A 57,671-nucleotide genomic window follows, 5' to 3' on the forward strand; every position below is an offset into this window, starting at 1 on the left:
AACAAGACCAAGCAAACTCAGAAGAACAAAGATAAGCTAAGGCTACTCAATCGCCTCGGGATCAATCCCCTGTTGCCGCAACAGTTCCGCCAGGCGATCGGCTCGTTGTCGCTCTTGATTAGCCAGTTGTTGGGCCGCTTGCAGATTCTCAACTAAATTTCCAATCTCATCGGGAATTGGTAAGAAGTTTCCTGTCTCTTCCTGTCCAAAGCGCAAGAGGGAACCTTGAACACTGAGCTGCAAACCTAAAACACGCGATCGATGGTCTTCAATGGGGATGTAGCGACCATCCCATAACCGATAGCCCTGAAGTTGCCCTGCAATCCACTCATTTTTAGGATCAAACAACCAATATTCTTGGATGCCCATTTGTTCATAAAGAGCATATTTGTGCCCTTGGTCTTCACTTTGGGTTCCCTTGGAAGTAACTTCAAAGATGATGCTCGGAATTTGACCCTCTTGCCAAGTCTTATAATTATCTCGGCCGCCGGGGGCTACTCCAAAGATCACCATCACATCAGGAGCAACCCGCAACCGAGGAAGATCTTGGCTGTAGTACAAAAACTGATTGGCTAAAACAGTTGCTTGTTGTCCTTTAAGGTGTAGTTCTAGCGCTTTGAGAATGGCAATAATGGCGTTGAGATGAAGATAAGTTTCCGCTACAGGCTTTCCGTCAGAGGAGGGGTAATCAATTTCTGGCTTTGAGAGATTTGAGAGTGAATCAGTTCCTGTTTTTAGGATGAAAGGTAACATGATTAGGGCAGCCGGCACTGCTAAGAAATTAACTAGACTAAGACTGCATTTAGATCGACCTTCATCATCAAGATGAACTCTAGAAAGATGGTTAAATCGTCAGAAGCAAGATGTTGCTTTCTCAAAATTTATCCAGGGTTTTCCCAAAGACGATTGCCGAATCGGGGGGATTTTGCTATGATGTCTGCGCTTAAGCGGATATGGCGGAATTGGTAGACGCGCTAGATTTAGGTTCTAGTGCCGCAAGGCGTGTAGGTTCAAGTCCTATTATCCGCATGGGTTCAGCGCAGCATGTTGCGAATTGAACGGTTAACCAAATCCTATGATGATCGCCCGGTATTGCGAGGACTGAGTTTGTCCTTGCGACCGGGCGAAATTTATGGGCTGCTGGGCCCCAACGGCGCGGGCAAAAGCACGACGATTAATATCCTGGGTCGCCTGTTGGTGGCTGATGGGGGTGAGCTGTGGTTGGGCGATCGCCCCTTGGCCCAGGCTCCCCGCCACTGGTTGGGAATTGCCCCCCAGGAAAACTTGCTCTACAAAAGCCTGACCTGTGCTGAGAATTTAGATTTTTTTGCCAGTTTGTATGGTTTGCGGCGATCGGAACGGCGATCGCGTTTGGCTCAGTGCTTGGCTTGGGTGGGCTTAACCGATCGCGCCGATAGTCCCGTGGAAACCCTCAGCGGCGGGATGCAGCGGCGGTTGAATGTGGCGATCGCCCTGGTGCATCGGCCCAAGTTGGTGATTTTGGATGAACCCACAGCGGGTTTGGATTTGGAAGCCCGTTATGACCTGTGGGCCATGATTCGGGATCTGAAAAAGCAGGGTTTGACGGTGTTGCTGACCACCCATTTGCTGGAGGAGGCGGAGCGCCTGTGCGATCGAATTGGAATTTTGAGCCAGGGGGCGATCGCGCTGGAGGGAACTTTGGCGGAACTGCGATCGACCATTCCCGCCGCTGAGTTGGTGCGGGTAACGACGGCCGATCGCGCCGGGACGATCGAACGGGTGGAGCAACTGGGCTGGCCCTGGCGGGAAGCTGGGGGAGAGCTGGTGTTGTGGTTGCCGGAGTCCCTCAGTTTGCCGGAGTTGCTGGAGCGGCTGTCGGGCCTGCCGATCGATGGCTTGGCCCGTCAGCCCGTGGGTCTGGAGGCGGTGTATTTGGAAATCACGCGCCGTAGCCTGGCGGTTGGGGCGCGATCCAACTCGGCTTGATTAATCTGCCTGATCTGCCTGATCTACCTGCCCGATCTCGATCAGTTGACTGGCTCACCATAACCGGCTCACCATAACCGGCTCACCCGCCCGATCGATGGGTTTGATCCACTTGAAGGCCGATTAGCCTTGGGTGAGCCGCTCCAGGGTCGGCACAAAGTCCGGATAGGAAATGGCCGCCGCCTCTGCCCGATCGATGGTGGTGGTTCCTTGGGCCACCAACGCCGCGATCGCCAGGCTCATGGCAATTCGGTGATCCGTGTGGCTGTCCACATCGGCCCCCCGCAATTGCACCGGGCCGGCAATTTCCAGCCCATCCGGCTGTTCCGTCACCTGGGCCCCCATTTTTTGCAGGGCCGCCGCCATCACCGCCAGGCGATCGCTCTCCTTCACGCGCAACTCTTCCGCATCGCGAATCACGGTTTTGCCTTGGGCCACGGTTGCCGCCACGGCCAAAATGGGGATTTCATCGACCAACCGAGGAATCAGGGCCCCGCTAATTTCGCAACCGTTGAGGGGGCCATAGCGCACCCGCAAATCTGCCACCGGTTCGCCCGCCGCGTCGCGCTCGTTTTCGAGGGTGATGTTGGCTCCCATCTGGTGCAGCACGTCGAGGATACCGGTGCGGGTGGGGTTAATGCCCACGTTCTCGATCGTCAGGTCAGAGCCGGGCACGATCGCCGCTGCCACCAGCCAAAAGGCCGCTGAACTGATATCCCCGGGCACGATTACCCGCTGGCCATGGAGCTTGGCCGGGCCGACCACCGTGGCGCTGATGGTGTCCGGATCCACGATCACCTCTGCCCCAAACGCCCGCAACATTCGCTCGCTGTGGTCGCGCGACAGGGCTGGTTCACTGACGGTGGTTTGTCCCTCGGTCATCAACCCTGCCAGCAAAATGCAGGATTTCACCTGGGCTGAGGCGATTGGGGATTGGTAATGAATGGGCTTGAGGGCCTGACCCCGCACGGCCAGGGGCGCGAGGGTGTTGTCACGGCGGCCCCAAATTTGTGCCCCCATCAGGGTCAAGGGCTTCACGACCCGACCCATGGGCCGCGATCGCAGGGAGTCATCGCCCGTAATTGTAAAGAAGCGATCGGGATGGGAAGCCAAAATGCCCAACATCAGCCGCAGGGTCGTGCCCGAGTTGCCCGCATCCAACACCCCGATCGGCTCCTGCAGATTGCCGATGCCAATGCCGCGCACGGTTACCCGATCGGTGTTCAGCTCGCTGATTTCGGCTCCCAAGGCTCGGAAGCAAGCGGCGGTACTGCGGGGATCTTCGCCTAACAGCAGGCCCTCAATGGTTGTTTCCCCTTCCGCCAAGGCCCCGAGCATCAGGGCCCGGTGGGAAATGGACTTGTCGCCGGGGATCCGCACGCGACCCACGAGGGGGCAGCCCTCGGCAGTGGGAGAAAGGATCAGCCGTTGGCGGGCGTTTACAAATTCGGATGTTACGATCGGGTGGAGCATCGGAAGATCGACAGGGTTCGGACTCGCGATCGCGCCGGGAGAATTGCCACAGGCAGAATTGCCCTAGGCAGTGATTGGCTTACCGGGCCCTAAGGGCTTGGCAAACCCATCGCCCAGGCTCGCCCGACAATCCTATCGCTTTCCGGGTTTTGCGCGTGATGCTTCTCCTGAGCCAACAAGGCTGCAACCTATGTCGCCGATTCGTCACCGCCGTCCGATTAGCCTGTCGCTGTTGTCGTTAGATTTACCAACGGCCGCCTCGATCGAAACTTCCGCCACGATTTACGAAAATGAGCGCGATCGCTTCCATATTCTGCTGGCGGAACCGGCAGTGAAGGCGATCGAACCGGTGCTGATGCCCGGTTATGCGGCCAATGCGGAACCCCAGGGCGATCGCAGCTTGTGGCTGGAACTTTCCCCCCAGCGGGCTGTGTTAACCATGCAAAGCGCCAGCGGTTTCCACTACCGCCACCTGTGGGAACGGGGGGTCTATGGCATCAGTCGCTATTGGCTCCAGGAAGCCACAGACCAGGGCTACGAACAAATTCGCCTCCGCAACTTCACCCGCAGCCTCACTCTGTCGGGCCGGCCGGTTCCCGATTGGGTGCGTTTGGAATATGAGCTTTGGGCCCAGAATTTGCCTTTAGGTCGCTATGTGTTGAACCTAGAGGTGTTTTAGGCATCTCAATTTGAGGCCTCAAACCCCCAGAAACCGTGCCAAATCTCAGCGGACAGGGGGCTTGAGAGCCTGTCGTCAAATCACCTGAAATCCTGATTCCACCGTTGGCAGATCGTGGGAGGCAAGATGCTCAAGCCCCTTGTCCTGAACAGACAGCTGGGACATGGGGAATCAATGTGCCCGCGACCTTTGAGTTTTAAGCGGCTTTAGCGGCTTCGTAGCGCTGGTTAATTACCGGCCAATTCACCACATTCCACCACTGCTGGAGATACTGATCGCGTCGGTTGCGATAGTTCAAGTAGTAGGCATGTTCCCAAACGTCGTTGCCGAGCAGGGGAATTTGACCCTCCATTCGTGGGCTGTCTTGGTTGGCGGTGCTGGTGACGGTGAGTTTTCCTTGGCGATCGAGCACTAGCCAAGCCCAGCCACTACCAAAGCGCTTGGCCCCCGCTTGGTTGAACGCGGTTTGCAGGGCTTCAAAGCTGCCAAAGGTGTCTGTAATTGCCCGGGCGATCGCCCCAGTGGGTTGGCCGCCCGCGTTGGGGCCCATGCTTTCCCAAAACAGGCTGTGGTTGTCGTGACCGCCGCCATTGTTGCGAACGGCGGCGCGAATGTCGGCGGGCAGCGCGTCGAGATTGCTGATCAGATCTTCGATCGAGCGCTTGTGCAGTTCGGGGTAAGGCGCGATCGCGGTATTCAGGTTTTTGACGTAGGCGGCGTGGTGCTTGTCGTGGTGAAACTCCATCGTTTCCCGATCGATCGTCGGTTGCAGTGCGTCGTAGGCGTAGGGTAAGGGCGGTACTTTGAAGATTTCGGGTACGGTCGGGGTGGTTTGGGCGATTGGAGCGGCGATCGCCCCATCTTGTCCCCACAACAACCAGTCTGCCAGGGTGAAGCCCGCAGCCGCAGCCAAGGATTGCCGAATTAGCGCACGACGAGAGAGAGCCATAGGTAAAACCCTCGAATTGTTTTTTGCGTTTTTTTTGATTTTTTGAGGCCGGTTTGAATTTGGTCGCCTGCCCTAGGCCGGGAAGATCCGCAGGCGGCGATTGGGTTCCTCGCCAAAGCTGGTGGAGGTGAGTTTGTAATGCTCGATTAGCTCGTGCTGCATTTTGCGCACATGGGCCGATCGCGGCAACAACTCCACCGGTTGCCCCTTGGGAATCACAATGTTTTCCACCGCCAGCCGCGCTTCTTCGAGGGCTTCCAGCTCGTCATCGCTGGCATTGTCCGCAAACAACCGCAGATCCACCGGTTCCACCTCGCCGCCCTCGTCGTCCAGCTTCAGAATCCGGCGCAGGGTGCGGGCAATGTGGGCCGTGCTGTTGGACTTCAGGATATAGATCGGCAGTTGGCGGGTTTTGGCCAGGTGGCGCAACTTGGTGTGATTTTTCAAGTGGGTGCGCAACGCCAGCACCGCATCGGCCGTGTCCAGCTCCTTGGTCAAAACCACCGGCAAATTCAGCAACCGAATCGCCTGCTCGAGCTGGTGACGGCTGACGGCGTAGGGGTAGACGTAGAGATAGCCGTTTTGCTTCAGGTCGTCCGTTTCATCGATCGCCCGGGGGCTGTAGTCGGTGCGATCGAGCAGTTGGGCGAATTCCTCGTGGGGCGTGGCGGCTCCCAGGGGCACGACGGCCCGGCGACTGGGCGGCACTGGGGTCATTTGCCCGCTCGATCGCCAGCCGCGATCGCCCTTGCTGGGGCCGCCGTTGCGGCCCGCTGGGGCCAAGGAGCGATCGGTGCCCGCCGTCTCGGCTTCCGGCAGCTCGTGGGTAATCGTCACCTGGCCTGTTTCACTGATGGTGCGCACCTGCCGCTCGGGAATCCGCCCACGCAACAGGGAATCCACCGTGGTCGCCACATCCTCATGTACTACCCAACGGCTGCGCTCCTGCATTTCCACCGCCACCTCAAAGGTCGGCGGGGCCTTGCGTTCCAGGACGGTTTTTTGGGAGCCGCGCCGCCGGGCCTCTTCGTCGCCCAAGGTGACGGATTGAATCCCGCCGACCAAATCCGAGAGGGTCGGGTTTTTGATCAAGTTCGCCAACTGGTTGCCGTGGGCCGTGCCCACCAGTTGCACACCGCGCTCGGCGATCGTCCGAGCTGCCAAGGCTTCTAGCTCCGTGCCGATTTCGTCGATCACGATCACCTGCGGCATGTGGTTTTCCACCGCTTCGATCATCACCTTGTGTTGCAATTCCGGTTCGGCCACCTGCATTCGTCGGGCCCGCCCGATCGCCGGGTGCGGCACATCCCCATCGCCCGCAATTTCGTTGGAGGTGTCGATGATCACCACCCGCTTCTGGAGTTCATCGGCTAGCACGCGGGCAATTTCCCGCAGGGCCGTGGTTTTGCCCACGCCGGGCCGCCCCAACATCAAAATCGACTTGCCACTTTCCACCAGGTCGCGAATCGTGGCGATCGTCCCGAACACGGCCCGCCCCACGCGACAGGTGAGGCCAATCACGTCGCCCCGGCGGTTGCGGATGGCGCTGATCCGGTGCAGGGTTTGTTCGATGCCGGCGCGGTTGTCGCCGCCAAAATGACCAACCCGAGCGGTGGCATAGTCCAAATCGTCGCGGGTGACGGGTTTGTCGCTGAGGCTTTCGGTGCGGGCACCGGGGAACCGGGCCTCGGGCAACCGCCCAAAGTCCATCACCACCTCCACCAACTGATTCAAATCCGTATGATTTTCTAAAACTTTCCGCAGGTGAGGTGGCAAAATACCCAGAAGTTGGCTCAGGTCATCGGTGCTGCGAGTGCGACCCAGATCGATCGCTTCGCTACCCACAGCCGGTGCGCCAGCGGAATCAGCCATTGCTGCCAAGTCAGTTCCTTCCTTAACTTGTTGGGCGGTTTGCAAAGTCACGGGACGATCGCCAGTATCGGGAAACATCACCATAAGAGCTAATTAACAGCAAGAGGGCGCGGCAAGTTGGACTCGGAGCAAAGCAACGCTACAAACCTAGCCACGGGCTAAGGCGGCAGCGCTGCCAGCGGAATCGGAGCATGGGGAGCTTTCAGCGGAGCGAACAACGGTTGCGCCAAGGTCAGCGCCTCGGCCAGTAATTCCGGTTGGGTTTCGATCGGCACGGCTTGGCCCGCTGCCAGTTCCAGGGCCTCGAGCCGATCGGTCACGGGTTTCAGGTGCGATCGGGCATAGCTGCCATAGGCCACGCCGGCCAGGCGATCGGGCCCCAACAGATCCAAATCTCGCAGCTTGGGCACGGTGCGATCGTTCGTGCCCCCGGCCAACTGCACAAAACCGGGTAAGCCCAATTGCAAAACCTTCTGGCCCAGGGAGATCGCCGCGCGCGTGGCCCCTGCACCAATGTCGCCACTCATGGGCCGCCCGTCCGTTTGCCAAATCAGGGCGCAACCGGCCGCTCGCAAGCCGGGAGCCATCAAATCGTAGAGCGATCGCAAGTAATCTGCCAAATTCGGGCCATCGGGACAACTGACCGCCACCAACTGCAACCGATCGAGGTGGGGTTCCACCGATCGCCACAGCCGTGCAAAATCATCATAGCGACCCGGAACCGTGTGGATCTCGATCGCCTCCACGCCCAAGGGCAACACCACCGAGGCGATCGCGCTGGGGGTGGATACGTACGATCGGGCCCCAATCAAATCCAGCGGGCAAATATGCAAACAGCGGCCACAGCCGTAGCAAAGGCTTTCGGTTACGCCGCCCGGGTCGATCGCCCCCGTTGGACAAACCCGCTCGCAGGGCCGAGAACAATCACTAGGGCACTGAGTTGGGTTAAACTGGGCTTTGCGAAAGTGGGGGTCTTCACCATCGTTCAGGCTAACCATTAGCCAGGGCGATCGACCCGATCGGGACTGGGCAACCTCCAAGCCCGATCGTGCTGCCGCAATCACCGCCGGATCAGCAGCCACATCCACACAGTCAGCCCCCGCTAGCCCATAAACCAGGGCCAGAGTCCGGATGGCCGGCAAATGCTGGAAACTCGCGCCACAAATCAGCTTGAACCAGCACCCCGACTGCAATGAAACCAGCGGCGAAGGAAAAACACTCACCCTTCCATGCTACGCCCCCCCGCCAACTTTGCGATCGCCTAACTCCCAGGATGTTGCTCTGCTTTCTCTCGGCTAAGTCATCGTAATGGTGAAGCGATTACACGCTGGTCTTAGGCACTTGGTTTTCACCGAGAAAACCATGTTGAGCTGGATCCATGCTAGGTGCTAAAAAACTGTCACTGCCGTGAGTAATTAGCCGACCTAAGGGAACCCAATTCTTAATGGCTAGAAACTTCGACCAAATCATAAACTATCGAAAAAAAGTTGAAAGTTGATGAAGTGTGTAATTCTTGCCGGTGGACTAGTTACCCGGATTAGCGAAGAAACCTACCTAAAACCGAAGCCAATGGTCGAAATTGGTGGTAAGCCAATCCTTATGATACACTATGGAAATCTACTCAACCCATGGAATCATTAAAAATACCGCAGATGAAAATCGTTGCTCATAGAGGGGTATGGAAACATAAGAGTCAGCAAAATACCTTGGAATCCATTTGCCTTGCCTTTGAGAGTGGACTAGGGTGTGAAATTGATGTGAGAGATTATGCCTCTGAAATCGTAATATCCCATGATGTGCCTTGCCTGCAACCCTTGAAATTGTGCGAAGTGCTAAAGACTTGCAAGGATAACAACGTTAATCCTCTCATGGCCATTAATATCAAGTCTGATGGGCTCTGTGACAGCATTAAGAGCCTTATGGAAGAGTACGACATATCAAATTACTTTGTATTCGATATGTCTCTTCCTGATACATTATCCTATGCTGATAGAATGATCCCGTTCTGTGTTAGACGCAGTGAGTATGAGCCGGAAACCCCTTTTGAGTTATATAGTCAGTGTTCTGGTGTTTGGCTCGATTCTTTCTGTTCCGACTGGTGGGACTTCGAGCTTGTGATGAGGCTTTTAGGAGATGGTAAATTTGTGGCAGTCGTTTCTCCCGAGCTGCATCGTCGCAACAAAGACAACACCTGGTTTCTGCTCAAAAATTTGAAGAATTTAGCCCCAAAGACCTTCTATGATAGGATACTGTTATGTACCGACAATCCTATAGATGCCTTAAAGTTCTTTAGATAAAGAATGCCAATGTGATTCGATAAAGTGACCATGGATAAACTCCTGATAAAGTGAAATGCCGCCACTATTTTGTCGAGTTCTCGTTCAAGCATGACTATTAGAGCTATTTTTTTTGATATGGATGGCGTACTTGTAGATGCAAAGCAGTGGCACTATGAAGCCCTAAATAGGGCCTTAGTCCTGTTTGGAATGGAAATAAATCTCTATGACCACCTGTCCACTTTTGATGGACTACCAACCCGGGAAAAGTTGAAGGCTCTTTCCAATACACGTAACTTGCCACTTGAGCTACACGAGTTGATTAACCAACTCAAGCAGAAATTCACGAGAGAGCTAATTGAAATCTCCTGCAAGCCAAATTTTCTTCATCAGTATGCTCTGTCAAAACTGAAGGGAGAAGGGATGATTGTGGGGGTTTGCTCAAACTCTATGCGTAGAACAATTTCCCATATGATGGAGTTAACTCGATTAGACTCTTACTTGGATTTTATACTTTCGAGTGAGGATGTTTCGCAACCTAAGCCAAGCTCGGAAATGTATCTGCGAGCTTGCGAAATGTATCAACTCATACCAAAGGAGTGCGTAATCATCGAAGACAGTGAGCATGGGTTGAAAGCCGCCTACGCTAGTGGATGCAATGTTCTGCCTGTTCAGAACGTCAACGATGTCAACTACGGTAATATATCCAGCTTCATCTTGTCACTGGATAGGCAGTCGAGCCCTCTGTTCTGAATAATAGACACTGATCAATTATTTCTGGCTTACAGTACTCTGGCGATGCGAATAATACTTCCTCTGGCTGGCAAAAACGAGCTTTTCTCGGCAGGAAAATTTGAGTTTCCTGCTCCCTTGATCGAAATCCATGGAACTCCCATTATCCAAATGGTTGTTCAGAGGCTGCTGAGAGACCTGACCAAAGTGTCAGTCGATCTAGAGATTATCTTTGTTGTGATGGAGGATGATTGTAGTCGATTTAGTCTTGATCGTATATTGAGATTGGTGTCTGAAGGTCTAGGAACAATCATTAGATTATCGCGGGAAACGCAGGGATCTTTGTGTTCCATTTTGATGGCGGTCAATCACTTCAACGATGGTCGCGAGTTGATTGTTGTCAACGCAGACCAAATTTTCGATATTGACTTGTCTGACGTAGTTTTCCGTTTCAGGCAAAAAGCTATCAGCGCTGGAGTTATAACGTTTGAGACTATACATCCAAGATGGTCTTATATCCGCCTGAACTCTGATGATGAGGTCGTAGAAGCATCTGAAAAGATAGTTATCAGCAAAAATGGTATTGCCGGTTTCTATTACTTCAGTCATGGGCATATCTTTTTTGAGAAAGCTAAACAGAGCATTCTAGATGAAGTAACTACGAATGGAAGATATTACATCGCCCCAGTACTTAATCAGTATATTCTTACTGGGGAAAAAGTTGATTATTATTCAATTGCTAATGAAAAATTCCATAGTTTCTACCTTCCAGAAAAAATTGACGAGTATAAAGTGAAGCTTGAAACAAAAGCGATGCTCGAAAGCGGCAGGCATGAGCAATCAGACAGAGCTTTTGACTGCTCAGATGTCACAATTGTTGTGCCTATGGCTGGACAAGGAAAGCGATTTGCTGACGCAGGATACGAAAGACCAAAGCCTTTTATCGAAGTTCACGGATATCCCATGATTGAGCGAGTTCTTAGGAACTTGAGCATTACCGGCGCTCGAAACGTAATCTTAGCTCGAAAGGAGCACGTTCAAGCCTACCCTAGCTTGATCGAAGCCTTAGTACAAAGCTTCAGATTGACAGTCATTGAGGTACAAGACGTGACAGAAGGGACTGCATGTACTGTACTCCAAGCTCGCCAATCAATTCCTGCTGATCGTCCTTTACTCATAGCCAATTGTGACCAGTTGGTAGATCTAGACATGAGCGCCATGGTTAGGGATTGCCTAGATCGGGGACTAGATGGCTCTATACTCGTTTTTGAAGATCGTCAACGTAATCCCAAGTGGTCATTTGTACAGATTGATGGGCAGGGTCTGGTGACACGTGTCAGAGAAAAAGATCCTATCTCTGACTTGGCAACAGTTGGAATATACCTTTTTACGAAAGCTAGTCTATTTTTTGACTGCGCGATTGATATGATTGCTAGAAATGATCGTATTAATGGAGAGTTCTACACATGCCCTGTCTATAACTATGCTATCAGTCAAGGAGCCAAGATCGGCATTTTTGGTATTGCTCCTGAGCAAATGCATGGACTAGGCACTCCTGAAGATCTAGCGATATATTTGGAACAGACTTCCATATTGGAAAATAATTAACTAATGTGACGCTATGCAGTGCATCATTCCCATCGCTGGCCCAGATTTTTACTCACCGGATTATGGCATTAAGCCCCTTTTTGAAGTGGACGGAGTCCCGTTATTGTACAAGAGCGTGACCTCACGTCCATGGTGGGATGCGGGAATCGTTACTGACAAAGACCTCATTTTTGCCCTTAAAGAGTCAAACCATCTTTCACAATTTAAGTCTCAACTTCTGGATTGGTTTCCTAGATGTAGAGTGATCACTTACTCTGAATTTACAACTGGGGCTCTCGGTTCGTGCTTTGGTGCCATACCCCTATTGAGGGACGATGATCTACTGTGCATAGACCTTGTAGATATACTGTACAGCATGGGTATAAACCAGATGCTTCACTACTTTGACCTGCTGACGGGATCTTGTGTCGGTCTAGTGCCATTTTTTCACTCCCAAGACCCGTGCTTCAGCTACCTCAAAGTGAATGAAAAGCTCGAAATTTGCTCAGTCTCCGAGAAATCTGTAACCTCCTGTAAAGCATCAGTAGGAACCTACATATTTAGAAATCCGCAGACCTTCATTCTAGGTGTTTACTCCAGCTTTACAGGTAGATATCTCCCACCCTACATTACATCCGTCCTTAATGCTCTTGTTCAGCAAGATTTAAGAATACTAGCTGTTCCCGTTGACGAGCCCAATCCACTGAGCTTGATTTTTCACTGAAGTCTAATAATTCTACGCAAAACTAGAATCACAAAAACGTCGAGAAAGTACTTGAGGGCAGCAAAAATGAAAATTGCACTGTGTCTGAGTGGCTATTTTGATACATTGTCTGTAAATGCCTTAGAGTCTGGCGTGCGTGGCTATGGACATCTATTTAAGACCTTGTTTTCAAAGTACCTAGTAGATGTATTCATACACTGCTGGCAGCCGGAAAAACTTGAGATTCTCTCGACTCTATATAATCCTGTATGCATCGAAGTAGATGATCAAGTAGACTTTCATGAAATCGCATGCCGCCATGGCATTTCGCAAGCCTACTTTGATGAAGGATTTGATCGAGAGTCCAGTGGTTATCAGAGATGTACAATCTTCAATTCCCTATCTTTTTTTTATTCGAGATGGAGAAGTATTTTTCTCAAGCGGCAGCACGAGTGCGATAACGGTTTTTTATACGATTGGGTTATTGTAGCCAGGCTTGACATTGGCCAGCGTGGAGGCTGGGAGGTTAGAAACCTTTATTTCGACAGTCAACTAGATCGATCCAGAGTCTATTTTGCGCTTTACCCTCAGCTAAATGCTGGCATGCCCGATATGTGGTTCTACGGTGCATCGAGCCATATTGACTCAATATCAACTATCTATGAGATGTCCTTGAAATACCTGCTTCCAGAGAGTGAATATGTAGAGATGGCAGTGTCTGGATGGCCTGACTCTAAGCTTTTCGATATTAACAAACCTGAAGATCCATCTCAGTACACAAATGAAGTTCTACTGCCATGCGAAATCAAATCAAAGTGCTTAATGCAGTACCCTCTGTGGTACTGCATTAACAATCACATGCTCTACAAATACCATCTACTCAAAGTAGGTCTTTATGACAAGGTGTCTTATGTTTGTGTACAGCAAGCATATGATCTGGCATTGGATGACAAAACACTTGTACCTGAATGCACTTCAGTCATGTACACCCATTCTGACTATTCTGATGTCTGGCCTGTATTCTGGGGGCAATATCGAAAGCATATGTCCTTTTCTTGTGAAATATCTCTATTCATCAATTCGGATGCTGATCAAAAGTCACTCAATGCCATTGAGGCGCAAAATGCGAAGACCAATTACCCTATGTACTTTTATGATTCAGCAGAGCCTTACCCTAAAAGGCTATTACTTGGACTAAAAAATATTTCTCACCCCTACTGCATCCTTCATCATGAAGACATGTTTCTTCTAGACGATGTAGATGGCGATTTTTTATTTTACTTGTTTAGAGTTCTTGGTCAGTCTACAAAAAGCTTTATCAGGCTCATATCAACAGATATGGACTTGAGAGATGGTGCCCAAGTCTTTCCACACCTGTATGATATCAACGGTGCATCCGAGTGGATTTTTTCTATACAGCCCAGTATCTGGAAAACAGAGGATCTAATCAGGGTTTGTGAACTATCTCGAAGTAACACTATTTGGGAATTTGAAATTGAAGCTCAAAAGCTTTGTAGGGACAATAATATCTTCGGCTTTGCCGTTTATACCGGTGAGTCCAAGAGAGGATCCCATCACTTTGATTCAAAAGTATATCCATACATTGCAACAGCTGTAGTCAAAGGTCTATGGAACTATTCAGAGTATGGTCAAGAGCTGATTCAGATAATTGATGAATATAAGATAAATGCTTGTAATAGAGGATTTCTATTCTGATTAAAATGCTCGTCTTCTAGGTGAAAGCTCTGGAAATACTCGAAGACTAATATGGGAGCTATCTGTTATCATGAAACAAATACTGAGTGCAAACTGTAGACTATTCTCAATCACAAAAATTAAAACATAAACTTGTGAGTAGTTTCTGTGAGGTAATAATTTTGGGTAATTGTGATCAATCTAGACGATTTAATGGATTCCCTGGTGTCACTATCAGTTCATCTTTCTCTCGACGCTGATGGTTAAATACTCGCAACCTGACTCTGGTTCAATTGTGCATCAATAATCCAATACAGAAGAAAACCTTGCAATGCGAAGTGTTCCAATTTACTATCAAGACAAAGTCTATACATTCAAAGTTCATGAGTCGGGTGAATTTATTTCTGATATCATTGCCTCGCATAAGAGCTTTTTTGAGCTAGATACCCTGGAATTCTGTCATCAAAATTTTGATCTGTCCTATGTGCTAGATATTGGAGCAAACATTGGAAACCACGCATTCTTCTTTGAGAAAGTTTGTGGGTCAAAGGTTATAGCTGTGGAGCCGCATCCAGATAACTTTACGTTACTGCAAGAGAACACTCAGAAATCCTTTAATTTGAATATGGCTCTTGCCGAAGCAGCTAAGCAAACATGGTTAGTTGATATTTTTGAATGCCGAGGCAATTCAAGTTTAATCAATAGTAACAGTTCAATATCAATTGGTGATACTTGTCATCTAGGAAAAGTATCAGATCTCATTCCGGTTCAAACAATCCCTCTAGATATTTTGGGACTAAAAGGACTAACATTCATTAAGCTGGATGTGGAAGGATCTGAACTTGATGTTCTTCAGGGTGCGATTAAAACATTAAAGAACTTTTCTGGTGTGATTATGATTGAAATTCATGAAGAATCCGCATTTAAAGTATTAAACGGAGGTAGGTATTCCAAAAAAGAACTATTCCTGCTTTTGATAGACTTGGGGTTTCGGTGTATATATAAGGATAGGTACTCAAATTACTTTTTTCAGAAGTGATACAATCACTAATTTTTTCAATTTTCAAAGCTTGAGATTCGTCTATGAATATTGGTTTGAAGCGAGACTTGCTTGACTATAGAATATCCGTAATTTTGAATATTCAAGATTTAGAGAACCTAGAAAATTGCTTTCAATTTCTTGCAGAGCAAGAACAGTATATCTGTGAAATAATAGTTGTTGCTGATTTTCTTGCTGATGACACTTGTTCTGCTAAAAAAGCCGAAAGAGCACTGAAAAATGCATCCTCGCTCCTCCTTAAGATCCAAGACTGTGTGTATTTAGTTTTCAAAAGTCCACACGATTTCTCGAATGTTCTGGATAATCTTAAATATACTCTTTCTTTAGGGCTGTCTATTAAAGGAAATCACCTATTAGTGTTGAATGAACATGAAATACCTGATAAATTTTGGGTACAAAGGTCTTTGCAATCACTTGATGCTGGTATAGGTCTTGTAGGCACAACAGGAATTCTATACCTGTGTTCAAGTTTCTACGCTAATACTATATTTGCTGGCAGTCACAAAATCGTGCTTAGAAATTTGAATCTTTCGAGCTATGGTAAGCTAATCCCAGTTGATTTCGTCATGGGAAGTCTAATGATAAAGAGATCATACCTGACTCTCATATGGAATTGTTTTCCAACGAGTGGGTCACTCGCTGGTTATCTGCACTTATCATTTTGGTTGCAACAGTACTCACTATCTGTTGCCGTAAATCCGCTATCAAATACCATGCAATCAAGGAGTATTTCGGAAAAAGCCGATCAAGAAATTTCGGAACTGTTCGTAAAAGAGGATGAAGAATACTTTCAGAACTATCGATCACTCGGCTGGAAATTAATCCAAGAGTGATAGATCTGATTAGGAAAATAGTACTCACTTCTGCATTGATCTCAGTGTTTCATCGACTTTTTTGCAAATATAAGTTACTTCTGAATCTGATAATCCAATCCATAGAGGCAACCTAACAAGAGAGTAGCTTGCTTTGATCGTATTCTTGAGTTGTCCTACACTTCTGCCATATTTTAAGCCAGCAGGTGAGTTGTGCAGAGGGAGGTAATGAAAAACTGCATGAATCCCTAGCGCTCGGAGCTTGTCTAAAAATTCACCCCTCTCAAATTTCTTCACATCTAAAAGTATATAATACATATGAGCATTGTGAAGGCAGTTGTCAGGTATTATCGGACGACGAAGGATGCCATCCTCTTCTAGTACCTGAAAATAGGAGTGATAAAAATTCCATATCTTAAATCGCTCTTTCAGAATGAATTCTCTGAATTTGAGCTGACTCAACAAGATTGTCGCAGTAATTTCACTGGGTAGGTATGACGATCCCAGATCTATCCATGTATACTTATCCACAATACCTTCAAAGAAAGCTTTTCTGTTGGTACCTTTCTCCCAAACTACATTTGCCCTCTCTGCGAAATCCAAATTATTGATTAATAAAGCTCCTCCTTCTCCAGAGCTTATGTTTTTGGTTTCGTGAAAACTGAGCGTACTAAAGTCCCCTATCGAAGAAACATCACTTCCTTCATAAGATGAGCCAATTGCTTGCGCCGCGTCCGAGATGACTAGCAAGTTATAAGATTTGGCTACTTCAAGGATGCGGCCCATATCACACGGGACACCTGCATAGTGTACGGGAACTATGGCTTTTGTTTTTTCGGTGATAGCAGATTCAACTTGATTTTCATCTATATTCAGGGTGTCCGGGCGTATATCCACAAACACAGGGATAGCTCCTCTTAGAAGAAAGGCATTGGCAGTAGAAACGAAGGTATATGATGGCATAATAACCTCGTCGCCTTCGCCAATACCCGTGACTAATGCAGCCATTTCTAGTGCTGCGGTGCATGACTGCGTTAGCAGTGCGGATTCGCATCCAGTAATCTCCTTGAGAATTTCTTGGCAAGCCTTGGTTTTAGCTCCATTGCCGGACAGATGCCCTGATTGCAAAACTTCAGTGATGTAAGCTACCTCAAGCCCTGAGATCCAGGGGCGATTAAACGGAATGTTCATCATGTTGTGCTTGTAAAAGTTGATGCTTGAATATTAGCCAACTATACTATATTTTAATGGTGGAATAGACAGCTCCTAAGTCCAGAGAAGCAAATGAGGCAAAAATCATTCAACGATCATTTCTGGATGTTCTACGATTTCCTTGCCAAGGATACTCCATTTGCTCTTTCCAGATTTTCTGACGGGGAGTTATTTATCATGCAAGGGATTGAGGTGAAGCTTGACGATGCGGGAGCTGTCATTGGAAGCCAAAAAATCCACAGTTCTTCTTATAAGAGAGCTGACCATAAACATTTTCATCCTCAGCAGCATGTTAGATATCAAAAGCTTCTGATCAAAGCTTTTCAGTATAAAAAGAGAAATTACTACAAAGGTGTTAGCTGTCGGTGTTGTGTAGGGCAAGATAACTTTGACTGGCAAATACTATTGCATGGAGGTGATGATGAATCACTGACGTGGGCGAATATTTGGATCAATGCTAACTACAGCAAATTTATTAAATTTGTGCTACCTCTGCTTTACTCCAAAAAGGTAGTCTTTGTAGGGCATGAACATGCTGATTTATCGAAGCTGCCGTTCATCGTCCGTGACTTCAGAGTTGGATACAATGCTATGGTTAATGACTATGATAAAATCGCAGTCATTGAATCGTGGATAGAAAACCACTCAATACGAAATCATGTTTTTATTTTCAGTGCGTCGAGTTTTAGTAACTTAGCTATTCACCGGCTGTATGCGAAATATGAAGGTAACACATACATCGATATAGGAACTTGCCTGTCGCCTCTAATCAACATGCCTGATGACAGGGATTACCTCAAGAAATTTTGGTCATATCAGAATCTCGGAGATGTCGTAAAGCAATGCATTTGGTAACAGATCCTTCTTTTTGCCTTGTTGCGTGTGAAGAAAGGTACTGGGATTTTGTGAGAAAACTCAGAAATGATTCCAGGGTCTCTCAATCTTTCATCGAAAGTGTACTGATCACCCCTGAAATGCAGATTCGGTATATGAGAGAAAACTCTGATTTTTATCGAATATGTCTTTTTAATGGTCAGCCTGTTGGATACGTTGGTGTCCTGAATGATGACTTACGCATTTGCACTCATCCAGATTTTCAAGGAATGGGCGTAGGTACCTTTATGTTGAGTGAAATTTTGAAGCTTTTTCCGCAAGCAACAGCAAAGGTTAAAGCTGACAACAAGCCTAGTCTCAAACTGCTGCAAAAAGCCGGATTTCAAATCAAGTATTATTTACTGGAGAGATAACATTGAATAGAGCCTTTGAATAGCTAGGTCGAGAACTTTGTTTGAAGTCAGCAACTTTCATTTTGAGTGGTTAAACGAACTGGTAAAGTCTGGGAGCTAAGTAGTAAATGTATGACTCTTCAATTTCAGTAATCTTAAATGGATATCGCAGACCAGAAAAGCTTAAACAGCAGTACGAAGCTATTCAGTCGCAAACGGTCTCACCGTCTGATGTTTTCCTCTGGTACAACGAATTTACGAAATATGGCAAAGTCGCCAAACCTATTCTGAACCAATTTCGATACTCACTATCTAGTCACAACTTTGGTGTTTGGTCGCGTTTTGCATATGCCTTAAATGCTAAAACAGAGTATGTCTGCGTCTTCGATGACGACACCATTCCAGGTAAAAAGTGGTTTGAAAATTGCCTAGAGACCCTAAAAACGCATGAAGGTTTACTGGGAACTGTTGGGCTAATATACGGCGGTAGCCCATCGTACATGGACCATATACGTTATGGTTGGCCCAACCCAAACGAATCTGTAATTGAAGTTGATATTGTTGGTCATGCTTGGTTTTTTAAACGTGAGTGGCTATCTACATTTTGGCGAGAACTCCCTCCTGTTGAAGGTCATGATTTTATGGGAGAAGACATGCACTTCTCCTATGCACTTCAAAAATACTTGGGAATTTCAACCTATGTCCCTCCTCATCCGGTGGATAATCCGGAGCTTTGGGGCAGTTTAAAGGGATATGAATTTGGTGTGGATAAAGTTGCAATTTCAACAGACGGCAATATCACGAAGTGGGATCTGCCTTTTAATCGATTGCGACAAAAAGGATGGAAGCTAATTGCTGAACGCTCTAGACAGTTGCAAACTCACTCCTCCTTCCCCCAATACCCCCAAAAGTTAAGTTCTGAGGACAGACAACTCCAATCTCAAAACATCTTGTTGCTCACCAATCTTTATCCACCCCAAGAACTGGGGGGGTATGGTCGATCGCTCGCGGATTTTGCTGCTGGGTTGCAAGCCCGTGGTCACAAAATACATGTTCTAACCAGCGATGCACCTTACCTGGGTTGCACACCAGATCGAGAAGATGGCATTGATCGCCGCTTGCAACTGTGGGGAACCTACGAAGGTCAAACCCAAGAGTTTCAGGATCCTAACCAAATCAATGCGATCGTGGCCCATAACGATCGCGTCCTGCGCGGGGTTTTGGCACAAGTTCAACCCGATCTTTGCTTGGTTGGTAATATCTCATTCCTCGGCCCGGCGATTTTTGGGCCTTTGCTAGAACAACAAATTCCGACAATTCATCACCTGGGTTTTGCCCAGGTTCCTTACCCACCAACCCTTGCTCCCCAGCACCCGCTCTATCACTTGGCCACCGCTAGCGAGGCCGTGGCTCAGGCGGTGCGAGATTCAGGGTTAACGCAACTGGAAACGTCAACGATTTATCCCGGCGCTCTGGTACGGCAATTTAGCCGTCCCACGCTGCCCCAGCGGGACAAACTCCGGATTTTGTACGCTGGGTTGGTGATTCAAAGCAAGGGGCCCCACACCCTGCTGGAGGCCCTGACCGTGCTGCAACAGCAGCAGATGGATTTTGAATGCACGATCGCAGGTAATGCAATTCATGCGGATTATTTGGCGGCCCTGCAACAGTACCTGCAACAAACAGGGTTAGTCCATCGAGTGCGCCTGGTTGGCCATTTGGATCGATCGCAACTGGCTGACTGTTTTGCTCAGCACAATGTCTTTGTGTTCCCTTCGATTCAGCCGGAAGCTTTCGGGATTGTACAGGTTGAAGCAATGGCGGCCGGGCTAACGGTCTTGAGCACAGGGGTGGGCGGGGCTTCAGAGGTGATTGAATCCGGCGTGAGTGGCTTGTTATTCCCGGCCGGCGATCCGATCGCCCTGGCTCAGGCTCTGATCAGTTTGCCGCAGGATGCAGAACGTTGGGCGCGCCTGGCCGCCACAGGACAAGCAGCAGCCTTTGCCAAATTTGACATTGAGCGATCGATTGACCAACTCGAACTAAAATTCGAGGAGCTATTGCGCCGAAAAGCCGAACTCAGCAGCCCTATGGCCCTTTCCATTCCCACCTCCCCTGCCACCGATCCCTACACCCAGTGGCTGTGCGATCGCATCACAAACGTTGCGCGGGTGTATGGACTTGACCCCAACGATCAAAGCACGATTAACCTCCTGCGGGAGCTACGCCGCCAGACTGCCGAGCTTTGGAAGGCTGCGCCAGCGGAGCAACTCCCAGATCTTTACCAAGGCTCTGTGGGCCAAGCCTATCGCGCCTTGCTGCACAGCGGCTTCCAATCCCAGCCCCTCACGGGTGAAGAAGCCAATTACCTTCAAGCTCTCACTAATCAAGTGAGTCAGTATACCGTTCAACATCCGGTTGGCTTGCAAGCGTTCTTGGGGGTGATGCTGTATCTCCCCGCGGGCAAGATGAAGGTTGATCAGGCCCCAGTGAAGCTTCCGGCTTGGCTGCTGTCGGATTATCAATCGGTTTTTGAGCCGCCTGGAACTGTAGAGCCGACCAGTGCTCCACAGCCGATCGCCCCGCCAACCTCAGCAACCGCGCCCCTTCATCAGGACATGACCTTCCTGAATCGGTTGTTAGGCTGTGCCAATCTTTACTACATCGACCCCGAAGAAACCTCGATCGCAGAAGAACTGCGGCTGATCCGTCAGCAGGTGGGGCAAATTTGGGCGCAAACGCCCCTTGAGCAACTGGAGTCTCTTTACAAGAGTGAATTTGGTCGCCGCTACTTAGCTCTGCTGGACAGTGGCTATCAAAACTATCCCTTGCGCCCGGAAGAGGAGTCCGTTGTTCAGGAGTTGACGGGACTGATCAGTCAGGGAATCGATCGCTACCCGGGGCTGAATGCGCTGTTGGCCATCATGATGTATCTGCCACCGGGCAAAATGCAGGTACGGGACGCAGCCAATCGCTTACCGGCTTGGTTGCTGCCGGACTATCAGCGGATTTTTGAAGCAGGTCAAGCGACGACTGCTCCCTTAGTGCCGTCACCGCAACCAACTGTCCCCACGGCCGCTCCGACTGCTGCTGCTCCACCCGCCGTGAGCCAGCCCCCCAACTTGGCGGAGGACATGGTGTTTCTGAACCGCTTCTTGGGCTGCTCCAATCTCTACGAAATCGACCCGGAAGATGGGGAAACGGTGGCGGAACTGCGCCAATTGCGACAACGGGTGGCTGAGTTTTGGCTGACGGTTCCCCCGTCTCAACTAGAGGCTGTGTTCAACAGTGAACTGGGCCGCCGTTATGGCATGTATCTGAAATCAGGATTCCAACGGGAGCCGTTGACGGATGGGGAGCGGGAACTGCTGGTGAAGCTGGCGGAAACAGCAGCGCGTGGTTTCGAGCAGCCCGGTGGTTTGAATGCGTTCTTGGGCGCAATGATGTACTACGCGCCGGGACAAATGCAGGTGAAGGATGCGGCAACCCGTTTGCCCGGTTGGCTGTTCCCGCTGTACGCGGCGGTGTTTGAGTCAGAGGCTCAAAAAAAAATGACATCCTAGGGAACGCTGAGGCTGGCAGTCCTCAATTACCTCAGTTAACGGAGGTGGCTGGCTCCGAATCGGGGGCCAACGATCGGGCAGAGTCTGCTACACCGTCAGCCCCAGACCCCAATGCTGGGCTAATAAATGCTGAGGGTCGGTTTTGCCACTGGCGCGATCGCCCCTGGGACTCAGTGCGCCCCATCCAAACCTCCTTCCTGACGGGTAGCGACGCGGTGGCGATCGAGATGGCCGCTCGCAGCTACAGCTATCGGGGCATTCAGACCATCAAAAATCCTTTTGATTGGGCGCTCTATTCCTTGCTGCTCTGGGAACTGAAGCCGCGCACCATTTTTGAAATTGGCTCCTTTGCCGGGGGAAGCGCTCTCTGGTTGGGAGATCACCTGAATAATTTTGGAATTGATGGGCATATCTACTCGATCGACATCAACCCGGTGACCGATGTGAGCCATCCAAAGGTGACCTTTTTGGCAGGGGATGGTCGAGACTTGGGGCAAACCCTTTCGCCAGACTGGTTGGCCAGCCTACCGCGCCCTTGGTTAGTGATTGAGGATGCGGATCACTCCTACGGAACAACTATTGCGGTGTTGGAGTTTTTCCACGGCTGGCTGGAGCAGGGTGATTATGTGATTGTGGAAGATAGCCTCAGTGCCGGGAAACCACTGCAAGCCTTGGAAGAATTCTTGATGGTTTGCGGGGATGAATATGAGATTGACACCTATTTCTGTGACTTCTATGAACGGAATATGACCTGGTGTCTCAACGGTTTCCTCCGCAAACGGACGACCGCTGGGGCGATCGCCCCTTCATTCCCGCCGCGCGAACTGGGAGAGCCGGGATTGCCAGAATGGGACGAGTTTTGGTTGAACTGGATAGATAGCTGCTTGGATCTTTACGAGCGATCGCCTGAACATCGGGGGGCCTTGGCAGAACTCAGTAATGCTCGCTCTCGCTATGCCCATTACTGGAAGGAAGCGCCGATCGAAGACTTGCCGGTGATCTGGCAAAGCACCAGCGGACAAATTTATCAGCGGCTGGTGGCGAGTCGGTTTGGACAGCGGCCCATCCTGCCAACCGATCTCGATTTTCTGCTGACTTTTGTGGAATATTGCAGTGGTTTGCCGGAACCCGAATCGGCCATCCGGACGGCATTGGTGGCCATCGCCTATCCAATTCCAGCGGTCGATCGCTCAGTGTGGGAGCGAATCTATCCTCAGTTACCTGACTGGTTGGCTCCAGCGGTAACCGCCGCTTTGGAAGCATGGCAGCGGCGTTGAGGATCTACCTCGAAATTGGGGAGCGGGTGTGAGTCAGCAGACGCTAGACGAAATTGAACAGCAAGCGCAAGCGGCCTTCGAACGGGGAGATTGGATTGCGGCGATCGCGGCCTGTCGGCGGTGGATTGCGGAGGAGCCAGAGCGGCCGGACGGTTACCGGGCGCTGGGGTTGGTGCTGGCGGCTTGTGAGCAGCCGATGGCCGCGATCGCGGCTTGGCAACGGGCGATCGCCCTTGACCCGCAGGATTGCGATCTGTGGGTGCGGTTGGCAAGGCTCCACGGCGACCTGAATCAGGGAGAAGCGGCGATCGCGGCCTATGATCGGGCGATCGACCTTGCGCCCCACCGTCCCGATTTGCACTTGGCTTGGATCCGATCGGCGATCGAGCTGGAGCAAGATAGCTGGGCGATCGAACGGTTGAAGGCACTGTACCTGAGCCATCCCTTGGCTATTGATGAGACGGTGATCCGCGAGCTAGCCGATCGCTGGTTGGCCCTTGATAGCGAGCGATCAATCCTCACTCACATCCTGACCCTGTTGCAGGCAGACCCTCGCCTGTGGCCGTTTTACGGGTTGTTGGGTCATCTCTTGCAAGCGATCGATCGCCCTCGGGAAGCCACGGATTGTTTTAATCGCGCCATTCCCGCCACGGTGGTGCGAGATTTTTCGCCTCACACACCCTTTTGCGAAATCATCGCTGCTGCTCATCCGGCGGTATGCCTGGAGTCGATCACCCTCGCAACCCAGGCCAAGGGAGTAGTTTTGTCGCCACCCCAGACGATCGGCCCCAACGACCATCCCATCTGGCGGGACGATCGAGCCGATGACCTCAATCCCTACCTGGCTTGGGTTACCGGTGGTCGGGCCTGGAGTGACTGGTCTAATACGGTGGTGATGGGCCCCGATGGGCGACTGTTGGATGATCTGTCGGGCCATAGCGCGGCCCTGGTGGCAGCCTCTCAAACCTTGCCACCCTGTGAATCACTATCGGGAACCGTGGCTTTTTTGCCGATCGCGGGGGGAACCAATTATTTTCACTGGATGATCGATTTCCTGCCGCGCTTTGAACTGCTACGGTGCAGTGCCAAGGGGCTGACGGAAATTGACTGGTTTGTGGTGTTTAGCCGATCGCTGGCTCCCTTCCAGCGGGAAACGCTTGATTGGCTGGGCATTCCCGCTGACAAAACGATCGAAAGTACCTGGCAACCGCATCTTACGGCCGATCGCCTGGTGGTTCCCTCGATCGCCTGTCGCTACGGTAATTGGAAGCCACCGCATTCGGGCTGTCAGTTTTTGCGCGATCAATTCGCTGGGCTAGGGGAGAGAGCGACCCCGAATTGGGGGAGTGAGCGACTCTACATCAGTCGTCGGGATGCCAACTATCGCCGCGTGGCCAACGAGGAAGCCCTATTGGCTGTCCTAGAACCCCTCGGGTTTCAAACCGTTATCCTCAGTTGCCTATCCTTGGCAGACCAAATCGCGCTGTTTCAGCGGGCTAAGGTGATTGTTGCGCCCCACGGGGCTGGGTTGGTTAACCTTGTGTTCTGTGCGCCCGAAACTCGCGTGATTGAGTTATTTTCGCCCAAATCCGTCCCGGGTTTGTTTTGGGTGATTAGCCATTACATGCATCTGCATTACGGTTATTTGCTGGGGGCAGACCCGGAGGGGCTGGGGTTGTCGATCGAACAATCCCGGGCCGTTGCCAATCACGAAGATATTTGGGTAGAGGTGGCGGACTTGGTGCAACTGCTCGATCGCTTGGGTGCGTTGACCTGAGCGATCAAAAGCGATCCAAGCGAATCCGCATAGGTCAACCGTGATCAACTTGGAACCGCTCCAGAAAACCGTTATTCTCGACTCGATCGCCCCCCAAACCCTCAACCAGCCCGCAACTCCGATGGCCGACAATTCCCAGCCGCGTACCTACCACCAATGGTCGATCGCGAACCGGCCCACCGCCGCCGACCTCGATCGCATGGCCACCACGGCGCGGCAAGGATTCCGCTACCGGCCGACCATCAGCATTGTGATGCCCACCTACAACACACCGGAGCAACTGCTGATTGAGGCGATCGAGTCGGTGTTGGCCCAGGTCTATCCCGATTGGGAATTGTGTATTGCGGACGATTGCTCCACCGCGCCCCACATGCGGCCGCTGCTTGAGCAATATCAACAGCGCGATCCGCGAATTAAAGTCGCCTTCCGCACTGAAAACGGTCATATTTCCCGTGCTTCCAACTCCGCCCTGGAGATTGCAACGGGTGAATATGTTGCCCTGCTGGATCATGACGATTTGCTTACGCCGGATGCCCTGTTTGAAGTGGCCTCGCTGCTGCAACTGCATCCCGATGCGGACATGATCTACACCGACGAAGACAAAATCGATGAAAAGGGGATTTTGTCGGAACCGACCTGTAAGCCGGCCTGGTGTCCCGACTCGTTTTTGACGCGGATGTATATCTGCCACTTGACCGTTTACCGGCGATCGATTTTGACCCAGGTGAGTGGGTTTCGGGCAGGGTTTGAGGGCAGCCAAGACTATGACTTAGCCCTGCGATTTACGGAGCAGACCGATCGGGTCTATCACATTCCTCGGGTGCTCTATCACTGGCGGATTCACTCCGGATCGGCGGCGGGTTCAACCGAAGCCAAGCCCTATGCCTATGAGGCGGCGAAAAAGGCCTTGCGGGAGGCGATCGAGCGGCGTGGGGAACCGGGGCAAGTGGAAACCATCGCCAAACGACCGGGCCACTACCGAATGCGCTACCAAATCGCCGAGCGCAAATTGGTTTCCCTGCTGATTTTTGTGGGCGATCGCCCCGCCGACCTCGATCGCTGCCTTAACGGAATTGTTCGCCACACGGACTATGGCCCCTATGAGGTGCTGGCCGTGTTGGGAACCACCCAACCGGAGCCGGGGCTTTTGCAGGTGTTGCAACGGTGGCAAACCCAGTTGGGAACCGATCGACTGCGGGTCGTACCCTGTGAGGATTTCAATTGGGCTGCTGCTGCCAATCACGCGGCGCAACAGGCCCGGGGCGATTATCTGGTGTTTTGGGAAGATGGCATGGAGCCGATGGGAACCGCTTGGTTAACCCGTCTGGTGGAACAGGTTCAGCGATCGCGCATTGGTGTAGCTGGCCCCATGGTGCTGGATCCAGAGCAGCAAATTGAACAGGCGGGCCTGACCTTGGGCCTCAATCCCGAGGGGCTTTGTCTCTATCAGGGTTTGGATACCAAGGTCTCTAACTACGCCAACCTAGCCCACATAGACCTGGCCAATAATGTTTCGGCCTTGCGCTGGACGGGGATGTGTTGCCGCCGATCGACCTGGGCGCGGGTGGGTGGTGTGGATCCGCGTTTGGGCATTTTTGCGGCGGATTTGGATTTCTGTTTGAAGTTGCGATCGGCCGGCTATCGCCATATCTTTGTGCCCGAATCGCGCCTGCGCCAGCACCACCCCCTGGCTTGGCAACATCAGCTCACGGATCCGGAAACCCAGCGCCAGGCGGCATTGCGGGTTTTGGAAACCAAGTGGGATCTCCAGTTGCGCTATGACCTTTGCTATAGTCCCGCCCTGGCCGGGTTGCTCGATCGCCCGGGATTTCGCCGGGACTACGAACGGTTGCAAGCCCAAACCATCCATAGCCAACAGCCCCTCGTCACGATCGCCATTCCCACCTATAACGGACGGCGCTATGTTGATGAAGCCCTGGCCAGTGCGCTCCAGCAGAGCTATCCCCACTTGGAAGTGTTTGTCAGTGACGATGGTTCCACCGATGGGACGATCGAGCAACTGCAAGCCGCAGCGGCTCAGGATCCCCAACGGATTCAACTGGTGGCGGGGCCGCAGGCGGGCATGGTGGCCAACTGGAACCACTGTGCGGAATTTGCGCGGGGCAAATATCTGAAGTTTTTGCACCAGGATGATTTGCTCGATCGTGACTGTCTGAAGGCCATGGTGGCCTTGGCGGAAAGCGATCCGGAAATTGCCCTGGTGTTTGCCCCCCGGCGCTTGTTGCTGGATCCGTCGGCGGCCCAGGATCCCGCTTCCCAACGGTTGGCGGCCGGCAGTGAAAACTTGCACCATGGTTGGTCGCACTTGCAGGCGGTGCAACCGGGGGTAGACCTACTGCGAGATCCGCGCTTGCTGCTGGCTCCCACGGATCCGACCAAGCTGGACAAGCTGAAAAAGCTGTTTCAGGATCCGGTGGATCCCGTGGAAAAGGTGGGGCAAATCAACAAAATTGGCGAACCGAGCGCGGTGTTGGTGCGTACCGATGCTCTGTTGGCCGTGGGTGGTTTTGATCCGGCCCTGAAGCAATTGGTGGATTTGGATCTTTGGTTGCGGCTGTTGGCCAAGTACAAGGTGGGCTTTATTGCGCGCCCCCTGTCCAGTCGGCGGATCCATGCCCAGCAGGTGACCCAGCTCAATTCAGCGGAGAAAGAGTTGGAAACCGATGCTCGCCGGTTTTATCACAAGCTGGTGGCGGCTCCCTGGTTTGATCAGCTCCATTCCCGATCGCAACAAATTGCTCAGGCAATGACCAAGCACATGGATCGGCTGCTGAAATCCGAGCGGCCGCGCCTGGCTCCAGTTCCGGCGGGAACGGAGCGGCCCCTGTGGTCGGTGATGTTGCCGGTTTATAACCCCGATCCGCAGCAATTGGCCTTGGCGCTGCAAAGCGTGTTGGATCAGGCCCTGCCGGCTGATCGAATGCAAATCGAAGTGTTGGACGATGCGTCCGATCGGGTGGATGTGCCGGCGATCGTGCAGCGGGTGGCGGGCGATCGGGTGCTGTATACCCGTCAGCCAAACAATCGAGGACTGCTAGGCAATTGGCAGGATTGTTTGAGTCGATCGTCTGGCCAGTGGGTGTTGTTGTTGCACCAGGATGATGGGTTGCTGCCGGGATTTGTGGAGCGGATGACCCGGGCGATCGAGCAGGCGGGCGATCAGGTGGGCATGGTGCTCTGTCGGCATCACCACATCGATCACCAGGGGCGAATTGTTTGGACTTCTGAACTGGAACGGGAAACGGCCGGGCCGGTGAGTGATTGGGTCGATCGGATTGCCCAGCGCCAACGGGTGCAATTTTCCGCCATGGTGGTGCGCCGCGCGGCCTATGAGGAATTGGGAGGGTTTGACCCGGCGGCGGCTTCGGCGGCCGATTGGGAAATGTGGCAGCGCCTAGCCAGTCGCTGGGGTCTGTGGTTTGAGCCAGAACCCTTGGCGGTGTTTCGGCGGCATGACGGTTCCACCACCTCCAAACTCACCCGCACTGGGGCCAACATTGCCGACACTCGTCGCGCCATTGACCTGGCCCGAGCCTATCTCCCGACCGATCGGCGCGATCGCCTGGCTCGCCGTGCCTTGCAGTACTATGCCCAATACGCGATCGGGGTGGCCCAAGACAGCCTGAAGCGGGCCGACTGGGAAACGGCGATCGCGCAACTGCGGGAAGCGCTTCGGTGTGAGGATTCGATCGAAACCCGATCGGCCGTCATTGACTGTCTGTTGCAAACGGCTCCCGCGGCCCCGGACTCACCTGCTCCGGTGGATCCGGCCCCGATCGCCCCCTTGACCACAACTGCCACAACTGCCACAACCGAGGAGACCCAAGCCCTAGTTCGGGACATTACCCCTCTGGCTTCCATGGTGGTGCTGTTTGTGCCCTTGGTGAACGAGGTGAAACAGGCCGTGGCCGCCTATCGTCAGCATTCCACCGATCCCAAGGTGATTGAACGGTTGCGGAATGCCCGTCGCCAATTGGCGGAACAATGGTTGCGAATTCCGTTCGATCGCCTCGATGAGGCCTACCTGGCCCGGTTGGGTCAAGCGAACAAGGCCCTGGTGGAAACGGACTTGCGCTATGAACCCTGGACCGCTGACGAGCGATCGTTCATTGAACCCCTAATCAGCAGCCTCCAGGGGGGCATCAAAACCCTGAGCCAGCTTCGCAACTTCATCATCCTGATGATGTATTGCCGGGCCTATCAACTGCCCTTGGAATATGGCGCGATTTACTTGCCCCAATGGTTCCTAGAGGCCTATGCCCTCTACATGCAGGAAGCCCCCCTCTATTTTCAAGAGGTGGGCGATGCCGATCGCTTTGCCCAACACATCACCCGTTGGACTAACCAGGTCTATCGCACCAACGAAACGCGCCCTGAAGATGAGGTTTCCCAAAAACTGGCCCGCTGGCTGGCCTATCGCGGCACTTTCACACCTCTGTATTTCACCGCCGACAGCCCAACGGATATCTATCGCAAGCGAGCGTTCCTGATTGCAAAAACCCTGAAGGATCAGGGCGAAGTGGTCGATTATCGGTTTGGGCCCAGGGATCCCCAGCGGCAAAAGCTGCGGGTGGGGATTTTGAAGGATCACTTCACGCCCCAAACGGAAACCTTCACCACCCTGCCCGCCTTTGAATATTTGGATCGATCGCGCTTTGAGATCATTCTCTATAGCGTCTTTGCCACCGGTCATCCCCTGGAGCAATATTGCGCCAGCCGCGCCGATCAGTTTGTGCATTTGCAAGGAAGCTTGGCCCAACAGGCGGCCCGGATGCGGGCCGATGACCTGGATTTGCTGCTGATTGGCACGAACGTCACCATGGTGACCAATCCGATCACGGTGTTGGCGGTGCAGCGCCTGGCCCGAGTGCAGGTGATGTCCACCTCAGCACCGGTCACCACGGGAATGACCCATGTGGATGCCTATATTTCCGGGTCGCTGACGGAGACCACCGATGCCCAAACCCGCTACACGGAAAAGCTGTTGGCGCTTGAGGGGCCGGCCCATGCCTTTAACTATGATGTGTTGCCCCAAACGGCGACGATTCAACCCTCGCGGGCTTCCTGGGGAGCTACGGATCAAACCACGGTTTATATGTCCGGGGCCAATTTCAACAAAATTGTGCCGGAGTTGCGATCGGTCTGGGTGAAACTGCTGGCACAGGTGGCGGATTCGGTGCTGGTGCTCTATCCGTTCAATCCCAATTGGGGGCAAAATTATCCCGCGCAACCGTTCATCGATCGGTTCCGATCGGACTTGGCCGCCGTGGGTGTGGATCCGCAGCGCCTAGTGATTTTGAATCCTTTGCCCACCATGGCCGACATTCGCGAGTGCCTGAAGCTGGGGGATGTTTATTTGGATTCGTTCCCCTTTGCGGGGGTGAATTCCACGGTCGATCCGTTGCTGGTGGGAATGCCGCCCGTGGTGGTGGAAGGGGTGGCGTTCCGATCGCGGATGGCCTCGGCCCTGTTGCAATCGCTGCGAATTCCGGAGCTGATTGCGGCCGATGAGGCGGACTATCTGCAATTGGCGGTGCGGTTGGCTAAAAACCGCGACTGGCGGCAGGCCTTGAGCGATCGCATCCGGCGAGCCATGGCGGCCAACCCGGTTTTCTTTGACAGTCGCCGCTATTCAACACTGATGGGGCTAGCCTTTGAGCAACTGTTTGCCGCTTGGCAACGGGGCGAGCTAGGGGCCCGCTAGGTGATTTGGAAACGGCGATCGCAACCCTGGACTCACAACTGCTCTTGAACCCAGATTCTTGAGCGCCCTTCGTCAATCAACATTCGGGAGCACCTCGTGAAACTGGCTTTTATCATTGACCCGATCGAACGACTGGATCCGACCCACGACACCAGCGTTGCCCTGATGGAAACGGCCCAACTGGCGGGCCACCAGGTTTTCATTACCCAAGCCACGGATCTGAGTGTGCGGGATTCCCAGGCCTGGGCCAAGCTGTTGCCGGTCACCTTGGCCCCCGTGACCCTGGGCGAAGGACGCTGGTTAGCCGTTGAGGACTGGTTCAGCTTGGGCGAAGCGCTGTGGCAGCCTCTGGAGGCCATGGATGCGGTTTTTATGCGCACCGATCCGCCCGTGACCGTGCCCTATCTTTACGCCACCTATTTGCTGGATTATGTCAATCCGGCTAAAACCCTGGTTATCAACCGCCCCAGCGGGATTCGGGCTGCCAATGAGAAAATGTATGCCCTGCAATTCACTTCGGTAATTCCCGAAACGATCGTCACCAGCGATCGGGAAATCATTCGGGCGTTTGTGGAGCGGCGGGGCGCGGCGGTGTTGAAACCCCTGGGCGGCAAAGCGGGCGAGGGCATTTTGTTCCTGGAGCCGGGCGATCGCAACTTCAATTCGCTAGTGGAAATCAGCACCCAGCGGGGTCAAGTGCCGGTGATGGTGCAGCAGTTTTTGCCGGAAGCCAAGGCCGGCGATAAACGGGTGATTTTGTTGAATGGCGAGCCGATCGGGGCGGTGAATCGGGTTCCCACCGGCAGTGAGTTTCGCGGCAACATGGCCGTGGGCGGGGCGGCCGTGAAGGTGGCCGTGACCGATCGCGATCGAGAAATTGCGGCCGCCTTGGCCCCCACCCTCCAGCGCGACGGGTTGATCTTTGTGGGCATTGACGTAATCGGCGGCTACTTAACCGAAGTGAACGTCACCAGCCCCACGGGAATGCGCGAGATCGATCGGCTCGACGGGGTGCGTTTGGGCGATCGGGTTTTGGATTGGTTAGCCCAAAATTCCCCGACCCAGTAAGGCTGCATCGGCCCAACCCCCAGCGAATTAGGGATGCTGGCAGCGATCCCAGCCTTCCAACACCATCAAGCTCTTCACGGCTTCCGCTGTGGCCACCTCCGCGTGGCCCAGCCATTGAAGCCACTGTTGCCGGCCCAGGTTCGGATCGCTCAATTGACGGAGGGTACGTCGATCCCAACGGAAACTTTGCCACCGATCGCCGGGTTCAGGAACCCAACCATCTAAGTCGGAACAGCGCTGAATTTGGCCGCTGACGGGGCCGAGGAGGGAAACATGGTAGGACATGACCAAGAGCAGTGCGGAACTCACACTGGCGAAACAGCTCCCCGAGGCCCGCTTGGGGCCGCGAGGGTGGCCTCGCCTTCGCGCGATCGGGGCCACATCCTCATGCTGCCATGGGTTTCAGGAATCGCCCGCCCTGATCATGACGCTTCCGGTGATCCCGGCCATAACTTCAGATTGGCTTTAGATTTTTTGGATTGGCTCTAGATTTTTTGGCTCTAGATTTTGTGAATGGCAGCGGCCCCAATGGACAGTTGCTGAACTCAAGCGGGAAATTAAAATTCCTGATGCTGAGCACTTGATCCTTGACCGGATCCTTGGCCCAATTGAGCCTTCGCTTTCTGCCAAAGGGCTTCCAAGGTTTCAAGGCTGTACTGTTCCAAGGGGCGATCGCTCAGGGCCTCCATCATTCGCAACCGCTGCACAAATCGCTGATTGGTTCCATGGAGCGCCGCCGAAGGGTCAATGCCCTGCCAGCGTGCCAATTGCACCACCGTGAATAGCAAATCGCCCAATTCCGAAGCTTGGTGTTCCGGGTCGCCTTGGGCGATCGCCCCTTGCAGTTCCGCTAACTCCTCGTGAAATTTCTCCCAAACCCCCTCCAGGCTGTCCCACTCGAAGCCTGCTGCCGCCGCCTTTTCCGACATCTTCAGGGCTGCCATCAAGGGTGGCAAGCGGTTGACATAGCGATCGAGTTTGGCGCTGAGGGGGGGCGGTTGGTCGATCGGCTCCCCCTTTTCCGCAGCCTTAATCTGTTCCCATTGCCGATGCACCGCCGCCGCATCGGTGGCCTCAGCCTCGCCAAATACGTGGGGATGACGACGTACCAACTTATCGGCAATGCCGTTGGCCACCTGCCCCAAATCAAAATCCCCCGCCTCGCTGGCCAGTTGCGCTTGCAACACCACCTGAAGCAATAAATCGCCCAATTCCTCCACCGTTTCTGCGCGATCGCCACTGCGAATTGCGGCCACGGTTTCGTAAGCTTCTTCCAGGATGTAAGGCACGAGGCTTTCGGGCGTTTGTGCCAAATCCCAAGGACAGCCCCGCACCGGATCGCGCAACTGGGCCACCACATCGATCAAACGTTGCAAGGCTGTCAGGATTTCAGACGGGCGATCGAGCGAAGACATAGGCAACCATGCATCTGCTATGCATCGAGGAGAAAACCACTGCCAATCCTAACGGTTACCGCCCCGAAAAATTGCTGGCCGATACACCAATCCTGGGGAAGTCATCCTGTGCTAAGACCTAAACGCCGGGTCTTGAGCATGTATTAAACATGTATTAAACATGCACGAGAATGTGCATTGAATGTGGATTTAATTGAATTTTTCCATTGGAGGTTTTATGGCTCTTGTTTGGTCTGCAAAACGCTGGGCGATCGGTCTCAGTACCCTGACGTTGACGATCACCAGTTCGATCGCCCTAACCATTGAAACTGCCCAAGGAACCACACCCTATGGCCCCGCCGTGGAGCATCCTCAAAATGCGGGTTACCAAGCAGAACAGCGCGGAGATTTTGATACTGCAATCATTAACTATCGCCGGTCTTTGAATGCGGCGGCTGGGTTGTCTGATCCCGTCTTACGTGATTGTGGCGTGGCCGGTGCAGAAGCCAGGTTGCGAGGGGCTGAAGCCGCCAAGATCTATATTCAGCAACATGGGCGTTCTTCCGATCAGTTGAGCCAAGCTCGTGAACGCTCACAAGCCGCATTTCAGAATTATTGGAATGAATTTGATCAACGCCGTCCAGATTTAGTGAATGGCTGTCCCTAAATCTTGATCATCGCAATTCGTCGTAGCAATCTATTGTGGTGACACCCAGTGGGCAGCGATCGGAAAGGGCGGTGATCGCTGACAGGCTAGGTGTCACCCCAAATGCTTTGACTAACACGACTGTTCGTCTCTAGATGCAGCCCTTAAATTCATGCCCTATCCTGGACTGCCCTATCCTGGACTGCCCTATCCTGGATTGCCCTCTGGGTTACTCGCTGCATCACTGCTCATGTCCGGCCCCTTCTTTTGGGATTCAGCATCGCCAGAGTTTTGTAACTGTTTCAAATGAATTTTATTCACCTGAATAATAAAACTTTCAACAGCTTCTTGCAGCTTGATGCGACGTTCCCGAGGCGGTAAATCGCTAAAGCGATAGGCATTCGTTACCCCAAGAATGAACTTCTCTAGCTCGGCTTCCAAAAACTCAACAGCCGTATTGGCAGCCACAGCGTTTTCCTGAAAAGGAAAAGACGTGGAAATACTTGTGACGATCGATGCAACAGCCGGGAACAGCACCGGTAACCACTTGAGCCAAGGAAGGCCAGTTTCTGTTTTATCTAGCAGCACCAAAATCGGTGTCACGCCCGACAACACAATGGTCGCTACCTGAAAGACATAATAAATAATTTGAGACTGACTCCGCATGAGCCGATAGTCAGCAATCAAGTCCTCGCAATATTGAATTGCACGACTGCGCAACAAATTGATTGATGCATCATCAACATCTTCATTGTCTGGATTAAACTGCCCGTAGAGAGATCCCTTAAAACTACTCTCCCGTTCGCGGGCCGCTTGGCGAACTGCCTTGCCAACACTTCGGTTCACCAACAAAAGAAAAACAATGAGACCTGTTGCTGCAAAGCTGGCTGGCAACATATTGGAGTGTGTAATTCCCCAAAGGTTGAAGCCCACAATGCCCACAGCGCTGGTGATTAATAGGGCTTGAATGGTGTCAAGAATCAGATAGACCTTGCGATCGCTTTGCGTTAACTCAGCAGTATTCATGGCTCAAAACTCCAGAGCTAGATTCTTGTGTCCGAATGACAATGCATTTGGATTTGGGGCAATGGCTTCCGAGGTAATGATCAGGCTTAAAACCCAAATAACAGCAATAATTTGCAGTGGGTTTTGAATTGACTCTAGCTAATCGACTGCCACAAATCAAATGCAATTTACTGATTGGGATTGGTAAGTGATAACCAACCCATCCTAACCAACCTAAGGCAACTGGCTAAGGTTAACCAGCTCAATTCATTTACCTGACTTCAACAGCCAAGAAACTGAGTAATATAGTCTCTGGCTAAAAGGGCACTAGCTGCCCCGGCGGCTACGCAACAATGGGGCGCAAATTCCCCTGTTTCTTGAAAAGGTTGCGGATCGGTAATATCCCGCGAGCTTTCTTGAATGGTTGAGTTAGGGGTATATTCATGCTGAGAAAATTTGAGAGATGATCCATGGCGCTCAAACCACGTGCGATCGCGAATCCAAAGCAGTGCTAAAAACTCGGGACGTAGACAAAGCAAATCCATCGCGACCCCTGTGATCAGCAAAGTTGCTCCCCCACTGACCAATAGGGCTTGGAGATCAGCAATTTCAGTATATAAATTGACTGTCTGATCTCCCTCTTCATGGTCAAATAATTCCTCTGCAACTTCTCGTAAGATCGTTGCTTCCAAGTTATAAGATTGCTGATCAAAAGGGTCAACACCCGTTGGCTGAAAGATCATCGACGGGACAATATGATACTGACCTGCTCCCTCAGCAACCTGTGCGGATCGCTGATGCAGAAAGTATCGATATTTATCCTTGGAATCTGTCTCAGAACTGGCATTTACAACAAAGCAACAGGAAATAGCGATCGCGGCACTGCGGTTGTGTCCTGTCCAGGCATCTTGCAGCGCCTCCTTCCCTCGGCGATCGCCATGAAGTTTCTGTCGTAAGGGCAAGGCTTGATAGCAGTCTTGGGGGGAAGCATCGAGCGGTAAGGTGGCGATCGCCTGCTCCAATTCAGCTTCCAAAATGGTGCAAGTATTGACAGTATCAAAGTACGATCCCACGGTGCAGTGGAGGCGATCGCCCGCCAGAAAATCTTCAGCATCAGAAGCAGGCTTAAATCGATCCATAAAATCCAATGCATAGGTTTTTCCATTCCATAAATGCTTCCTTGTGCGTTGCATTTTCTCCAGTAACCAGCTACTGCTTGGAAATTGACCTGTTTCCAGCTTTAAGTTGCCTAAAACCTGCCTTGGACTTCGTGGTTTTTCAACCCAAGAGCATAGATGGATTGGATAAACTAAGCCTGTCCCACTGCGAAATAGGGACTCTTCACCATAAAGCCATGCCAAAAAATTGATGGTCATTGCTTGACGAGACAAGGGTGAAGTAGAACAAGAGCTAGAAATCATTGCAATGAAAAACCGCCAGAGAGGATTAACTGAAAAGACTAAGGACTAGGACTTACTTGGCAATCCAAAATCAGGTGCGAAGAATTAATGCTATAGGATCCCGATTGATAGTCCCCCCAGGTTTTCACGATCTGAAAATGATTAGCTTGCAAGAGTGTCATAATCTCTTGTGGCCAAAAAATTCGGAGATCTAAATCTTCTTCCGCAAACTGAACGCCATTGCGATAAAACATCAATGTCATTGTATGGATCTGGCTCCAGGCATGATACTGCCTCCGCCGTTTAATGGTCACCAAAGAGCCATCCTGAGGATCTTGAAGCTGAGAATAAGGATCAATTCGATCCGGATTTTGCAGAATGTCGAAAATATAGTAGGGATTTTTGAAATCTACGATGAAATGACCGCCAGGAGCCAGATGTTGACGAACCCGACTTAAGCACTGCCGCACATCATCAAGACTATGCAAGTGGGTAAATGTGTCATAGGGAAAAATGATGAGGGAGAACTGAGTCTGAAGATCAAAATCACGAACGTCTCCTTGAACCCAATGGGCTTTCTGGGATTTAGTACGAGCCGCATTGAGCATGGATTCTGAAATGTCGATGCCGGTGCAAAGAAAGCCTCCTTCTGCCAAATCAGCGGTAACCCTTCCAGTTCCGCAAGCCAGTTCCAAAATGGGACTGCCGTGAACTTGGGCGATCGATTGCCAAAATCCAATGTCTTGAGATTGAACTGAGTGTCGATAGGATCCCTGAAAAATTAAGTCGTAAAAGCAACCGTTATAAAATAAATTTTGGTTGTCTTGATTTGTTGATTCTGAATGGCTCATAATAGCAATCCTCCTTGAATTTGAAGCTAAAAATGTCGCGTAAAGCTACTACGATTCGCCAGAAATTTCTGGTGTCCCTAGTGCCAAATCTTGACTAGTAGATGTGTTTGATGGGTTGAGAATTAGATTGGGACTATTGTTGTTGCTTCCTGTTGCTCCAGTGCCTGTTTTGGCTAGATAAATTCCGATGGTAATTAGAAAGAAGCCCAAAATATTAAGAGGATCAAGAAATTCACCAAACCACAACCAAGCTATGGCAGCAACAGGGGCTGGCTCTAGCAACAAAACAATGGTGACAAATGTAGAAGAGAAATGCTTGAGACTATAAACAATTAATCCATGGCCAGTGACTTCACTAATTAATGCGAGTCCAATGACTGCAATCCAACCCATGGTGCTAATGGGAAAGATGGTGCTATCGATCGCCCAAACAATCGGTGTTGCTAGGAGCAAACCAATGGCACAGCGCCATACTAAAATTCTTGAGGTTGAAAGACGTTGCCGCAGTTTTTCAACGAGCAGGAAACTGGCTGCGTAAAAGACCGAGGAGAGCAAGGCTGCCCCATCTCCAAGCAAGGCGCTAGTGCCAAAAAGAGCTTCTTTGGGTTGAATCCAGTCACCGATCGCGAGGGTGATTGCCCCAATGACCGCGATCGCCAACCCACTCAAAAACCGTCGATCGAACCGTTGTCCCAAAAAAAGCCAACCCCCAAGGGCCGTGAACAGGGGAGGCATATTCGCCAACATTGCCCCATTGGCTGCGGTGGTGCTGGTGAGCGACCATGTCCACAAATAACGCCCCACAAGATGCACAAACCCCAGTGCCAACAACAGGTTGATGGTTGCCCAAGGTAGTTTTTGTGGTTGGCCTGTTACTGCTGCGGAAGAATGGTCGGCTGCTCCAGAATTTTGGGTAGTATAGCCACCTTCCGTTTTGCTTTCGGAAACTGCTGATGGAGGCTGTTCTCTTTGGAGCCAATTCAACCCCGTAAACGCCAGCGTTGCAATCCATAATCGATTAAAAACCGTTGCTTCTGCACTGATTTCTCGAATCGATAACTTAATGAAAATGGCTGTCGATGAGAGAGCGATTAGCCCCAAAATTAGCCACAAAAAAGCCAGTGATGAATGGCGATTGTTCTGATTTTGGGAATCAGATTCAGAAGTGGGTGACTGGCTGGTGGACTGATTGGTGGTTGCTTCCTCTTTTGAATCGTCTGAATCATCACTGGGAGATGCTTGAGCTTCAGGAGTCATAAGGTTAAGCCACGGTTTTCAGGTTTGGATATGCCTTGCAGAAAAATCACAGCAGCAATGACACCCGCTAGCTTCGAGGAAGCTTGAATGATAGTTACTAATCGACGACTGGCTTAGAGCAAGATTCAATCATAAAAGCTTCAAAAATCACCTCAAAGTGGGCCCGCTCCGGCGAAGCGCAAACGGGCCCCACCTGAACTGTAGGATCTTCGGGAAAATCCGCTAATCGTAATAGGGTGAATTGCTCCCCATTCAGGGAATAGAGAATTGCAATTGCCTCATCTTTTCGGCGCACTTCAAACCAAACACGCTCTGGCTGCCCAGGAAGTGGTGCAACAGACCAGTCCGAGCGATCGCGCGTTACGACTGCACTGGCGTATTGCACGCCTTCAACGTATTCGATGCCACACTTGAGCCAATGCGTTTCACTTGCGCGTACCATCAGTCCGGCTTGATCATAAAGATCTTGATATTGCCCTGAAAAACAAACGCGCGCCCGGAAGTTGCCGCTGATGGCGCAATGATAAAAATGCCCTGAATCTCGAATAAATCCGTAGTGAGTGGTTCGCCAAAAATCGGATTTTAAGCCCGTTTTAACCCAAAGTTGACCATTGCGATCGCTCCATTCGGCTGGTGGATTGTGCCATTGCATAGTTGACCAGAAATTAGCTTCCGAAAAGCTGTTGACCATGAGCTAACCTGTCAAGATTTTTGATTCAAGAGCCATCGCATTCTAATCCTGTTAATCCTAAACCAAGGCCATATCTTCTCGCTTGGATAAACCCTCATAAATTTGAATTAAAATATCATCCAGACTATATTTAAAGTCCCAATCGGGATAGTGATCCTTAAACTTCTGCACATCGCTGACCCACCAAATATGATCACCGAGGCGATTTTGCTCGCTGTAGCTCCAATTCATGGGCTTGCCCACAATTTCGCTGCTGCGGGTGATGGCCTCCATCATTGAGCAGTGGGAATAGCGGCTGCCGCCAGCGTTATACACTTCTCCACAGCGAGGATTTTGATAAAAATGCCAAAACATATTCACCAAATCATAGCTGTGAATATTATCGCGAACCTGTTTGGCCTGATAGCCGAAAACAGTGTAGTGACGACCGGTAATGGCACATTTCATGAGGTAGGCTAAAAAACCATGCAACTGGGTTCCAGAATGGTCGGGGCCAGTCAGACATCCCCCCCGAAAAATGCCTGTTTTTAAGCCATAGTAAATGCCATACTCTTGCACCATGATGTCAGCAGCAACCTTGGAAGCTCCGAAGATGGTGTGTACAGAGCGATCGATGCTCATGGTCTCGTCAATTCCGCGTTCAAAATAGGGATGAGACGGTTCTAGTTCCCATCGAGTTTCCAATTCCACTAATGGATAGTGATTAATGGCATCTCCATACACATTATTCGTAGAGGTGAAAATAAACACTGCTTCGGGGCAATGCTGGCGGGTCATCTCTAAAAGATTGAGGGTTCCATTGGCATTCACTGCAAAATCGGTTAAAGGTTCTGTTGCGGCCCAATCGTGAGACGGTTGAGCTGCTGCATGAATAATGATTTTGATGTCTGTGTTGTAGGTTTTGAAGATGCGTTCTAGGGCTGCTAAATCGCGAATGTCCTCGTTTTCATGCATGTAGTGGGCAACTTCGGCTTGCAGTCGATCGCGATTCCAGGCGGTGGAAGCTTCCTCGCCAAAAAAGTAGCGACGTAAATCATTGTCAATGCCAACCACTTGTAAACCCCGATCGGCCAGGAAGCGCACAGCCGCAGAGCCAATTAAGCCGGATGCGCCAGTTACGATTGCAATATCCATAGTGTTCTGCTGAAATTTCTTGTTCAGGCAAAGGGAAGCTAAGCGGCAAGGGCAATCAAAACCCGAGCAGGTGAATGACTATTTAATTGGCAGCAAATTGACGGTCAAATTAACCTGGTGATCGACGCGCGATCGCTTTGCATTCAAGTCACAATCAATGAACTGGTGATGAGCTAATGGGCAATCAGCACCAGCTCCGTTCACCGATTAATTTCAAGTCATTCGTGAGCATTTCATGATTGCTTGATCAAGCCATTACCGGCAGTGAATCTTTGATCCACTGCCGATCAAACGGATTGGTTAGGACACTTGCGCAAGGGTCAAAACATCAGCAACCGATCGCGCTGCTAACTGCACCCGATCAATGTCTTTCGCATCCATTTGGCTGTGAATGGGAAAGCATAGCAGCGAATTCCAAACCTGATTCGTGACGGGCAGGGGATAGCGTGCATAGCTCTTAGCCCGTGCCAGGGTATGAAGGGCGGGGTTGAAGTATGAGCGACATTCCACCCCTTCTTCCCTCAGGGCGGTAATGACGCGGCTCAGTTCCCCTTGCTTGGCAACCGGCATCAACACTCCCAGGTTTTGGAAATTGGAAATCACGCCCTCGGGAATTCGCTGGGGCATCAGGGCCCCGTGACAGGACTCCTGGAAGAAGGTGCGCAGTTGTTGGGCGTATTGGCGGCGTTGCTCAAGATTTTTGGGGAAGTGGCGCAGGACGTGGCGACCGGTGGCGGCCCGCAACTCATCCATTTTGGCGTTCATGCCCAAGCTCGATTCTGACAAGTTGTGATGGGCAATGCCGTGGTTACGCAACTGTCGCACTTGATTGAGCAAGTCCAAATCATGGCCAACCAGTGCGCCGCCCTCGATCGCTGGCAGCACCTTGGTTGCATGGAAGCTAAACATTTGCAGGCGCGGTTCTGCGGGAACCCGACGGCCATGGGTTTCAGTGCCAAATCCGTGGCAGTTGTCATAGATCAGCTCCGCCCCCGCCTGTTGACAAAGGGCAGCGATCGCCGGCAAGTCAGGCGTTACCCCGAACACATTCACCGGCACTACCACAGCAACATCCCGCTCCTGGTCAAGAATTTGCGCCAGGGCCGTGGGCGACATCGTAAAGGTTTCGGGATCGATGTCGCAGAAAATTGGCTCTAGACCCGCCGACTCGATCGAATTCAAAGTGGCAATGAAGGTATAGGACGGCAACACCGCCTTGCCTTTGCGCCCCAGCACTTGCATACCCAACGTCAGCGCATCCGCACCATTGCTCAAGACCACCACATCGGGCACGCCGAGATACTGGGCCAATTCCTTTTCAAAATTGTGCAAGTGGGGGCCGCCGTTGGTGGCTTGCCCGGTGGCCAAAGATTGCTGGAAGGATTGGATGAGAACGCTATTGGGTGCAAAGTGCGGGCGCACCATGGGCACCACTGGAGGAGTATGGCTGGAACTGCGAGAGAACGCACCGCGACCGGCATCGGGGCTAAGCAGTCCCCAATAGTCGAGGGTTCGGCGCAACCCTTCCTCCATGTCAATTTTGGCTTTGAAGTTTAGGATCCGTTCCAGCTTGGACACATCAGGCACACGCACGGGAATTTCTTCAAATCCCTCGCCAAAAAATTGCTTTCCATCAATGTCTTCGGTTCCGGCTTTGTGGCCTGAGAGGCGAATCATAATTTCCGCCAATTCACGCATGGTAATTGGCTCAGGACGGCCAATATTAACGGCTGAGTGGTTATAGCTACAGTCGGGACTGAGTTCAAGGGCGAGTCTTGCGGTTGCCTCTGCCGCATCGTCGATATAACAAAGGGTGCGCACGGCTTGACCGCCATCCACCAACATCAAGGGCAAACCGTCGCGAATTCTGCCCAGAAACTTACTGATGACACGTCCTTTTCCCGGTGCATCAAGTTGGGGGCCATAGATATTAAAGTATCGAACGGCGGCGGCGGTCAGTCCCAAACGGCCCAGGGCATAGGCGTAGTGTTCCCCGGTGGTTTTGGAAATGGCATAGCTCCAGCGATGGTTTCGAGAAGTGCCATAGATGCGATCGCTATCTTCTTCCAGAATGCCGGTATTTAAGCCGTAGGTTTCGCTGCTGCTGGCAATTAAAACAGGGCGGTCATGTTTCAAGCAAGCCATTAAGACATTGCGCGTTCCCAAGATGTTCACATCCAAAACATCGTGGGGCCGAGTGACATATTCATCCACACCAACAACGGCCGCGAGATGAATCACTCGATCGCAGCGAGCAATCCAATGATCCATGCAATCAGCATCGAGAATATCGCCCGCGACGTTCTCAATTCGATCATCAATATCGACTAGCCGACCGGGATCGTGGCGATCTAAACAAACCACTGACTTGCCCACACTCAGTAGATAGCGTGCGATCGCACTGCCGACAAAACCAGCACCACCCGTAATTAAAACGTCAAAATCTGCCATTTCAATAGCCTCGCCAGCGAAAATTGCTGAACCAAATAGCGGGATTATTTCAGCTCAATAATCCCTTGATCGTTTTGAAATTCAACCAAACGGAAACCCGACTTAACTTAAGCCTTGGAAGATTTTTCGAAGTGACTAGTTCAAGAGAGACAGCCCAACAATGACTCTCATGGACGAAGCTTATTCGCTCAAGCAAGATGCTTGAGTCAAGACCTAGAAATTCCGACTGGAGGGGTGGAATGATCTTAGGTCTAATGCTGTTTAAAGGTCAGATTAACTCTAGGCTAAGACAATTTTGATCGCAAATAGAAAAAGCAGTGATTGTAATGAATCTTAATCTCTTGAATGGACTTAAAAATCGTGGCTCATCGATCAATTTAACGAGCAGATATCATTGGATACATGACCAAGGGGGTTGGGTGTTAAAAATCATACATTTGCCTTGATTTTGAATAACTGAAGCTCAAGAATTTTGGTAAAAATTCTTCTGTTCAACTAAGGTGGATCGCTAACTAACTTCTTGAAGAAAAGTGTAGTTAATCTCCTAAGTCAGATCATCGCCAATGAGGGGTTTGACCCCCTCAGATCCTCGACCTTTCAACGTCAAATCAAAGTTTTGTGAACCTGATCACCCATCCTAGGGCCTGTCGTCAAATCACCTGAAACCCTGATTTCACCGTTGGCAGATCGTGGGGGACAAGATGCTCAAGCCCCTTGTTACGACGACTGGAATATGGAAAATCAATCGTTTCCGCCTAGATCCTAGGAAATGACGACAGGCCCTAAGGTTCTATAACTGAAATTCTGTAAAAAATATTAAGTTCATCAATTGAAATTGTGTGCTTGAAGCGCTGTGCAAACTATGGGGAAAGAGTGGCAATGAGGGGATTGAAAAATAAAGGCAAAGGGGATTAGTCCTTTGCCTGCTGCGTATGCCGCTTGTGTTGTGGTGAATGTTGAGCCGGGGGGTGAGGAGACGAGGTCGCTGGCCCTTGGGGTGGGGGTGATGAATTGGCGTGGAGGTTACAGGGTTGCGAGTTGGGGCCGCAACAGGGCGATCGCCCGGCCGCGATGGCTCAGTTCATGTTTTTGGGTGGCAGACATTTCGGCATAGGTGAGGCCCAACTCAGGCATCAGAAAAATGGGGTCGTAACCAAAACCCTGCTCTCCCCGGGGGGCTGTGGTGATTTCACCGGGACAGATGCCCTCAGCTTCGGCGGCCACCGTGCCATCGGGCCGCACGACCACCAACGCACAAACAAATTGGGCCCGGCGATCGGGCTGGTTGGCCAGTTCGGTGAGGACGCGGTTGATTCGATCGGCATCGGTGACTCCATAGCGGGCGGAGTAGAGACCCGGTGCGCCATTGAGGGCATCGATCGCCAGGCCGGAATCATCGGCGATCGCCCATTCACCGGTTGCCAGGGCCACTTGGGTGGCTTTCAGGCGGGCATTTTCGAGGAAGGTTTGGCCCGTTTCTTCAATCTCTAGCTCCGGGGGCTTCAGGGCCAGTTCCCAGCCCAAATCATCCAAGTAGGCCTGTAGTTCTTTGAGTTTGCCGGAGTTTCCGGTGGCAACGACTAAACGGGGCATGGCGAAAAAAGAAATTTCAGGATGGACAGAACTTCCCAATTGTCCCGATCGGGGGTGGTTTGGCAAAGGGCAACCAACGGTAATGACCACCCAAAAAAATCACCCGGGGATTAGCCCGGGCGAACCAAGTCCAGCAGGTTTGGGTTAAATCAAGAGCGCACGGTTGGTTTTGGGTGGGTGCGCCTGTGGGAATTGAGCAGCAACCTTAGGCGGCGGCAGCTTCGGCCCATTGCTGGGCCCATTCCAGGATTTCATGCACCCGATCGAGCGTGACGGCTTCGCAATAGAGCCGCAGGACGGGTTCCGTGCCGCTGAAGCGCACCATTAACCAATCGCCACTGGTTAGGCGGAATTTATAGCCGTCGGTGGTTTGGCAGTCGGTGACCGCTTGCCCGGCAATCGTTTGGGGTGGGTTGGTTTGCAGTTGTCCCAACAGCCGATCGCGTGCGGCCATGCTGGCCAGGGCTAAATCAATGCGATCGTAGGCATTGAAAAAGTTGGTTTTGGTTTGCAGATCTCCGTAAAGCTCATTCAGGCTTTTGCCCGCTTTCACAACGGCTTCCAGCACATACAGAGCCGAGAGCAGCGCGTCCCGTTCGGGAATGTGGTTGCCATAGCCCACGCCGCCGGACTCTTCGCCCCCAATCAACACCGGCACGCTCAACATCCGATCGGCGATGTATTTGTAGCCCACGGCGGTTTCATGAACCGGCAATTGATACAGTTCCGCCACCTTGGGCATCAGGTCGGAGCCGCTGACGGTTTTAACCACTTCGCCGGTTTGCCCGCGCACCACGGCCAGGTGTTGAATCAAAATTGGGATCAAGATCTGGGAGGTGAGAAATTCCCCAGACCCATCGATCGCGGCGATCCGATCGCAGTCGCCATCAAAGACCAAACCCACGGCCAACTGGTCGGGATGGGCCTGTTGGTGGTCGCGAATTTGGGCGATCGAGCGGGTGGTGTATTTGGGCAACGGCTCCGGCGCGCCCCCTTCAAACAACGGATCGCGATTGGTGTTCAGTTCCTGCACGGCAACATCCAGCACCTTGCTGAGGCCGCCCGCCGAAGCGCCATGCATCGCATCCACAAACACCGCCAGCTTGCCATCGGCAATGGCAGCTCGGATGGCAGCAAGATCAACGAACTGCCGCAACGCTTCACAGTAGCCGCTTTCCCAAGGATTAAACGACTCGATCGGCTCCGGATGCTCCACCTCGGCCGGAACCGTTTCGGCCGCCAACATCGTCTCAATCTTTTGGGTCACCTCCGGCGACACGGAACCCCCAAAGGCTCCCTTGACCTTCAGACCCAAATAGCGACCAGGATTGTGGCTGGCCGTCAGGACGATCGCCCCAAGGGCCTGTTCATGGTGGGCAATCCAGCTAAAGACCGGCGTGGGGGCATAGCAGTCCGACAGCTTCACCCGATAGCCGATCGCCTGGATGGCTTCAGCGGCCACCCGCGCAAAATCTTCAGCCATGAACCGGCGATCGTAGCCCACCAAAATAGTGCGGCTGCCGGTGCTGGCCCCAAACTCCTGGGCCAACGCTTCCGCCGCCAGCGGGGCCACCCGAGCCACCCGCTCGATCGTGAAGTCCGCCGCAATTACCCCCCGCCAACCATCCGTGCCGAATTTGATCGGGCTGGCCGCCGCCGCTCTCAACGATTGACTCATGAATCAAAAACCTCTGCTTTGTGCGCTGCAATACCGCTCAGATTGGGAATCTAGGACGCAAACGACTGGGGGCGATCGTCCTGGGCTGCTTTGGCCGGGCCGATCGATCGCCCCCGTCCCTTCCGGATTTCCTGAACCACCCCACCCCAACGCCGTGCGGGGTCGCCCCACGCAAGCCTATGTTAACAATCGGGTTAATCGGGTTTGCCCCCTCCCGATCGCCCTAGGGATCCAGGTCAATTCCTGACCTTGCCGGCCCCATCTCTCCGCCTCGCACCCGCCCCAAACCCGCCATTTTCGGCACATCCCCCATTTGACAACCCCAGAACAAATCGACCATCATCGATTCGCGCGAGCCACACCCACCATCACCCCATCTTCAGCCTTCTCACGCATCGGTTCGCCCGCAGGACTGTAGCCCACCTTGGAGCGCCCCATGGCCATCATTAACGGTAACAACCTTCCCAACCTCCTCACCGGAACCAACGACAACGACCAAATTTTTGGCAACGAAGGGAGCGACACCCTCATTGGCTTAGCCGGTAACGATGCCCTCCAAGGGGGCCGCGACAACGACATTCTCAATGGCAACGATGGCAACGACTTCCTGCAAGGGGGCTTTGGCAGCGACCAACTCTTTGGCGGCAAGGGAAATGACACCCTTTACGGCAACGAAGATAACGACTTGCTGGATGGGAACGATGGCAACGATCTGCTCTTTGGTGGCCAAGATCCCGACATCCTGCGAGGCAGCCAAGGCAATGACACCCTATGGGGCGACGTGGGAGCCGATACCCTCTACGGTGGCCAGGGCGATGACCTGCTGCAAGGTAACGAGGGCGAAGACATCCTGTTTGGAGATTTGGGCAACGATGTCATCTTCGGTGGCCAGGGCAATGACCTGATTTTTGGCAGCCAAGGGAACGATCGTATTGATGGCAGTCGAGGGGATGACGTAGTTTTTGGTGGCCGAGAAGCCGACACTATCAATGGCGGCGATGGTAACGATGATCTGAATGGTGACAGCGGGGCTGATCTGATTTTGGGCGGCCGCGACCTTGACATCATCAACGGCGGCGAAGGCAGCGACACCCTCAACGGCAACGGCGATGCGGATACGATCAATGGCGGCGACAACGAAGATGTGATCTTCGGCGGAACCGGGGACGATCGCCTGTCCGGGGATAACGGTAACGACACCCTGTATGGCAACCAGGGCAGCAACACCCTGATTGGGGGCAATGGCGGCGACACCTTCATCGTGTCAGGCCAAGCGGGTGGCGTTGACATCATTGCTGACTATGACTTCACCCAAGACCTGATTGGGTTCGAGGGCAACATTGCCTCGCGGGTGGTGGTGGTTCCGGGAACGGGGCTGAATGCGGCCGATACGTTCCTGACGTTGGTGGATACCAACAACACGGAGCGGCTGATTGCGATCGTGAAAAACAGTCAGCGCCTCAGTTTCCTCACCCCCGTGGGCACAGACACCACCACGGGCGGCGTGAGCGGCAGCACGGGCGGCACGGGCAGCACCGGTTCCACCCAGCCCTCCACCGGCAATGACAATATTCAAGGCACGTTTGGGGATGACACGATCGATGCTTTGGATGGCAACGATACGGTCACCGGTTTGGGTGGTGCAGATTTGCTGAAGGGCAGTGGCGGCAACGATTTGATTGATGGCGGCGAGGGCAATGACTCCATGGAAGGGGGATTGGGGTCTGATACGTTGCTGGCCACGGGGGGAAGCGACTTCTTTATTTACAACACGCCCGCTGAAGGGGGTGATGTGCTGACGGACTTTGACCCCACGTTGGACAAATTGGTGATTCGGAGCACCGGATTTGGGGGAATTACGACCCTGCGGGTGTTCTCGGTGGATCCGGAGCGGGGCGGGTTTGCCTTTGTCAGTAGCGGCACGGGGGTCGCGTTGCAGTTCAACAACGGATCCGGCGTGCAAACGATCGCCACCTTCCCCAATGCGCCTGCCAACTTGTCCAGTAGTTTCAACAGTTGGGCGATCCTGGGCTAGGGCTGGGCGATCGGGTAGTAGTCGTAGATTTCGGCCAGGATCTCAGCCCAGTTGCGGGCGAGCAGTTCGATAATCTGTTCGCCCCGATCGGCCGCCGCCGCCGTTGGGTCACCAATCACGCCACTTTGGCTCAGATCTTGAATTGTCCAGGCGTAGGTTAAGGCTCCTTTGGGCCCCAATCGCTTGCCCGGATGGGTCAGGGGCATCTCTGCTTGGGCCCGTTGCATCCGCACCCGATCGGGATCAAGGGCCAACATCACACAGGTTTCCGCATCGCCCGCGTGCATTCCCAGGGTTTCCGCCGGGTTCAAAAGGGGCTTGTAATTGGCCGATCGCCACACAAAACAGGAATAGGTCCAAAAGTCGGGATATCGCTCATGGAGATCCGTGGCGGCAATATCCAACACCTGGGGCTGTCCTCCGTGGCCATTCAGCAACAGCAGTTTCCGAAAGCCCGATCGATAGAGGCTGTGGCCAATGTCCATCACCAAGGACAGGAGCGTGGTGGCGCTGAGGGAAATGGTTCCCGGCAGCGCCAGATGCTCGTTAGATTTGCCATAGAACAACGGTGGCAGGGCATAGGCCACCACGTCAGGCCGTTGTTGATCGAGCCATTGGAGCGATCGCCCGAGAATTCCGTTCACGATCGCGCTGTCCACATTCAAGGGCAAGTGGGGCCCGTGCTGCTCGATCGCCCCCACCGGCAAAATCACCACGGCCCGCTCCCGATCGGGTAGAGTCGCGACACTTTGCCAAGTTAGATAAGCAAAAAAGCGGTGTTCCGGAATGGGCCCATGCATATAGTTGGCTCGTCCAAATCAGCATCAGCGGTTAACCCAGAGCCATGAGCGCCATCAAGCTTCCGGAGTCTCAGAAGCCTCCGAAGCCTCAGTGCTGGGAGCGGCCTTGGCCGCCAAGGCCTGCTCAGCGGAGAGGAAGTCGATGAACTGGCGAGCCGTGCGACCCGATCGCCCATTGTGACGCGTGGCCCACTGCAAAGCTCGGAACCGCAATTCTGCCCGATCGATCCCGAGATTGGCTAAATCAGCCAAATGATTCACGATTTCTAAATAGGTGTCTTGGTCGGCCGCCTCAAAGGTCAACGTCAGGCCAAAGCGATCGGCAAAGGAGAGCTTTTCCTGCACCGTATCCCAGGACTGCACCTCATCCGCATCGCTGGGCCGGGGGCGATCGGCAAAATATTCCCGCACCAAATGTCGTCGGTTTGAAGTGGCATAGACCACCACATTCTTTGGCCGCTCCGTGATGCCGCCCTCCAGGCAAACCTTCAACGCCTTGAAGGCCTCGTCATCCTCCTCAAAGGACAAATCATCCACAAATAGGATGAACTTTTGGGGCGCGCTCCGCAGCAAGTCCACAATCTCCGGCAGATGATCCAACTCTTGCTTGGCCACCTCCACCAATCGCAATCCCCGATCGCCATAGGCCGACAGCAGCGCTTTCACGAGGGATGATTTTCCCGTGCCCCGTGCCCCATACAGCAACACGTTTAGTGCCCGGTGACCGGCCAGCAGAAATTCCGTGTTTTGGATTAGTTGCGCCTTGGGGCCGTCATAGCCGGCCAGGTCGGGCAGGTCGATCGGGTCAGGATGGGTCACCGGCACAAGCTGCCCCGATCGCCAGCGGAAAGCTCGGGACTCGCTGAACTGTCCCCGATCGGCCTCTGCCAAATAGCGCACCAAAGCTGGTGTGGCTGTTGCCCAGTCGTCCAGGTTGCGCAACTGGGCCCGGAGTGCGGCTTTTGGATTGGGTTTGGTTTCTGGCTCGGTGACGGCAGATTGATCCGACACATCGGATTGATCCGACTCGTTAGATTGATCCGACGCATCGGATTGATCAGGCTTATCAAGTTGATCAGGATCAGGCGCAGCCAATTGATCAGGCTTGTGATCGGGCTTGTCCAGTTGATCAGAGACATCAGGCGGATCAGATGCGTCGAGTGAATCCAATTCCATTTCTGAGTCAGCACTGGGCCCACTCCAGGCCACTAGCTCGATCGCCCCACCCGCCAACTCCTGGGCCCACTGACAAGCCAAGGCCGGCTCGAACTGCCACAGTTGCTGAAATGCGCGTAAATCATGCTCGATCGCCGCGATCGTGGCCTTGGGCAATTGCTCGATCGTCTTGCCTTTGAGCACCGGAGCCAACACCGCATCCACCGTCACCAGGCGATCGAGCAAATAATCGCCCCAGCTTTGGCCCGTGGTCATCAGCGCCCGAAACCAGCGCCCATAGGCCAACGTAATATCCGTCGCATCGCGCGATCGCTCCAGCACCGTTCCCAAAAACTGCGCAAAAGCCTTGCCCACTTCGTTATCCAACACTCCCGGCAACACCAGCAGCGAGGCCAGCAACCATTGCAGCCGTTCAGCCTCCTCCTGAATTTCCCGTAACCGACCGGGACTAATTTTCGGCCGCTGGGAGGATGGGTCGTCAGTCCGCAAGTAGGTCATAGGCCAGATCTCGTTGTCTCAATGAGCAGGAGTTTGCACCGGGCAGCCACCTTCAAAAGCCATCAGCGGCGCGATCGCCCTAGCTGGAAGTGGCAACCAACAGCTTAACTGCCCAGAGATCGCTCGCAAAATGAGCCAGCACAAGAATCAATCACCGCCGGAACTAACCAGCCAGCGTTAAGCCACATCAGACCCCATCCACATCAGACCCTATCAACACACAGGAGGGAGAACAACTCAACATTGCTCTCCCTCCCGTGGCGATCGACTGGATTCGTTTTGCGATCCCAGTTTTGAGACCCCGCCTATTTTTTCAGGTCTTTAGCCATGCTGCGGAACGCATCCAAGTTGCGATCGGCCTTGCGGCGTTCCAGGGTTTCGCCGGCCGTGCTGGCCGGAGCGCTGCTGGTGGGTTCCGCAGCCTTGGCCTTGGGTTTGGCCGGTTGTTCAACGGGTGTAGTTCCCTTGGGGAAAGTCTTGTGGACTTCCACTTCCTTGCGCATCCGCTCAATGTCCCCGAAGGTGCGAGCGCTGTCAAAATCCAAGAAAAAGTCCTGGGTTTCCTTTTGGCGAGCGGGTTGGGGCGCGGGTGCTTCTTCTTTTTTGTTGCCGCCGAACAGGCCACGAATGAATCCGGTCATGGTTGGATCTCGTTCTCTAAAGGTTTGGGCTGGAGTTGATGAGAAATTTTAGACAAAACATTAATTTCTGTGAACCAATTATAAGGATTTATTCTTCAAGAAATTTGGGCATTCCCCAAAATTCCGTCAGGATTTCGGGACTGAAGGGGAAGTTCCGGTGTGCCTTTTAAAATTGGAGAGCGATCGCCCCGGCGAGTCGGCTGCAAAATTTGGGTCAAAACCTTTTATCAACCAGCTTAAATTTCAACCCAGATCCAAAAATCTCAACCCAGATCCAACCCAGGAGCCGAGGTTTGTCATCGAATTCGATCGATTGAGGCGAAAATGGCTGATTTTCCTGGCCTAACCGCCTCAAACAAGAGGCTTAAGCCCCTTGCTCCCTAGGATCTCGCCTTGCTTCCTAGGATCTCGCCTTGCTTCCTAGGATCTCGCGACGGCAGGATCAGAGGCTCACGAATCCGAGTCACAGCCCTCAATCCACGATCCCAATCCATCCTTGAATTCTCTGCCCTTCTTAGCACCATGCCTCCAGAGTCTCCCGAATCCACTTTGAATCCGTTGTCTCCTCCATTGGAGTTGCCCCCGCACCATGACTTGCCCCAACAGCCCCCTAAGCTTTCCCTGCCAATGATGTTGCGCTTGGGCCTGTTTCAAATGGGCCTGGGCATGATGTCGGTGCTCACCTTGGGGCTGCTGAACCGGGTGATGGGCAATGAGTTGGCCATTCCCCTGGATGTGGCGGCGGGGGCGATCGCCCTGCACCAGTTCATTGCGCCCGCCCGTGTTTGGTTTGGGCAACTGTCCGATGCCAAGCCCCTGTTCCGACTGCATCGATCGGGCTATGTCTGGCTGGGATCGATGGTTTTTGCTGTGCTCTCGTTTTTGATTGTGCAGGTGATGTGGCAATTGGGCGCGGCCGTGGCGCAGGCGGGCGGTTGGTCTTGGGAGGGAACCACGGGCCTCTGGACGATCGCCCTTGGGTTGCTGTTTGCGGGCTATGGCCTCTCCATCAGTGCCAGCTCCACGCCCTTTGCGGCTCTGTTGGTGGACGTGTCGGACGAAGATGATCGATCGCGCCTCGTGGGGGTGGTTTGGTCAATGCTGATGGTGGGGATCATCATCGGGGCCATCCTGACTTCGATTCTCCTGAAACGGGCCGAAGCGGCCAACAGCCTCGCCGCTTTGCAAGGGGCCTTGAACCAACTGTTCATCATCGTGCCCGCGACTGTGGTTGGGTTGGCCTTTGCGGCCACCTGGGGTGTGGAAAAACGGTTTTCGCGCTATGGCCTGCGATCGCACCTGGCGGAACGGGAAGACCAAATTACCCTCGGGCGGGCCCTGCGAATTTTGACCGCCAGTCGGCAAACGGGCATCTTTTTTGCATTCTTGCTAGCCATGACCCTGGGCCTGTTTTTGCAAGAGGCCGTTCTCGAAAACTACGGCGGCGAAGTGTTCAACATGCCCCCTTCGGCCACCACGAGTTTGAATGCATTCTTTGGCACGGGAACCCTCTTGGGGTTGGTGGCCACGGGCTTTGGCCTGATTCCCCGGTTGGGCAAACAGCGCACCACAAAGCTCGGTTGTTTGCTGACGATCGCGGCGCTGGGGCTAATCATCTTGGCGGGATTTTCCAGCAATCCCAATCCTGGGGCGATCGGGGCTAATCCCACGGTTTTGCAAGCGGCCGTGGGTATTTTTGGCCTCACCTCGGGCGTTGTCACTACCGGGGCCTTGACCCTGATGTTGGATCTAACGGCGGCGGAAACGGCCGGCACGTTCATTGGGGCTTGGGGTCTGGCCCAGGCCTTGGCCAAGGCCCTGTCTACCTGGTTGGGCGGCTTAATTTACCAACGGGTTGGGCTGGCGCTGTTTGGGCAACCGATCTATGGCTTCATCACGGTGTTTGCGGCGGAAGCGTTGATGATGGCGATCGCGATCGGGCTGCTGTGGTGGGTGAATGTGCGGGAGTTCAAAACCGATTCCCAACAGGCGATCGCCAACGTTTTGCAGGTGGAAATGGACTAAACCGCTTGCTGCTGATGGCTGCTGAGTCGTGGCTACGTCGTGGCTACGTCGCGACTGAGTTATTGCCGAGTTACGGAATCATCAGCTCGGGTTGAGCAGGGGGCAGGGTGGGCAATGTCCACCCGTCATCGATCGCCCAACGAGTCTGATCACCCCTGGAGAGAGGTGAATCATGGGGGCATCTTGAGCGAGATGCTCCCATGATTTTTGGGTAAGAAGTTCTTTGCAGCCTGATCAAAAGTAGTTAAAAATCAATACAAAAATCCATAACCCTGATAGTGTCAGCCAGAGCAAGTTCACGCAAATTAATGCAGTCTTTTGAAATTGAGAATCATCATCAATCAATAATCAAGGAGTAATTCAACAACCATCCATGGACTCATCACTGACAATTGGATGAAATCAGAGTCTTAACCCCTATGGCTCAACCCAATTTCAGAATTCTGGGGATGGGTCTTTAATTGATAGTTGATCAGGATTAATTCCTAAATTGCTGGTATTGCGATTTACAAAATTTATCTTTTTTTGTAAAAGTTCAGACAAAATCCAAAGAAGTCTTAAGACATTCTTGGGAGACAGTCATCCCGGGAACAATTCACGATAACTACATCTTAGGGGTGAATTTGTGGACGGAGGTTCCTACCAGCGATCGAGATCACACAGGATGGCGATCGATTATCGACCGTAATGGCGATCCGGCTAACTAGCGCTCCGTGACGAAGATTGTTCGAGAACGCCGCTTCGGTCACTGAGCATTCAGAGGAGCCTCACTACGATAGTTAGCATCAGGGCAGCTTCCCATCGATCCCTATTCCGGCCGCGCGCACTGGCGATCCAGGCTTAAAAACGAACCCATGCGGCGATAGATCGATAGCTATGCAGCAACTGGCGCATTGAGGGTGTTGGACTCGCTTGATTCATGCGCATCTTCGGAGCGGTAGAGACTATGACTGCTATGCCTATCAACTTTTTCGATTCAGATCAATTCTTTAGTAAATCTCCGATCGATTTGTCGCCTGAGTTGTCCAGTGGCCTGCTGGATGAGCAAGAAGACCACTCCGAAGAATCCCTTGATTCCGGAGACCAGGATTTTGATGAAACGACTCTGGAAAATGAGCTGAGTGGCTCAGGATTTGAGGTTGAAGATTTGGGCGTAGATGATTTGAGTGCTGAGGATTTGGGCACAGATGACCTCGGTGCCGATCGCCTTGAGGAAGAGGATGAGGACGTAAAGGCGGCCTTGGCCCAGGATGGCCGGCGCGATCGCCGCAGAACCACCGATCTCGTGCGCCTATATCTTCAAGAGATTGGGCGTGTGCGTCTGTTGGGCCGGGACGAGGAAGTGACCGAAGCCCAAAAGGTGCAGCGATATATGCAACTGTTGCGGCTGCGGGAAACGGCCGCCTGCCCTGAGGAACCGCAACTGGAACGGTTGGTGAACTTGGTGGCTGTGCGCGATCGCCTTTGCGCCACCCTGGGCCATCGCCCCTCGATCGAGCGTTGGGCCCGCGAAGCCGGTGTGACCGTGCCGGAACTGAAGACCGATTTAAACAAGGGCAAAAACCGCTGGGCCGCCGTCGCCCAACTGACCCTGGCGGAGTTGGAAGACATCCAAACCCAAGGCACGCGGGCCAAGGAGCGGATGATCAAGGCCAACCTGCGCTTGGTGGTGTCCGTGGCCAAGAAGTATCAAAACCGTGGTTTGGAACTGCTGGATTTGATTCAAGAAGGGACCCTGGGCCTGGAGCGGGCCGTTGAGAAGTTTGACCCCACCAAGGGTTATCGCTTCAGCACCTATGCCTATTGGTGGATTCGCCAAGGCATTACTCGGGCGATCGCCACCCAAAGCCGCACCATTCGGCTACCGGTGCATATCACCGAGAAGCTGAACAAAATCAAGAAGGCCCAACGGAAAATTTCCCAAGCCAAGGGCCGCACGGCCACCCTTGATGATGTGGCGGCTGAGTTGGATATGACCCCCGCCCAGGTGCGCGAGGTGTTGATGCGCGTGCCCCGGGCCGTTTCGCTGGAAACGAAGGTGGGCAAGGACAAGGACACCGAGTTGGGGGATCTGCTGGAGGCGGATAGCGCTTCGCCGGAAGAGAACCTGATGCGGGAGTCGTTGCAACGGGATTTGCAACAACTGCTGGCACAACTGACCAGCCGCGAGCGGGACGTGATTCAAATGCGGTTTGGCTTGGGTCACAGCAGCCCCTATTCCTTGGCGGAAATTGGGCGGGCGCTGGACTTGTCACGGGAGCGGGTGCGGCAAATTGAGGCGAAGGCCTTGCAAAAACTGCGCCAACCGCGCCACCGCAACCAGGTACGGGATTATCTGGAAGCGCTGTCCTAGGGCAATTTGCGGGTTGAGTGAGCGCGGGTTGATTGAATCAATAGACCTCTTGCATCAATCACGATTTTGATCCTAAATCCCTTTCCAAGATTACTGATTGACTGACAAAACGCTCAAATGCTTGGTTCTCCGGTAGTTCTCCGGTAGGTTGGGTTGAGCTTTGCGAAACCCAACTTGATCACTACGAACCTTGCTGTTGTTGGGTTTCGTGCCTCAACCCAACCTACTAGCGCGACAGGCTTAAAAGGCTGGGTCAAAGTTGCGGAGCCAGTCGTGGTAACAAGGGGCTTGAGCATCTTGCTGATTAACGATCAGGTGACGGTAACAGCCATATCATTTAACCCAGCGAATTAAGGCAGCCACGCTACTACAAAATGATCGTTGATCGGCCGATCTGGAGGAAAGGGGTTTTCGTGAACGAGGTGTAATGAGTAATTGACTCAATGAAAAGAGGAGGGGCGATCGATTAGTTCGATCGCCCCTCCATGATTTTATTGTGTTGATTTTTCGGTGTTGATTTTCTCGCGTTGATTTTTGCTTCTTGGCTGATTGGCCGTTGCTCGGGGACTGGGTTTCGAGACAAGACCAATGCGAGATTGGGCTGCGACCTGCCCGATCGGGTTACCAGCTCGTCCAGTGGGCAAACAGGGAGAAGCGACGAAGATTTTCAGGGCCGCCTTCGCTGGTGAAACTCAGGCGATCGAGGCGATCGAACAGGGGCCGCAGGGGCACTTCCACCAACCGGAACAGGGGGATCAAGCGGCGCACCACTGGGCGGGCAGCGGGCCAGCTCAGGGTAACGTTGCCATCGTTGGGGACAGGCAGGGTGGTGACAACGGATTGCCAGAGGTGATCGCCCAGGAGGGAGGCCGTTTCATCGCGCCCCGCTTGCACTGCTGCGGCCAAGGCGGGAACGGAGGTGGCCAAAATTTCGTAGTCTCCCACCGTGGCCCGGGCCCCTTGCACTTGGGTGCTGACTTGACCCGCATTGCGCCAACCCATTAGGCCGGCGCTGGACGGTGCGATCAGTTGCGTCCAAACGGTGGCTAGTTGGTCGCTGTCCAAGTTCAGGGTTCCGAGGGTCAGGCCCTGTTGTTTGGCCAGGGCATCAATCCGATCGAGTGCGGCGGCGGTTTCGGGAGTGCGGCGGGCCACAAAGACCCAATCGCCGGGAAATTCACCCAAGGCCCGCTCCGCTGCCCGATCGCCCACTTCCACAGGAATTAAGCCCAGGGCAAAATCTTCGGTGTTCCAGGCCAAAAGGTCGTTTTGCAAATTTAGCCCTGAATTGGTTGCCACCCGACTCAGCAGCGGGCCGATCGCCTGGGCGATGGGGCCGTCGCCCAAGATTTGTTGCCACTGTTGGGTGAGTTGTTGCAGGTTTGTGCCGCTGAGGGCAATGGTGGCGGTGCTGGGTAAATAGCGGGTGGCGGTGGCGGGTTCCGTGAGGGGAGATTCGGCCGCCACCAGGGTCAGACCATCGGCCGCCACCCAAGCGGCCTCGGTGACCAAGCCCGATCGCTCGGCCTTCAGGGACAGGGTGGCGCTGTGGGCCGGCAGTGCGGCCAACCACTCGGCGGGTAATAGTGCTTTCGATCGGCGGCGGGTGGCGGTGGCGGGTTCCAGGAGTTCACCCAAGGCCGTGGGGTTCACGTAGGCGATCGCCAGTCGATCGGGCGGGAGCGCTGCCAATTCCCGTTGATAGTCCGGTTCTCGCAACAGGCTCAGGTCAGCCGCTTGGATGTTGTTGATGGCATCCCGCAGGACTTTGGGATCGTTGGCGGCCAACACGAAGCGATCGGCCACCAGGGCCGTGGCCAAGTCCGTTTGGGTCGAAACTCGGCCGCCCTGGGCCAGGCGTTTGGCCCAACCGCGCGGAATCAGATCCAACGCTTCCCCATGAACGATTTTTACGCCCTTGTATTGCTCAAAAATCAGGTTAATGCCGTTCAGGGCTTGTCTTTGCCAGAACAGTTGCAAGAATTCCCGGGCCCGATCGGGATCATTGGCGGCCGCCGCCAGCAAATAGCCCGGCTCCCGGCCATTGTTGGGATCGCGATCGATGTCCACGGTGGTCACCGCCAGGGTCACTTCATCCCCCAGCCAGGGCTGCACATCGCGATCGTAGGTTAGGCCACTACGGGTGAGCCAGGCATCGCGGGCCTGTTGCCATTCGTGGCGGGCCGCCCTGCGCCGGCCCAAGGGCGCGATCGCTTGGCGCAAGGCCTCCACGCGATCGGGGTTCACCAACAACGAAACCATGGCCGGAGCCTGTTTGGGGATCATCACAGCAGCTTCGGGCTGAGCATTAGCCACACCGTCCAACAAGCCCAGGGGGCTGTGGGTGGCAATCCAAACAGCTCCGGCGGCCCCGGCCGCCATCAGCGAA

Annotated in this window: 41 protein-coding genes, 1 tRNA gene and 1 pseudogene (1 of these 43 cut by a window edge); 22 read left to right on the forward strand and 21 right to left on the reverse strand. The window is 52.9% G+C overall.

Going from position 1 to position 57,671, the window contains the following annotated elements; genetic code table 11:
• Positions 1–42 precede the first annotated feature (42 nt).
• On the reverse strand, positions 43–753 hold the full coding sequence (locus tag H6G52_RS00720; RefSeq protein ID WP_190525806.1) for a Uma2 family endonuclease: 711 nt from the start codon (positions 751–753) through the stop codon (positions 43–45).
• A 194-nt stretch (positions 754–947) separates the two neighbouring features.
• Here H6G52_RS00720 and H6G52_RS00725 point away from each other — a divergent pair.
• Both H6G52_RS00725 and H6G52_RS00730 read left to right on the forward strand, forming a co-directional pair.
• Positions 948–1,029 (forward strand) — tRNA-Leu (locus H6G52_RS00725).
• Between the two features lie 15 nt (positions 1,030–1,044).
• A complete protein-coding gene (locus H6G52_RS00730; RefSeq protein ID WP_190525807.1) occupies positions 1,045–1,968 on the forward strand; it encodes an ABC transporter ATP-binding protein in 924 nt (307 codons plus the stop codon).
• 123 nt (positions 1,969–2,091) lie between these two features.
• On the opposite strand, the gene aroA is transcribed toward H6G52_RS00730, so the two are convergent.
• Complete coding sequence (gene aroA / locus H6G52_RS00735; protein ID WP_190525809.1) at positions 2,092–3,441, reverse strand: 3-phosphoshikimate 1-carboxyvinyltransferase; 1,350 nt, start codon at positions 3,439–3,441, stop codon at positions 2,092–2,094.
• 190 nt (positions 3,442–3,631) lie between these two features.
• Between aroA and H6G52_RS00740 the strand changes: the two genes are divergently transcribed.
• Positions 3,632–4,120 (forward strand): hypothetical protein, encoded by a 489-nt coding sequence (locus tag H6G52_RS00740; RefSeq protein ID WP_190354167.1) that lies wholly within the window; start codon positions 3,632–3,634, stop codon positions 4,118–4,120.
• Positions 4,121–4,316: 196 nt separating this feature from the next.
• Here H6G52_RS00740 and H6G52_RS00745 read toward each other — a convergent pair whose 3' ends face one another.
• The 3 genes from H6G52_RS00745 to ldpA all read right to left on the reverse strand — a co-directional run bounded on the left by H6G52_RS00745 (position 4,317) and on the right by ldpA (position 8,164).
• A complete protein-coding gene (locus H6G52_RS00745) occupies positions 4,317–5,069 on the reverse strand; it encodes a superoxide dismutase (RefSeq protein WP_099534651.1) in 753 nt (250 codons plus the stop codon).
• A gap of 72 nt (positions 5,070–5,141) precedes the next feature.
• A complete protein-coding gene (locus H6G52_RS00750; RefSeq protein WP_190354265.1) occupies positions 5,142–6,941 on the reverse strand; it encodes a R3H domain-containing nucleic acid-binding protein in 1,800 nt (599 codons plus the stop codon).
• 158 nt (positions 6,942–7,099) lie between these two features.
• Positions 7,100–8,164 carry a circadian clock protein LdpA gene (ldpA, locus tag H6G52_RS00755; protein ID WP_190525811.1) on the reverse strand — a complete coding sequence of 355 codons (1,065 nt, stop codon included), beginning with the start codon at positions 8,162–8,164 and terminating at the stop codon, positions 7,100–7,102.
• Between the two features lie 274 nt (positions 8,165–8,438).
• Between ldpA and H6G52_RS00760 the strand changes: the two are divergent.
• The 7 genes and pseudogenes from H6G52_RS00760 to H6G52_RS00790 all read left to right on the forward strand — a co-directional run.
• Positions 8,439–8,577 (forward strand): annotated as a pseudogene (locus H6G52_RS00760) (sugar phosphate nucleotidyltransferase); the annotation flags it as partial.
• The gene (locus tag H6G52_RS00765; protein ID WP_190526230.1) at positions 8,570–9,238 is read left to right on the forward strand and encodes a hypothetical protein; all 669 of its coding nucleotides are present in this window, start codon (positions 8,570–8,572) and stop codon (positions 9,236–9,238) included. The pseudogene H6G52_RS00760 and the gene H6G52_RS00765, both read left to right, overlap by 8 nt.
• Positions 9,239–9,328: 90 nt before the next feature.
• Entirely contained in the window at positions 9,329–9,970 is a 642-nt protein-coding gene (locus H6G52_RS00770; RefSeq protein WP_190525813.1) for an HAD family phosphatase, read from the forward strand.
• A gap of 45 nt (positions 9,971–10,015) precedes the next feature.
• The gene (locus H6G52_RS00775; RefSeq protein ID WP_190525814.1) at positions 10,016–11,557 is read left to right on the forward strand and encodes a glycosyltransferase family 2 protein; all 1,542 of its coding nucleotides are present in this window, start codon (positions 10,016–10,018) and stop codon (positions 11,555–11,557) included.
• 769 nt (positions 11,558–12,326) lie between these two features.
• Positions 12,327–13,955 (forward strand): hypothetical protein, encoded by a 1,629-nt coding sequence (locus tag H6G52_RS00780; protein ID WP_190525816.1) that lies wholly within the window; start codon positions 12,327–12,329, stop codon positions 13,953–13,955.
• A 310-nt stretch (positions 13,956–14,265) separates the two neighbouring features.
• A complete protein-coding gene (locus H6G52_RS00785; RefSeq protein ID WP_190525819.1) occupies positions 14,266–14,973 on the forward strand; it encodes an FkbM family methyltransferase in 708 nt (235 codons plus the stop codon).
• A gap of 44 nt (positions 14,974–15,017) precedes the next feature.
• Entirely contained in the window at positions 15,018–15,827 is an 810-nt protein-coding gene (locus tag H6G52_RS00790) for a hypothetical protein (RefSeq protein WP_190525821.1), read from the forward strand.
• A 24-nt stretch (positions 15,828–15,851) separates the two neighbouring features.
• On the opposite strand, the gene rffA is transcribed toward H6G52_RS00790, so the two are convergent.
• Positions 15,852–16,997 (reverse strand): dTDP-4-amino-4,6-dideoxygalactose transaminase, encoded by a 1,146-nt coding sequence (gene rffA, locus H6G52_RS00795; RefSeq protein ID WP_190526182.1) that lies wholly within the window; start codon positions 16,995–16,997, stop codon positions 15,852–15,854.
• Between the two features lie 126 nt (positions 16,998–17,123).
• Here rffA and H6G52_RS00800 point away from each other — a divergent pair, with 126 nt between their 5' ends.
• From H6G52_RS00800 to gshB, 7 genes are all read left to right on the forward strand, one after another.
• On the forward strand, positions 17,124–17,873 hold the full coding sequence (locus tag H6G52_RS00800; protein WP_190525823.1) for a hypothetical protein: 750 nt from the start codon (positions 17,124–17,126) through the stop codon (positions 17,871–17,873).
• Positions 17,861–18,265: a GNAT family N-acetyltransferase gene (locus H6G52_RS00805; RefSeq protein WP_190525825.1), complete on the forward strand. Its 405-nt coding sequence runs from the start codon at positions 17,861–17,863 to the stop codon at positions 18,263–18,265. Before H6G52_RS00800 ends, H6G52_RS00805 begins: the two co-directional genes overlap by 13 nt.
• Before the next feature lie 929 nt (positions 18,266–19,194).
• A complete protein-coding gene (locus tag H6G52_RS00810; protein ID WP_190525826.1) occupies positions 19,195–21,807 on the forward strand; it encodes a glycosyltransferase family 4 protein in 2,613 nt (870 codons plus the stop codon).
• 44 nt (positions 21,808–21,851) lie between these two features.
• Positions 21,852–23,084 (forward strand): CmcI family methyltransferase, encoded by a 1,233-nt coding sequence (locus tag H6G52_RS00815; protein ID WP_199312072.1) that lies wholly within the window; start codon positions 21,852–21,854, stop codon positions 23,082–23,084.
• Positions 23,085–23,112: 28 nt separating this feature from the next.
• Positions 23,113–24,861 carry a glycosyltransferase 61 family protein gene (locus H6G52_RS00820; RefSeq protein ID WP_190525829.1) on the forward strand — a complete coding sequence of 583 codons (1,749 nt, stop codon included), beginning with the start codon at positions 23,113–23,115 and terminating at the stop codon, positions 24,859–24,861.
• 40 nt (positions 24,862–24,901) lie between these two features.
• On the forward strand, positions 24,902–30,586 hold the full coding sequence (locus H6G52_RS00825; RefSeq protein ID WP_190525831.1) for a glycosyltransferase: 5,685 nt from the start codon (positions 24,902–24,904) through the stop codon (positions 30,584–30,586).
• Between the two features lie 96 nt (positions 30,587–30,682).
• Positions 30,683–31,654, forward strand: a complete 972-nt coding sequence (gene gshB, locus H6G52_RS00830; RefSeq protein WP_190525833.1) for a glutathione synthase — start codon at positions 30,683–30,685, stop codon at positions 31,652–31,654.
• 27 nt (positions 31,655–31,681) lie between these two features.
• On the opposite strand, the gene H6G52_RS00835 is transcribed toward gshB, so the two are convergent.
• Positions 31,682–31,939: a hypothetical protein gene (locus H6G52_RS00835; protein WP_143473140.1), complete on the reverse strand. Its 258-nt coding sequence runs from the start codon at positions 31,937–31,939 to the stop codon at positions 31,682–31,684.
• 272 nt (positions 31,940–32,211) lie between these two features.
• Complete coding sequence (gene mazG / locus H6G52_RS00840) at positions 32,212–33,069, reverse strand: nucleoside triphosphate pyrophosphohydrolase (protein WP_190525835.1); 858 nt, start codon at positions 33,067–33,069, stop codon at positions 32,212–32,214.
• Positions 33,070–33,286: 217 nt separating this feature from the next.
• Between mazG and H6G52_RS00845 the strand changes: the two genes are divergently transcribed.
• Entirely contained in the window at positions 33,287–33,715 is a 429-nt protein-coding gene (locus H6G52_RS00845) for a hypothetical protein (RefSeq protein ID WP_190354183.1), read from the forward strand.
• Between the two features lie 186 nt (positions 33,716–33,901).
• Here H6G52_RS00845 and H6G52_RS00850 read toward each other — a convergent pair whose 3' ends face one another.
• From H6G52_RS00850 to H6G52_RS00890, 9 genes are all read right to left on the reverse strand, one after another.
• Positions 33,902–34,720, reverse strand: a complete 819-nt coding sequence (locus H6G52_RS00850; RefSeq protein ID WP_190525837.1) for a DUF4231 domain-containing protein — start codon at positions 34,718–34,720, stop codon at positions 33,902–33,904.
• 260 nt (positions 34,721–34,980) lie between these two features.
• A complete protein-coding gene (locus tag H6G52_RS00855; protein ID WP_190525839.1) occupies positions 34,981–36,075 on the reverse strand; it encodes a hypothetical protein in 1,095 nt (364 codons plus the stop codon).
• Positions 36,076–36,158: 83 nt separating this feature from the next.
• Positions 36,159–36,950, reverse strand: a complete 792-nt coding sequence (locus tag H6G52_RS00860) for a trans-aconitate 2-methyltransferase (protein ID WP_190525841.1) — start codon at positions 36,948–36,950, stop codon at positions 36,159–36,161.
• 48 nt (positions 36,951–36,998) lie between these two features.
• Positions 36,999–38,207 carry a DMT family transporter gene (locus H6G52_RS00865; RefSeq protein WP_190525843.1) on the reverse strand — a complete coding sequence of 403 codons (1,209 nt, stop codon included), beginning with the start codon at positions 38,205–38,207 and terminating at the stop codon, positions 36,999–37,001.
• A 97-nt stretch (positions 38,208–38,304) separates the two neighbouring features.
• Positions 38,305–38,898 (reverse strand): DUF1349 domain-containing protein, encoded by a 594-nt coding sequence (locus H6G52_RS00870; RefSeq protein WP_199312074.1) that lies wholly within the window; start codon positions 38,896–38,898, stop codon positions 38,305–38,307.
• A gap of 57 nt (positions 38,899–38,955) precedes the next feature.
• A complete protein-coding gene (locus tag H6G52_RS00875; RefSeq protein ID WP_190525845.1) occupies positions 38,956–40,032 on the reverse strand; it encodes an NAD-dependent epimerase/dehydratase family protein in 1,077 nt (358 codons plus the stop codon).
• A 300-nt stretch (positions 40,033–40,332) separates the two neighbouring features.
• Positions 40,333–42,483 carry a DegT/DnrJ/EryC1/StrS family aminotransferase gene (locus tag H6G52_RS00880; protein ID WP_190525847.1) on the reverse strand — a complete coding sequence of 717 codons (2,151 nt, stop codon included), beginning with the start codon at positions 42,481–42,483 and terminating at the stop codon, positions 40,333–40,335.
• Between the two features lie 1,023 nt (positions 42,484–43,506).
• Positions 43,507–44,076 carry an RdgB/HAM1 family non-canonical purine NTP pyrophosphatase gene (rdgB, locus tag H6G52_RS00885; protein ID WP_190525849.1) on the reverse strand — a complete coding sequence of 190 codons (570 nt, stop codon included), beginning with the start codon at positions 44,074–44,076 and terminating at the stop codon, positions 43,507–43,509.
• 205 nt (positions 44,077–44,281) lie between these two features.
• Complete coding sequence (locus H6G52_RS00890; RefSeq protein WP_190525851.1) at positions 44,282–45,754, reverse strand: phosphoglucomutase/phosphomannomutase family protein; 1,473 nt, start codon at positions 45,752–45,754, stop codon at positions 44,282–44,284.
• On the opposite strand from H6G52_RS00890, the gene H6G52_RS00895 reads away from it, so the two are divergent.
• Together H6G52_RS00895 and H6G52_RS00900 are read left to right on the forward strand one after the other, a co-directional pair.
• The gene (locus tag H6G52_RS00895; RefSeq protein WP_190354190.1) at positions 45,753–46,001 is read left to right on the forward strand and encodes a hypothetical protein; all 249 of its coding nucleotides are present in this window, start codon (positions 45,753–45,755) and stop codon (positions 45,999–46,001) included. The two genes, H6G52_RS00890 and H6G52_RS00895, sit on opposite strands and share 2 nt — an antisense overlap.
• Before the next feature lie 189 nt (positions 46,002–46,190).
• Positions 46,191–47,789, forward strand: a complete 1,599-nt coding sequence (locus H6G52_RS00900; RefSeq protein WP_190525853.1) for a calcium-binding protein — start codon at positions 46,191–46,193, stop codon at positions 47,787–47,789.
• Here H6G52_RS00900 and H6G52_RS00905 read toward each other — a convergent pair.
• The 3 genes from H6G52_RS00905 to H6G52_RS00915 all read right to left on the reverse strand — a co-directional run bounded on the left by H6G52_RS00905 (position 47,786) and on the right by H6G52_RS00915 (position 50,904).
• On the reverse strand, positions 47,786–48,589 hold the full coding sequence (locus H6G52_RS00905; protein ID WP_190525855.1) for a creatininase family protein: 804 nt from the start codon (positions 48,587–48,589) through the stop codon (positions 47,786–47,788). The two genes, H6G52_RS00900 and H6G52_RS00905, sit on opposite strands and share 4 nt — an antisense overlap.
• 54 nt (positions 48,590–48,643) lie before the next feature.
• Positions 48,644–50,263, reverse strand: a complete 1,620-nt coding sequence (locus H6G52_RS00910; protein ID WP_242026108.1) for an ATP-binding protein — start codon at positions 50,261–50,263, stop codon at positions 48,644–48,646.
• Between the two features lie 305 nt (positions 50,264–50,568).
• Positions 50,569–50,904, reverse strand: coding sequence for a hypothetical protein (locus H6G52_RS00915; RefSeq protein WP_099534674.1), 336 nt, complete (start codon positions 50,902–50,904; stop codon positions 50,569–50,571).
• 522 nt (positions 50,905–51,426) lie between these two features.
• Between H6G52_RS00915 and H6G52_RS00920 the strand changes: the two genes are divergently transcribed.
• Both H6G52_RS00920 and sigC read left to right on the forward strand, forming a co-directional pair.
• Entirely contained in the window at positions 51,427–52,929 is a 1,503-nt protein-coding gene (locus H6G52_RS00920; protein ID WP_190525857.1) for a BCD family MFS transporter, read from the forward strand.
• A 955-nt stretch (positions 52,930–53,884) separates the two neighbouring features.
• Entirely contained in the window at positions 53,885–55,282 is a 1,398-nt protein-coding gene (gene sigC / locus H6G52_RS00925; protein ID WP_199291669.1) for an RNA polymerase sigma factor SigC, read from the forward strand.
• Between the two features lie 621 nt (positions 55,283–55,903).
• On the opposite strand, the gene H6G52_RS00930 is transcribed toward sigC, so the two are convergent.
• Positions 55,904–57,671, reverse strand: the 3' portion of a protein-coding gene (locus tag H6G52_RS00930) for a DUF3352 domain-containing protein (RefSeq protein ID WP_190525859.1). The gene runs 44 nt beyond the window's last position; the window shows 1,768 of its 1,812 coding nt (coding positions 45–1,812); its start codon lies off the right edge, out of view; the stop codon is at positions 55,904–55,906.

It is taken from the genome of Limnothrix sp. FACHB-881 (genome assembly GCF_014698135.1).
Classification (GTDB): domain Bacteria; phylum Cyanobacteriota; class Cyanobacteriia; order CACIAM-69d; family CACIAM-69d; genus CACIAM-69d.

Bases quoted from the DNA above. Each gene is read 5' to 3' on its own strand.
- H6G52_RS00720 (WP_190525806.1), bottom strand. From the start codon at position 753: ATGTTACCTTTCATCCTAAAAACAGGAACTGATTCACTCTCAAATCTC.
- H6G52_RS00730 (WP_190525807.1), top strand. From the start codon at position 1,045: ATGTTGCGAATTGAACGGTTAACCAAATCCTATGATGATCGCCCGGTA.
- aroA (WP_190525809.1), bottom strand. From the start codon at position 3,441: ATGCTCCACCCGATCGTAACATCCGAATTTGTAAACGCCCGCCAACGG.
- H6G52_RS00740 (WP_190354167.1), top strand. From the start codon at position 3,632: ATGTCGCCGATTCGTCACCGCCGTCCGATTAGCCTGTCGCTGTTGTCG.
- H6G52_RS00745 (WP_099534651.1), bottom strand. From the start codon at position 5,069: ATGGCTCTCTCTCGTCGTGCGCTAATTCGGCAATCCTTGGCTGCGGCT.
- H6G52_RS00750 (WP_190354265.1), bottom strand. From the start codon at position 6,941: ATGGCTGATTCCGCTGGCGCACCGGCTGTGGGTAGCGAAGCGATCGAT.
- H6G52_RS00765 (WP_190526230.1), top strand. From the start codon at position 8,570: ATGGAATCATTAAAAATACCGCAGATGAAAATCGTTGCTCATAGAGGG.
- H6G52_RS00770 (WP_190525813.1), top strand. From the start codon at position 9,329: ATGACTATTAGAGCTATTTTTTTTGATATGGATGGCGTACTTGTAGAT.
- H6G52_RS00775 (WP_190525814.1), top strand. From the start codon at position 10,016: ATGCGAATAATACTTCCTCTGGCTGGCAAAAACGAGCTTTTCTCGGCA.
- H6G52_RS00780 (WP_190525816.1), top strand. From the start codon at position 12,327: ATGAAAATTGCACTGTGTCTGAGTGGCTATTTTGATACATTGTCTGTA.
- H6G52_RS00785 (WP_190525819.1), top strand. From the start codon at position 14,266: ATGCGAAGTGTTCCAATTTACTATCAAGACAAAGTCTATACATTCAAA.
- H6G52_RS00790 (WP_190525821.1), top strand. From the start codon at position 15,018: ATGAATATTGGTTTGAAGCGAGACTTGCTTGACTATAGAATATCCGTA.
- rffA (WP_190526182.1), bottom strand. From the start codon at position 16,997: ATGAACATTCCGTTTAATCGCCCCTGGATCTCAGGGCTTGAGGTAGCT.
- H6G52_RS00800 (WP_190525823.1), top strand. From the start codon at position 17,124: ATGTTCTACGATTTCCTTGCCAAGGATACTCCATTTGCTCTTTCCAGA.
- H6G52_RS00805 (WP_190525825.1), top strand. From the start codon at position 17,861: ATGCATTTGGTAACAGATCCTTCTTTTTGCCTTGTTGCGTGTGAAGAA.
- H6G52_RS00835 (WP_143473140.1), bottom strand. From the start codon at position 31,939: ATGTCCTACCATGTTTCCCTCCTCGGCCCCGTCAGCGGCCAAATTCAG.
- mazG (WP_190525835.1), bottom strand. From the start codon at position 33,069: ATGTCTTCGCTCGATCGCCCGTCTGAAATCCTGACAGCCTTGCAACGT.
- H6G52_RS00845 (WP_190354183.1), top strand. From the start codon at position 33,287: ATGGCTCTTGTTTGGTCTGCAAAACGCTGGGCGATCGGTCTCAGTACC.
- H6G52_RS00850 (WP_190525837.1), bottom strand. From the start codon at position 34,720: ATGAATACTGCTGAGTTAACGCAAAGCGATCGCAAGGTCTATCTGATT.
- H6G52_RS00855 (WP_190525839.1), bottom strand. From the start codon at position 36,075: ATGACCATCAATTTTTTGGCATGGCTTTATGGTGAAGAGTCCCTATTT.
- H6G52_RS00860 (WP_190525841.1), bottom strand. From the start codon at position 36,950: ATGAGCCATTCAGAATCAACAAATCAAGACAACCAAAATTTATTTTAT.
- H6G52_RS00865 (WP_190525843.1), bottom strand. From the start codon at position 38,207: ATGACTCCTGAAGCTCAAGCATCTCCCAGTGATGATTCAGACGATTCA.
- H6G52_RS00870 (WP_199312074.1), bottom strand. From the start codon at position 38,898: ATGGTCAACAGCTTTTCGGAAGCTAATTTCTGGTCAACTATGCAATGG.
- H6G52_RS00875 (WP_190525845.1), bottom strand. From the start codon at position 40,032: ATGGATATTGCAATCGTAACTGGCGCATCCGGCTTAATTGGCTCTGCG.
- H6G52_RS00880 (WP_190525847.1), bottom strand. From the start codon at position 42,483: ATGGCAGATTTTGACGTTTTAATTACGGGTGGTGCTGGTTTTGTCGGC.
- rdgB (WP_190525849.1), bottom strand. From the start codon at position 44,076: ATGCCCCGTTTAGTCGTTGCCACCGGAAACTCCGGCAAACTCAAAGAA.
- H6G52_RS00895 (WP_190354190.1), top strand. From the start codon at position 45,753: ATGAATCAAAAACCTCTGCTTTGTGCGCTGCAATACCGCTCAGATTGG.
- H6G52_RS00890 (WP_190525851.1), bottom strand. From the start codon at position 45,754: ATGAGTCAATCGTTGAGAGCGGCGGCGGCCAGCCCGATCAAATTCGGC.
- H6G52_RS00900 (WP_190525853.1), top strand. From the start codon at position 46,191: ATGGCCATCATTAACGGTAACAACCTTCCCAACCTCCTCACCGGAACC.
- H6G52_RS00905 (WP_190525855.1), bottom strand. From the start codon at position 48,589: ATGCATGGGCCCATTCCGGAACACCGCTTTTTTGCTTATCTAACTTGG.
- H6G52_RS00910 (WP_242026108.1), bottom strand. From the start codon at position 50,263: ATGACCTACTTGCGGACTGACGACCCATCCTCCCAGCGGCCGAAAATT.
- H6G52_RS00915 (WP_099534674.1), bottom strand. From the start codon at position 50,904: ATGACCGGATTCATTCGTGGCCTGTTCGGCGGCAACAAAAAAGAAGAA.
- H6G52_RS00920 (WP_190525857.1), top strand. From the start codon at position 51,427: ATGCCTCCAGAGTCTCCCGAATCCACTTTGAATCCGTTGTCTCCTCCA.
- sigC (WP_199291669.1), top strand. From the start codon at position 53,885: ATGCCTATCAACTTTTTCGATTCAGATCAATTCTTTAGTAAATCTCCG.